The 57024-nt window shown below is 58.2% G+C and carries 56 protein-coding genes (1 of these 56 only partly in view); 16 read left to right on the forward strand and 40 right to left on the reverse strand.

Annotated features, from left to right (window positions below):
• The 5 genes from H8F21_RS11920 to tsaA all read left to right on the forward strand — a co-directional run.
• Positions 1 to 93: integrase core domain-containing protein (locus tag H8F21_RS11920; protein WP_203481110.1), on the forward strand; the 93-nt coding region annotated here is incomplete at its 5' end.
• 86 nt (positions 94 to 179) lie between these two features.
• A complete protein-coding gene (locus H8F21_RS11925; RefSeq protein ID WP_203475991.1) occupies positions 180 to 650 on the forward strand; it encodes a GNAT family N-acetyltransferase in 471 nt (156 codons plus the stop codon).
• 129 nt (positions 651 to 779) lie between these two features.
• Positions 780 to 1490, forward strand: a complete 711-nt coding sequence (locus tag H8F21_RS11930; RefSeq protein ID WP_203584403.1) for an rRNA pseudouridine synthase — start codon at positions 780 to 782, stop codon at positions 1488 to 1490.
• Between the two features lie 47 nt (positions 1491 to 1537).
• The gene (locus H8F21_RS11935) at positions 1538 to 1999 is read left to right on the forward strand and encodes a YehS family protein (RefSeq protein WP_203476001.1); all 462 of its coding nucleotides are present in this window, start codon (positions 1538 to 1540) and stop codon (positions 1997 to 1999) included.
• A gap of 7 nt (positions 2000 to 2006) precedes the next feature.
• Positions 2007 to 2702: a tRNA (N6-threonylcarbamoyladenosine(37)-N6)-methyltransferase TrmO gene (gene tsaA, locus H8F21_RS11940; protein ID WP_203476009.1), complete on the forward strand. Its 696-nt coding sequence runs from the start codon at positions 2007 to 2009 to the stop codon at positions 2700 to 2702.
• A gap of 114 nt (positions 2703 to 2816) precedes the next feature.
• Here tsaA and fpr read toward each other — a convergent pair whose 3' ends face one another.
• A complete protein-coding gene (gene fpr, locus H8F21_RS11945; RefSeq protein WP_007908723.1) occupies positions 2817 to 3596 on the reverse strand; it encodes a ferredoxin-NADP reductase in 780 nt (259 codons plus the stop codon).
• Positions 3597 to 3715: 119 nt separating this feature from the next.
• Here fpr and H8F21_RS11950 point away from each other — a divergent pair, with 119 nt between their 5' ends.
• Positions 3716 to 4642, forward strand: coding sequence for a LysR family transcriptional regulator (locus H8F21_RS11950; protein ID WP_203476011.1), 927 nt, complete (start codon positions 3716 to 3718; stop codon positions 4640 to 4642).
• Here H8F21_RS11950 and H8F21_RS11955 read toward each other — a convergent pair.
• The 3 genes from H8F21_RS11955 to H8F21_RS11965 form a co-directional block, all read right to left on the reverse strand.
• A complete protein-coding gene (locus H8F21_RS11955; RefSeq protein WP_203476013.1) occupies positions 4639 to 5004 on the reverse strand; it encodes a diacylglycerol kinase in 366 nt (121 codons plus the stop codon). The two genes, H8F21_RS11950 and H8F21_RS11955, sit on opposite strands and share 4 nt — an antisense overlap.
• A gap of 75 nt (positions 5005 to 5079) precedes the next feature.
• Positions 5080 to 5730 carry a response regulator transcription factor ErdR gene (gene erdR, locus H8F21_RS11960; RefSeq protein WP_203476015.1) on the reverse strand — a complete coding sequence of 217 codons (651 nt, stop codon included), beginning with the start codon at positions 5728 to 5730 and terminating at the stop codon, positions 5080 to 5082.
• Between the two features lie 265 nt (positions 5731 to 5995).
• Positions 5996 to 6706 (reverse strand): tRNA-uridine aminocarboxypropyltransferase, encoded by a 711-nt coding sequence (locus tag H8F21_RS11965; RefSeq protein WP_203542013.1) that lies wholly within the window; start codon positions 6704 to 6706, stop codon positions 5996 to 5998.
• 237 nt (positions 6707 to 6943) lie between these two features.
• Between H8F21_RS11965 and H8F21_RS11970 the strand changes: the two genes are divergently transcribed.
• Positions 6944 to 7360, forward strand: a complete 417-nt coding sequence (locus H8F21_RS11970) for a quorum-sensing-regulated virulence factor family protein (RefSeq protein ID WP_203476019.1) — start codon at positions 6944 to 6946, stop codon at positions 7358 to 7360.
• Positions 7361 to 7371: 11 nt separating this feature from the next.
• Here the strand turns inward: H8F21_RS11970 and H8F21_RS11975 are convergent, their stop codons facing one another.
• Positions 7372 to 7578, reverse strand: coding sequence for a hypothetical protein (locus H8F21_RS11975; protein ID WP_203542014.1), 207 nt, complete (start codon positions 7576 to 7578; stop codon positions 7372 to 7374).
• A 391-nt stretch (positions 7579 to 7969) separates the two neighbouring features.
• Here H8F21_RS11975 and H8F21_RS11980 point away from each other — a divergent pair, with 391 nt between their 5' ends.
• Positions 7970 to 9088, forward strand: coding sequence for an LOG family protein (locus H8F21_RS11980; protein WP_203476023.1), 1119 nt, complete (start codon positions 7970 to 7972; stop codon positions 9086 to 9088).
• A gap of 12 nt (positions 9089 to 9100) precedes the next feature.
• Here H8F21_RS11980 and recX read toward each other — a convergent pair whose 3' ends face one another.
• From recX to H8F21_RS11995, 3 genes are all read right to left on the reverse strand, one after another.
• Positions 9101 to 9568, reverse strand: coding sequence for a recombination regulator RecX (gene recX / locus H8F21_RS11985; RefSeq protein WP_203476025.1), 468 nt, complete (start codon positions 9566 to 9568; stop codon positions 9101 to 9103).
• 9 nt (positions 9569 to 9577) lie between these two features.
• On the reverse strand, positions 9578 to 10642 hold the full coding sequence (recA, locus tag H8F21_RS11990; RefSeq protein WP_203476027.1) for a recombinase RecA: 1065 nt from the start codon (positions 10640 to 10642) through the stop codon (positions 9578 to 9580).
• 103 nt (positions 10643 to 10745) lie between these two features.
• A complete protein-coding gene (locus H8F21_RS11995) occupies positions 10746 to 11228 on the reverse strand; it encodes a CinA family protein (RefSeq protein ID WP_203476030.1) in 483 nt (160 codons plus the stop codon).
• 207 nt (positions 11229 to 11435) lie between these two features.
• Between H8F21_RS11995 and mutS the strand changes: the two genes are divergently transcribed.
• Positions 11436 to 14003, forward strand: coding sequence for a DNA mismatch repair protein MutS (mutS, locus tag H8F21_RS12000; protein ID WP_203476038.1), 2568 nt, complete (start codon positions 11436 to 11438; stop codon positions 14001 to 14003).
• 140 nt (positions 14004 to 14143) lie between these two features.
• The gene (fdxA, locus tag H8F21_RS12005) at positions 14144 to 14467 is read left to right on the forward strand and encodes a ferredoxin FdxA (protein WP_203476040.1); all 324 of its coding nucleotides are present in this window, start codon (positions 14144 to 14146) and stop codon (positions 14465 to 14467) included.
• A gap of 566 nt (positions 14468 to 15033) precedes the next feature.
• Here fdxA and rpoS read toward each other — a convergent pair.
• The 8 genes from rpoS to H8F21_RS12045 all read right to left on the reverse strand — a co-directional run bounded on the left by rpoS (position 15034) and on the right by H8F21_RS12045 (position 22190).
• Positions 15034 to 16041, reverse strand: coding sequence for an RNA polymerase sigma factor RpoS (rpoS, locus tag H8F21_RS12010; protein ID WP_136477800.1), 1008 nt, complete (start codon positions 16039 to 16041; stop codon positions 15034 to 15036).
• Positions 16042 to 16148: 107 nt separating this feature from the next.
• A complete protein-coding gene (locus H8F21_RS12015; RefSeq protein WP_203476441.1) occupies positions 16149 to 17024 on the reverse strand; it encodes a peptidoglycan DD-metalloendopeptidase family protein in 876 nt (291 codons plus the stop codon).
• A gap of 177 nt (positions 17025 to 17201) precedes the next feature.
• On the reverse strand, positions 17202 to 17879 hold the full coding sequence (locus H8F21_RS12020; RefSeq protein WP_203476042.1) for a protein-L-isoaspartate(D-aspartate) O-methyltransferase: 678 nt from the start codon (positions 17877 to 17879) through the stop codon (positions 17202 to 17204).
• The gene (gene surE, locus H8F21_RS12025) at positions 17879 to 18628 is read right to left on the reverse strand and encodes a 5'/3'-nucleotidase SurE (RefSeq protein WP_203476044.1); all 750 of its coding nucleotides are present in this window, start codon (positions 18626 to 18628) and stop codon (positions 17879 to 17881) included. The genes H8F21_RS12020 and surE overlap by 1 nt, the downstream gene beginning before the upstream one ends.
• The gene (gene truD / locus H8F21_RS12030; protein ID WP_203476046.1) at positions 18628 to 19674 is read right to left on the reverse strand and encodes a tRNA pseudouridine(13) synthase TruD; all 1047 of its coding nucleotides are present in this window, start codon (positions 19672 to 19674) and stop codon (positions 18628 to 18630) included. The genes surE and truD overlap by 1 nt, the downstream gene beginning before the upstream one ends.
• A complete protein-coding gene (ispF, locus tag H8F21_RS12035) occupies positions 19671 to 20144 on the reverse strand; it encodes a 2-C-methyl-D-erythritol 2,4-cyclodiphosphate synthase (RefSeq protein ID WP_136477804.1) in 474 nt (157 codons plus the stop codon). Before ispF ends, truD begins: the two co-directional genes overlap by 4 nt.
• A 76-nt stretch (positions 20145 to 20220) precedes the next feature.
• The gene (gene fghA / locus H8F21_RS12040; protein WP_203584404.1) at positions 20221 to 21069 is read right to left on the reverse strand and encodes an S-formylglutathione hydrolase; all 849 of its coding nucleotides are present in this window, start codon (positions 21067 to 21069) and stop codon (positions 20221 to 20223) included.
• 8 nt (positions 21070 to 21077) lie between these two features.
• Positions 21078 to 22190 (reverse strand): S-(hydroxymethyl)glutathione dehydrogenase/class III alcohol dehydrogenase, encoded by a 1113-nt coding sequence (locus tag H8F21_RS12045; protein WP_203542017.1) that lies wholly within the window; start codon positions 22188 to 22190, stop codon positions 21078 to 21080.
• 106 nt (positions 22191 to 22296) lie between these two features.
• On the opposite strand from H8F21_RS12045, the gene H8F21_RS12050 reads away from it, so the two are divergent.
• Entirely contained in the window at positions 22297 to 23193 is an 897-nt protein-coding gene (locus H8F21_RS12050; protein ID WP_203476051.1) for a LysR substrate-binding domain-containing protein, read from the forward strand.
• Between the two features lie 46 nt (positions 23194 to 23239).
• Here H8F21_RS12050 and ispD read toward each other — a convergent pair whose 3' ends face one another.
• The 23 genes from ispD to rpsB form a co-directional block, all read right to left on the reverse strand.
• Positions 23240 to 23947, reverse strand: coding sequence for a 2-C-methyl-D-erythritol 4-phosphate cytidylyltransferase (ispD, locus tag H8F21_RS12055; RefSeq protein WP_203584405.1), 708 nt, complete (start codon positions 23945 to 23947; stop codon positions 23240 to 23242).
• The gene (gene ftsB, locus H8F21_RS12060; protein ID WP_136477809.1) at positions 23944 to 24222 is read right to left on the reverse strand and encodes a cell division protein FtsB; all 279 of its coding nucleotides are present in this window, start codon (positions 24220 to 24222) and stop codon (positions 23944 to 23946) included. The genes ispD and ftsB overlap by 4 nt, the downstream gene beginning before the upstream one ends.
• 162 nt (positions 24223 to 24384) lie before the next feature.
• Positions 24385 to 25674: a phosphopyruvate hydratase gene (gene eno, locus H8F21_RS12065; RefSeq protein ID WP_203584406.1), complete on the reverse strand. Its 1290-nt coding sequence runs from the start codon at positions 25672 to 25674 to the stop codon at positions 24385 to 24387.
• A 154-nt stretch (positions 25675 to 25828) separates the two neighbouring features.
• Entirely contained in the window at positions 25829 to 26674 is an 846-nt protein-coding gene (kdsA, locus tag H8F21_RS12070) for a 3-deoxy-8-phosphooctulonate synthase (RefSeq protein WP_203476054.1), read from the reverse strand.
• A 3-nt stretch (positions 26675 to 26677) separates the two neighbouring features.
• Entirely contained in the window at positions 26678 to 28306 is a 1629-nt protein-coding gene (locus tag H8F21_RS12075) for a CTP synthase (RefSeq protein WP_203476055.1), read from the reverse strand.
• 272 nt (positions 28307 to 28578) lie between these two features.
• On the reverse strand, positions 28579 to 29865 hold the full coding sequence (tilS, locus tag H8F21_RS12080; protein ID WP_203584407.1) for a tRNA lysidine(34) synthetase TilS: 1287 nt from the start codon (positions 29863 to 29865) through the stop codon (positions 28579 to 28581).
• A 55-nt stretch (positions 29866 to 29920) separates the two neighbouring features.
• Positions 29921 to 30868 carry an acetyl-CoA carboxylase carboxyltransferase subunit alpha gene (locus H8F21_RS12085; protein ID WP_203476057.1) on the reverse strand — a complete coding sequence of 316 codons (948 nt, stop codon included), beginning with the start codon at positions 30866 to 30868 and terminating at the stop codon, positions 29921 to 29923.
• A 98-nt stretch (positions 30869 to 30966) separates the two neighbouring features.
• Positions 30967 to 34488 (reverse strand): DNA polymerase III subunit alpha, encoded by a 3522-nt coding sequence (gene dnaE / locus H8F21_RS12090; RefSeq protein ID WP_203584408.1) that lies wholly within the window; start codon positions 34486 to 34488, stop codon positions 30967 to 30969.
• A gap of 107 nt (positions 34489 to 34595) precedes the next feature.
• Positions 34596 to 35225: a ribonuclease HII gene (rnhB, locus tag H8F21_RS12095; protein ID WP_203476059.1), complete on the reverse strand. Its 630-nt coding sequence runs from the start codon at positions 35223 to 35225 to the stop codon at positions 34596 to 34598.
• Positions 35226 to 36353 (reverse strand): lipid-A-disaccharide synthase, encoded by a 1128-nt coding sequence (gene lpxB / locus H8F21_RS12100; protein WP_203584409.1) that lies wholly within the window; start codon positions 36351 to 36353, stop codon positions 35226 to 35228.
• A 2-nt stretch (positions 36354 to 36355) separates the two neighbouring features.
• Positions 36356 to 37132 (reverse strand): acyl-ACP--UDP-N-acetylglucosamine O-acyltransferase, encoded by a 777-nt coding sequence (gene lpxA, locus H8F21_RS12105; RefSeq protein WP_203476061.1) that lies wholly within the window; start codon positions 37130 to 37132, stop codon positions 36356 to 36358.
• A complete protein-coding gene (fabZ, locus tag H8F21_RS12110; protein ID WP_010224833.1) occupies positions 37129 to 37569 on the reverse strand; it encodes a 3-hydroxyacyl-ACP dehydratase FabZ in 441 nt (146 codons plus the stop codon). The genes lpxA and fabZ overlap by 4 nt, the downstream gene beginning before the upstream one ends.
• 111 nt (positions 37570 to 37680) lie before the next feature.
• On the reverse strand, positions 37681 to 38736 hold the full coding sequence (gene lpxD / locus H8F21_RS12115) for a UDP-3-O-(3-hydroxymyristoyl)glucosamine N-acyltransferase (protein WP_408004444.1): 1056 nt from the start codon (positions 38734 to 38736) through the stop codon (positions 37681 to 37683).
• A gap of 2 nt (positions 38737 to 38738) precedes the next feature.
• The gene (locus H8F21_RS12120) at positions 38739 to 39242 is read right to left on the reverse strand and encodes an OmpH/Skp family outer membrane protein (protein WP_038996736.1); all 504 of its coding nucleotides are present in this window, start codon (positions 39240 to 39242) and stop codon (positions 38739 to 38741) included.
• Positions 39243 to 39286: 44 nt separating this feature from the next.
• Positions 39287 to 41635: an outer membrane protein assembly factor BamA gene (gene bamA, locus H8F21_RS12125; protein WP_203476063.1), complete on the reverse strand. Its 2349-nt coding sequence runs from the start codon at positions 41633 to 41635 to the stop codon at positions 39287 to 39289.
• 74 nt (positions 41636 to 41709) lie between these two features.
• Complete coding sequence (gene rseP / locus H8F21_RS12130) at positions 41710 to 43062, reverse strand: RIP metalloprotease RseP (protein WP_203584410.1); 1353 nt, start codon at positions 43060 to 43062, stop codon at positions 41710 to 41712.
• Positions 43063 to 43104: 42 nt separating this feature from the next.
• Positions 43105 to 44295 (reverse strand): 1-deoxy-D-xylulose-5-phosphate reductoisomerase, encoded by a 1191-nt coding sequence (gene ispC / locus H8F21_RS12135; RefSeq protein ID WP_203542023.1) that lies wholly within the window; start codon positions 44293 to 44295, stop codon positions 43105 to 43107.
• Entirely contained in the window at positions 44292 to 45107 is an 816-nt protein-coding gene (locus H8F21_RS12140; RefSeq protein ID WP_203476066.1) for a phosphatidate cytidylyltransferase, read from the reverse strand. Before H8F21_RS12140 ends, ispC begins: the two co-directional genes overlap by 4 nt.
• Positions 45107 to 45862 carry a polyprenyl diphosphate synthase gene (gene uppS, locus H8F21_RS12145; protein WP_136477823.1) on the reverse strand — a complete coding sequence of 252 codons (756 nt, stop codon included), beginning with the start codon at positions 45860 to 45862 and terminating at the stop codon, positions 45107 to 45109. The genes H8F21_RS12140 and uppS overlap by 1 nt, the downstream gene beginning before the upstream one ends.
• 18 nt (positions 45863 to 45880) lie before the next feature.
• Positions 45881 to 46438 (reverse strand): ribosome recycling factor, encoded by a 558-nt coding sequence (gene frr / locus H8F21_RS12150; protein ID WP_203584411.1) that lies wholly within the window; start codon positions 46436 to 46438, stop codon positions 45881 to 45883.
• A complete protein-coding gene (gene pyrH / locus H8F21_RS12155) occupies positions 46435 to 47178 on the reverse strand; it encodes a UMP kinase (RefSeq protein WP_016392310.1) in 744 nt (247 codons plus the stop codon). The genes frr and pyrH overlap by 4 nt, the downstream gene beginning before the upstream one ends.
• A 182-nt stretch (positions 47179 to 47360) precedes the next feature.
• Positions 47361 to 48224: a translation elongation factor Ts gene (tsf, locus tag H8F21_RS12160; RefSeq protein ID WP_203476068.1), complete on the reverse strand. Its 864-nt coding sequence runs from the start codon at positions 48222 to 48224 to the stop codon at positions 47361 to 47363.
• A 188-nt stretch (positions 48225 to 48412) separates the two neighbouring features.
• Positions 48413 to 49147: a 30S ribosomal protein S2 gene (gene rpsB, locus H8F21_RS12165; RefSeq protein WP_130263453.1), complete on the reverse strand. Its 735-nt coding sequence runs from the start codon at positions 49145 to 49147 to the stop codon at positions 48413 to 48415.
• A 434-nt stretch (positions 49148 to 49581) separates the two neighbouring features.
• Between rpsB and map the strand changes: the two genes are divergently transcribed.
• From map to dapC, 3 genes are read left to right on the forward strand one after another with little or no spacing between them, the layout of a single operon-like run.
• Entirely contained in the window at positions 49582 to 50364 is a 783-nt protein-coding gene (map, locus tag H8F21_RS12170; RefSeq protein WP_203476069.1) for a type I methionyl aminopeptidase, read from the forward strand.
• Between the two features lie 21 nt (positions 50365 to 50385).
• On the forward strand, positions 50386 to 53085 hold the full coding sequence (locus H8F21_RS12175; protein ID WP_203584412.1) for a [protein-PII] uridylyltransferase: 2700 nt from the start codon (positions 50386 to 50388) through the stop codon (positions 53083 to 53085).
• 22 nt (positions 53086 to 53107) lie between these two features.
• Entirely contained in the window at positions 53108 to 54301 is a 1194-nt protein-coding gene (gene dapC / locus H8F21_RS12180; protein WP_203584413.1) for a succinyldiaminopimelate transaminase, read from the forward strand.
• 65 nt (positions 54302 to 54366) lie between these two features.
• Here the strand turns inward: dapC and H8F21_RS12185 are convergent, their stop codons facing one another.
• On the reverse strand, positions 54367 to 56013 hold the full coding sequence (locus H8F21_RS12185) for a Na+/H+ antiporter (RefSeq protein WP_203476072.1): 1647 nt from the start codon (positions 56011 to 56013) through the stop codon (positions 54367 to 54369).
• 230 nt (positions 56014 to 56243) lie between these two features.
• Here H8F21_RS12185 and H8F21_RS12190 point away from each other — a divergent pair, with 230 nt between their 5' ends.
• Together H8F21_RS12190 and dapD are read left to right on the forward strand one after the other, a co-directional pair.
• Positions 56244 to 56606: an ArsC family reductase gene (locus H8F21_RS12190; RefSeq protein WP_203542026.1), complete on the forward strand. Its 363-nt coding sequence runs from the start codon at positions 56244 to 56246 to the stop codon at positions 56604 to 56606.
• Positions 56607 to 56648: 42 nt separating this feature from the next.
• Positions 56649 to 57024 carry the start of a 2,3,4,5-tetrahydropyridine-2,6-dicarboxylate N-succinyltransferase gene (dapD, locus tag H8F21_RS12195; protein WP_136477831.1) on the forward strand. The gene runs 659 nt beyond the window's last position, so the window shows 376 of its 1035 coding nt (coding positions 1-376); the start codon lies at positions 56649 to 56651; the stop codon falls past the right edge of the window.

Genomic DNA, 57024 nt, shown 5'->3' on the forward strand with positions numbered 1-57024 from the left:
ATGGTTGACGAGGCAGTGCAGATCTACAACACAGAGCGGCCCCATATGGCCCTGAAAAACAAAACGCCCGATGCGGTGCATCGGGCGTTTTGAGGCCTGGTGGCCTACCTGAAAAGGTGTAAACCTACTTCAGGACTAGACAACTATCGTTGTTTCTGTTGTCCATGGAGAACGGATCGATGTACAGGCCCAGCAACGTGCAGACCCCAAGTTTCAGCGACTACTCGGAGCTGGTGCGGGTGTGGGAGGCTTCGGTACGTGCGACACATGACTTCCTTCCGGACAGCTATATATGCCTGCTGCGCGAGTTGCTGCTCGATCAATACCTCGATGCGGTGATGCTGATCTGCTGCAAGGATGCCAGGCAACGGATCATCGGGTTTGCCGGTGTTGCCGCCGGGCGGGTCGAGATGCTCTTCATTGAGCCCGGCAGCCGCGGCCAAGGTGTAGGCAAGCGTCTGCTGCAATACGCCATCAACGAACTCAATGCCTACCAGCTTGATGTCAACGAGCAGAACCCGCAGGCGCTGGGGTTTTACCTGCGCCAGGGCTTCGAGATTGTCGGGCGCTCAGAGACCGACGGCATGGGCCAGCCCTACCCCTTGCTGCACCTGAGGCTTATTCAGGCAAAAGCTGCGCAATTGGGCTGACAATCTGCCTCGTAGTCTTCTGAAATAAGCGAAATTGCAGATTAATAGCCCGATGGGCAAATGTTGCCGGACCAGGGCACGCCCAGGCGGTTACAATGGGCACCTTTCCCTATGCCTACGGCTGTCGTCATGTCTGAACCCATTCGCCTTTCCAAACGCCTTATCGAACTGGTCGGTTGCTCCCGACGGGAGGCCGAGCTCTATATCGAAGGCGGCTGGGTGACGGTCGATGGCGTTGTGGTCGATGAGCCGCAGTTCAAGGTGTCCGAGCAAAAGGTCGAACTACTGAACGGCGCACGTGCCGAAGCGCTGGAGCCGGTCACCCTCCTGCTCCATCAACCTGCCGACCAGGACGTCGACAGCGCTTGCAGTAGCATCAACGCTGCCAGCCTGTCTGCGGATCACAGCCACGGCCGTCGCCCACTCAAGGGCCATTTCGCTCGCCTGAACTGCGTAGCGCCGTTGCAACAAGGCGCCAGTGGCCTGCAGGTGTTCACCCAGGACTGGCGAGTCACCCGCAAGCTCGAATCTGATCTAGGCAAACTGGAGCAGGAATATGTCGTTGAAGTCACTGGCGAGATGATCGCTCACGGCCTGGAACGGCTGAATCGTGGCTTCACCTGGAAAGGCAAGGAACTGCCGAAGATCAAAGCCAGTTGGCAGAACGAGACTCGCCTGCGCATGGTGCTTAAGAACCCGCAGCCAGGCCTGATTGCCCTGCTGTGCAGCAGTGTCGGGGTCACGCCGGTAAGCATGCGGCGGATTCGCCTTGGCGGCGTCTCCATGAGCAAGCTGCCACTGGGCCAATGGCGCTATCTGGCCGCCACCGAAAAATTCTAGCAACACGGCGCAACCACCCAGGCTGCGCCCCGAACAGGATTGTCACCATGATTCACAACGATGTACTGCGCAGCCTGCGCTATTTACTCGACGTCAACGACGCCAAACTGACCGACATCATCAAGCTCGGCGGCCTGGACGTTGCCACGACCGATATCGTCTCCTACCTCAAGAAAGAGGAAGAAGAAGGCTTCGTACGCTGCCCTGACGAAGTCATCGCGCACTTTCTCGATGGCCTGGTGATCTTCAAGCGCGGCAAGGACGAAAGTCGTCCTGCCCAGCCAGTCGAACTGCCGGTGACCAACAACATCATCATGAAAAAGCTGCGGGTCGCCTTCGAACTGAAGGAAGACGACCTGCATGCAATTCTCAAGGCGGCCGACTTCCCGGTATCCAAACCAGAGCTCAGCGCCTTGTTCCGCAAAGTTGGACACAATAACTACCGTCCCTGTGGCGACCAGTTGTTGCGCAACTTCCTCAAGGGCCTGACCCTGCGGGTCCGCGGCTGAGCCATCTATGAGCTACAGCGTCGCACCGATCGGTTTCGTCCGTTCCTGCTTCAAGGAAAAATTCGCCATTCCGCGCCAGCCTCACCTGGCACCGGCAGCGCGTGGCGTCCTGGAGTTGCTGCCACCGTTCAATAGTGGCGATGCAGTAGCCGGACTGGAGCAGGTCAGCCATGTCTGGCTGTTGTTCCTGTTTCACCAGGCACTAGAAGACAAGCCAAGACTCAAGGTGCGCCCGCCGCGCCTGGGTGGCAATACCTCAATGGGCGTGTTTGCCACCCGGGCGACGCATCGGCCCAATGGCATCGGCCAGTCGGTAGTACGCCTGGAGAAAGTAGAAGCCGGGCGTCTGACGCTGTCAGGCATCGATCTGCTCGACGGCACCCCGGTGCTCGACATCAAGCCCTATGTACCCTATGCCGATGCGGTCAGTAGCGCGACCAACCAGATGGCCAGTGCGCCGCCCGCATCGATCGCGGTCGCCTGGAGCGATACAGCCCTGCCCCAGGCTCACGAGCACGCCTTGCGCCTTGCCGAGCCGCTGGTGGAGCTGATCGAACAATGCCTGGCCCAAGACCCACGCCCGGCGTATCAGATCCCGCCACCTGAGCGTGTGTACGGGGTGAAATTCTGGGATGTGCAAGTGCGCTGGCACTATCCGCAGCCGGATGAAATTCGGGTGCTGGAAGTGGTCCTGGATCTTTGAACATATCGGCGTAGGCGTGAGCTTGCCCCGCGGTGCCTTTTAATCGCAGGCCAAGCCCGCTCCTACAGACATGAAAAACCGGCCAAATAGGCCGGTTTTTTGTTCACGCGCTGCTTACTTCTCGACGAATGCACGCTCGATCAGGTAGTCGCCCGGCTCGCGCATACGCGCCGATATCTTCAAACCGAAGCTGTCGAGCACTTCACTGGTTTCATCCAGCATGCTCGGGCTACCGCAGATCATCGCACGGTCATCCTGAGGATTGATCGGCGGCAAACCAATATCACTGAATAGTTTGCCACTACGCATCAGGTCAGTCAGGCGCCCCTGGTTCTCGAACGGCTCGCGCGTAACGGTTGGGTAGTAGATGAGTTTGTCACGCAGTGCTTCGCCGAAGAATTCGTTCTGTGGCAGGTGCTCAGTGATGAACTCGCGGTAAGCCACTTCGTTAACGTAACGAACACCGTGAACGAGGATCACTTTTTCAAAGCGCTCGTAGGTCTCCGGATCCTGGATGACACTCATGAACGGCGCCAGGCCAGTACCGGTGCTCAGCAGGTACAGGTGCTTGCCCGGGTTCAGGTCGTCCAGCACCAGGGTACCGGTAGGCTTCTTGCTGATGATGATCTCATCGCCTTCTTTCAGGTGTTGCAACTGCGAGGTCAGCGGGCCGTCTTGCACCTTGATGCTGAAGAACTCCAGATGCTCTTCCCAGTTCGGGCTGGCGATCGAGTAGGCGCGCATGAGCGGGCGGCCGTTGGGCTGTTGCAGGCCGATCATCACGAACTGACCGTTCTCGAAGCGCAAGCCCGGATCGCGGGTGCACTTGAAGCTGAACAGGGTGTCGTTCCAGTGATGAACACTGAGGACACGTTCGTGGTTCATGTTGCTCATGTACGGGCTCCTGAAATAAAACGCAGCGCTAACCTAGAGCGCGATTGCGCGATAGTTTAGTGCGAGCGACAATATCTGTTAACTGAATTATCAAGATATGTCTTATCGGTTATATAGATATGCGATTTACGCTCCGTCAGCTCCAAGTGTTCGTCGCCGTAGCCCAGTATCAAAGCGTCTCGCGAGCCGCGGGAATACTGGCGTTATCGCAGTCGGCCGCCAGTACTTCGATCACCGAGCTTGAGCGCCAGTCCAGCTGCAAGCTGTTTGACCGCGCCGGTAAACGATTGAGCCTCAATGCCCTCGGCCAACAACTGTTGCCACAGGCTGTGGCACTGCTCGATCAGGCCAAAGAAATAGAAGACTTATTCAACGGCAAGTCTGGCTTCGGCTCCCTGGCAGTCGGCGCTACCTTGACCATCGGTAACTACCTGGCCACCTTGCTGATCGGCAGCTTCATGCAGGTTCACCCGGAGAGTCAGGTAAAGCTGCACGTACAAAACACTGCGCATATCGTGCAACAAGTTGCCCATTATGAAATTGATCTGGGTCTAATCGAGGGCGACTGCAATCATCCCGATATAGAAGTGCAGCCTTGGGTGGAGGATGAACTGGTGGTGTTTTGCGCACCGCAACATCCGCTGGCGAGCCGCGGCCAGGCCAGCCTGGAACAACTGACCCATGAAGCCTGGATCCTGCGTGAGCAGGGCTCGGGCACCCGCCTGACCTTTGATCAGGCCATGCGTCACCATCGCTCCAGCCTGAACATCCGCCTGGAACTTGAACATACTGAAGCCATCAAGCGCGCGGTGGAATCGGGGCTGGGAATCGGCTGCATATCTCGCCTGGCGTTGCGCGACGCTTTTCGTCGCGGAAGCCTCGTAGCGGTGGAAACGCCAGAACTGGATTTGGCGCGGCAGTTCTACTTCATCTGGCACAAGCAGAAGTATCAAACCTCTGCCATGCGAGAGTTCCTTGAGCTATGCCGCAGCTTTACCGCCGGCGTGCAACGCAGTGACGAGATCGTCTTGCCCAACATTGCCTAAAGCAGGATGACCGCCCAGATCAGCCCCACCATCGACATGGCCACGAGCTGAGCGGCGCTGCCCATGTCCTTGGCGTTCTTCGACAGGGGATGACGGTCCAGGGAGATCCGATCGATTGCCGCCTCAATCGCCGAGTTCAGCAACTCGACGATCAGGCCCAACAGGCACACAGCGATGAGGATCGCCCGTTCGGCGCGACTGACGTCCAGCCAGAACGCTACCGGAACCAATATTACATTGAGCAGCACCAACTGGCGGAAAGCCGCTTCACCGGTGAAGGCTGCGCGCAGACCGTCAAACGAATAGCCGGCAGCGTTGAAAATACGTTTGAGGCCGGTCTGGCCCTTGAAAGGCGATGACATAGAGGTCACTTCATCCACTGAAAAATGCGCGCAGCCTAGTGCAGATTGAGTCAAAAAAGCGTGAAGATCGGAACTTCAGCTCGACGAAACCGATTCAAGCTGTTGCAGCAGCAACGCAGCCTGGGTGCGGGTACGTACTCCGAGCTTACGGAAGATCGCCGTTACATGCGCCTTGATGGTCGCTTCCGAAACACTCAGCTCATAGGCGATCTGCTTGTTCAGCAAACCTTCGCAGACCATGGTCAGTACCCTGAACTGCTGCGGTGTAAGGCTGGCCAGCCCCTCACTGGCAGCTTTGGCTTCCGGCGAGACATCGACTTTTTCAAACGCTTGTGGCGGCCACCAGACGTCGCCATCGAGAACCTTCTTTACCGCTTCCTGAATGACTTCCAGCGAGCTTGATTTAGGAATAAAGCCACTGGCGCCGAATTCACGCGACTTCACCACCACTGCGGCTTCTTCCTGAGCAGAAACCATCACCACGGGAATCTGTGGGTATTGTCCGCGCAGCAACACCAGGCCTGAGAAACCGTAGGCTCCTGGCATGTTGAGGTCGAGCAGCACCAAGTCCCAGTCGGACTTTTCAGCGAGGCGGGTTTCAAGCTCGGCAATACTCGCCACTTCTACCAGGCGAACATCAGGCCCAAGACCCAAGGTTACTGCCTGACGCAGGGCACTGCGAAACAGCGGGTGGTCATCGGCAATCAGGATTTCGTACGTGGCCATCGATCTAATGATCCTGTTTTGTGCAGGCGCAGGGAGGAAAAATAGGCGCCTGGCGGGCAACTCAAGGTATTGGCGGCACTGCCGCACACCCAAAAGGCACTTCAAGGCCAGGAATTGCAGTGTTTCAAGCCTTGTATATGCCCGAATCGGCGCCAAGGATGCCGAGCCCGGACCGGGTGGTCAAGCTGATTGCCCGGTCCGGGCAGGCAGGCAATGGTCGCCAGCCCGTCCATTATGGCGCAATGTGCGGCGCCTGCCCCTTGTACTATAGGAAGGTATGCAAACGCTGGTGTACCGCGTCCTGCTCGTCAATCGGCCATTGATGCTTGGCACTCAGGTAATGCGTACTGAATACATCCAGGTAGGCATCCAGTGCCTCGGAGGCGCGTTGATCACCCGCCAGCTCCAGACACAAAGCCGCAACCTCTGCAGTGCAGAGATGATCATCACGTTTGGAGCGTCGCAGACGATACCGCGAGAGCTGCTCCGGCTGCAGGCTCAGTACCGGGAAACGATCGAGGTAAGGGCTTTTGCGAAACATTTTGCGGGCTTCGGTCCAGGTTGCATCCAGCAGAATGAACAGCGGCCGTTTACCCGGCTCACGGACCACCTCATTAACGACCCTTTGCGGCGCGACAAACTCACCCGGAAAGACGATATAAGGCTGCCAATGCGGTTGATCCAGCAATGCCAGCAGCGCCTCGTCGACCGAAGTACGCTGCCAACCAAACGCCGAGGTATCGGCAATCAGGTCAGCAATCAGCCAGCCGGTATTGCTCGGTTTCAATGGCTCGGTGTCGTGCATCAGCAGGCACATGGCTGAGTCGGCCGGCAACTGCGGTCGCCAGGCACACAGGCAGTGACTGAAAATGACTCGACAGTGTGGGCAGCGTGGTGCCCGTGATCCACGAGCAACGAAAGGTTTTACACTGCGCGCCAGGCGTTCGGCGCGCAGGCGCGATACGGCGTGGCTCATGGCAGCAGACTATGTAGGCAAGGGAGGGATGGCACTGCGTGGACTCGGCAAGACAGGAAAACCCGTGCAGTTTATCAGAGCTTCCCTACTGGCTGACGGTATTTGCCGTGCAGCTTAAGCGTCGACTCCTTATAATCCCCAGCCTGTCGCTTCCCACTGGCACCACGACTTCGCACTTGAGGGAACGCCGTGCGCAGTTGCCGGTCAAATCGCCAGTTATCGAATCAGGAGAAATTCATGCTGCGTTTCATCGCCCCGACTCTGAGCCTTTTGCTCGCCCTGCCCCTGGCTGCCAATGCCGCCTCCAAGCAGGAATACGAACTGAGCAAGATGCTGCAGAAAGTTGCCACCCAAAGCAGCGTGGGCACACCGCGGGCGATCAACGAAGATATCCTCGACCAAGGTTATACCGTCGAAGGCAAGCAACTGATCAACCACCTGAGCGTGCGCGCCAGCCATGCCGAAAGAATGCAGGCTGATCCAAACACTGTGCGCAGCCAACTGGGCGACAGCGTCTGCAAGAACACCGGCTTCCGCCAGTTGCTGGCCAAAGGCGCGGTCCTGACCTATCGTTTCACCGAGTACAAGACCAATCGTCTGGTCGGTGAACAGGCCTTTGATGCCGCAAGCTGCGGCCTGAAAGTAACCAAGTAGCCTTAGCCCCCCTACACCACCTCTTCTTCCTCACTGTCGCGCCGTTGCTTTTCATCGGCGCGCAGTTCGGCCACCAGGGCCTGGACGTAGCGTGAGTGTCGCTCCCCTCCCCCAAGACGACGCAGACACTCTTGTTCAAGGCTCAGATTGTTGTCCTGAGCCGAACGCTCGAGTTGCTCAAACAATTGCGCATCGAGCTCCAGATTCAGCCGTTGCATGTGACAGCCTCCCTGCACCGCGACAACTATTCAGATTTCCAGTTAACCATTCCCTTGCCTTTGCAGATCCTCGACCGACGAGCGGTGCACAATGCCATTGCACAACTCGACAGTAGAACCTTTCTGCATAAACCCCCGCCAAGGTCTAAATTGAAAGCAAGCGCCCGCCCGTTGAGGGGATAGCACCGGGGGATGCCTGCGGAGGCCTTGCATTAGCATTGCCAAGCGACAACAACAAAGAGCCCATCATCACTGCAATGAGACCTTGCAGGTCTACTGCAATGCTCGAGATGCACACTCGAGCCACAGCAGCCAGCGACACATGCAGTGTCGCGGCCGGAAGCTCTACAATGGGTCCGGTCAGAGGTTTTGCTGCAGAAGGAGACGCTGAATGCCGTACCATCCGAATGAGCTGCTTTACAGTCATTTCAAAAGTAATGGAATCGATCTGAGCAAGCTGGAAGAACAACTGAACCTGGTTGCACCCAATAGCCCCAACCTGCCGCTGTACCGCGACATGATGCTGACCGTACTGCGCATGGCCCAGGACGACAGTAACCGCTGGAACGCCAAGATCACCCTGCAAGCGCTACGCGAGTTGGACCACGCCTTCCGCACCCTTGAACAGTACAAGGGCAAGCGCAAGGTCACCGTGTTCGGCTCCGCCCGTACCCCCATCGAACACCCCATGTATGCACTGGCCAGGGAACTGGGCGCAGCGCTTGCCCGCTCGAACCTGATGGTCATTACCGGTGCTGGTGGCGGCATCATGGCCGCTGCCCACGAAGGTGCAGGCGTCGATAACAGCCTGGGTTTCAACATCACGCTGCCGTTCGAACAGCACGCCAACGCCACCGTGGACGGCACTGACAAACTGCTACCGTTTCACTTCTTCTTTATCCGCAAGCTGTTCTTCGTCAAGGAGGCCGATGCCCTGGTGCTTTGCCCGGGCGGCTTTGGCACATTGGACGAAGCGCTGGAGGTGCTCACTCTGATCCAGACCGGCAAGAGCCCATTGGTACCTGTGGTACTTCTGGATTCGCCAGGCGGCAATTTCTGGCAGGACGCCCTGAACTTCATCACCCGGCAGCTGGAAGAAAACCGCTACATCCTACCCAGCGACCTGAAGTTACTGCGCCTGGTACACAGTGCCGAGGAAGCTGTAGAAGAAATCAATCAGTTCTACAGCAACTACCATTCCAGTCGCTGGCTGAAAAACCAGTTCGTGATTCGCATGCATCATCCTCTTAACGAAGGTGCACTGCTTGATCTACAAGAGGGCTTTGCCGACCTGCGCCTGAGCGGCCAGTACCACCAGCACGCCTACGCGGGAGAACACCACGACGAAGCCAGGTTCAGCCACCTGACACGGCTTTCGTTTGCCTTCAATGGCCGTGACCAAGGACGCCTGCGCGAACTGGTGGACTTTATCAACCTTTCGGAGAACTGGGCCAAACCTGAACCCATGCATACGACGCAGCGGGCTCGCGAAGCGCTGAAAGTTACATAGGTTGGTATGCGACTAATCGTCCAGACCTCGGCCGCTCAACAAGCGGCCGACCATCTCCATGGAAAAACCACGGTAGACCAGAAAGCGGGTTTGCTGTGCACGGCTGCGCGGGTCGCTGGGCAACTGACCGGAAAATTTACGCTGCCAGGTGTCTTGTAACAGCCCCGCCCAGTCCACTCCGCTCTCGCGCAGGGCCTGGTCGATGTCGCCACGTTGCAGGCCCCGCTGGCTGAGCTCTTCGCGAATGCGTGCAGGGCCGTAGCCAGATCGCGAGCGATAGCTGATAAAGCTTTCCAGGTAGCGGGCTTCGCTGAGCAGACCCTCGTCCGTCAAACGGTCGAGTTCCTGATCAATCAATTCGGGGGGAGCGCCGCGCTGACGCAACTTGCGCGTCAGCTCGACTCGACCATGCTCGCGGCGCGCGAGCAGGTCCATGGCTGTCCGCCTTACGGCGACGGGGGTGTCGAGTACAACGGACATAGGGACAAATCAACCAGCTTCAGTTTCAGCTTCGTCTTCAGGCTCGGCGTTAACCGCAGCAGCTTTGCCCGCAGCCTCCACTGCGCCGGGGTTCAGCAGCTTGTCGCGAATCTGCTTTTCAAGGGTGGCAGCGATTTCCGGGTTTTCCTGGAGGAACTTGGCCGAGTTGGCCTTACCCTGACCAATCTTGCTGCCCTGGTAGCTGTACCAGGCGCCGGCTTTTTCCAGGAAGCCATGCAGTACGCCAAGGTCAATGATCTCGCCGTTGCGGTAAATACCCTTGCCGTAGAGAATCTGGAATTCAGCCTGACGGAAAGGAGGTGCGACCTTGTTCTTGACGATTTTGACGCGGGTTTCGCTACCGACGACTTCGTCACCTTCCTTCACCGCACCAGTACGACGGATGTCCAGACGGACCGAAGCGTAGAACTTCAGCGCGTTACCACCGGTGGTGGTTTCCGGGCTGCCGAACATCACGCCGATTTTCATACGAATCTGGTTGATGAAGATAACCAGGCAGTTGGCGTTCTTGATGTTACCGGTGATTTTACGCAGCGCCTGGGACATCAAGCGGGCTTGCAGGCCCACGTGCATGTCACCCATCTCGCCTTCAATTTCAGCCTTGGGTACCAGCGCAGCCACGGAGTCGACAATGATCACGTCGACAGCGTTGGAACGCACCAGCATGTCGGTGATTTCCAGGGCTTGTTCGCCGGTGTCTGGCTGCGAGACCAACAGGTCGTCAACATTGACACCCAGCTTGCCCGCGTACTCAGGGTCGAGCGCGTGTTCGGCGTCGACGAACGCACAGGTAGCACCCATTTTTTGGGCCTGGGCGATAACCGACAGGGTCAGCGTGGTTTTACCCGACGACTCAGGACCGTAGATTTCGACGATACGACCTTTTGGCAGACCGCCAATGCCCAGGGCAATATCCAGGCCCAGGGAGCCGGTGGAAATGGCCGGAATAGCCTGACGCTCGTGGTCGCCCATGCGCATGACCGCGCCTTTACCGAATTGACGCTCGATTTGCCCCAGGGCCGCAGCCAAGGCGCGCTTCTTGTTGTCGTCCATTGAAGTCCTCACGTAATCGATAGGGCCTGACGGCCTGAACACCTGTATAAGTAGCCAGTATTATTCCACAGGGTTTTCTTCCCGCCTACCCCCGAAGTGCGATTTACTCTGCACCAAGCTGTAACAAGCCCTCTAGCGCGGCGATCACCGTTTGTCGGCGCACCTCGTCACGGTCGCCTTCAAAGTGCCGGCGCTCACTGTTCACACGCTCGCCATCAGCCCAAGCCAGCCACACGGTGCCTACCGGCTTCGCCGCAGAGCCGCCGTCTGGCCCGGCCACACCACTGACCGCTACGGCAAAGCGTGCGCCACTGGCTGCCCGGGCGCCACGGACCATGGCTTCAACCACTTCCTGGCTAACGGCCCCGACTTGAGCGAAAAGAATTTCAGGCACTGCCAACTGTCGAGTCTTCTGCCGGTTGGAATACGTTACATAACCAGCTTCGAACCAGGCTGAACTGCCCGGTATCCGCGTTATAGCTTCGGCGATACCACCCCCGGTACAGGATTCGGCAGTGGTCACCTGGGCATTGAAACGCCGCAAGTGCTCACCCAAACGGGCGGAAAGCACAGTGATCGTATCCATGACACGCTCCTTGAAAGACTGCTGCCTACCCTACACCAGCGCCGTGCGGCATACATCTTCTGGGCTGCAGCACTCGCGCAGGACATCTACGAAAATGCATGGACAAATGGTCGCGGCGCGCAGGATGGCTCGGCATCTGCGGCAAAATCCCTGTAACATTGTCCGCTTGCCTTAGGTCTAAACGACACTGCGAGCCATGTTTCTGTAATGAGTGATCTTTCCGCGCACACCCCGATGATGCAGCAGTACTGGAGGCTGAAAAACCAGCACCCAGACCAACTGATGTTCTACCGCATGGGCGACTTCTACGAAATCTTCTATGAAGATGCGAAGAAGGCCGCAAAACTCCTGGACATTACCCTGACTGCCCGCGGGCAATCGGCGGGCCAGTCGATTCCCATGTGTGGTATTCCCTTCCACGCGGCCGAAGGGTATCTGGCCAAGCTGGTGAAGTTGGGTGAGTCGGTGGTGATCTGCGAACAGATTGGCGACCCGGCCACCAGTAAAGGTCCGGTAGAGCGGCAGGTTGTGCGCATCATCACGCCGGGTACGGTCAGTGACGAAGCGCTGCTCGATGAGCGTCGCGACAACCTGATCGCTGCCGTGCTGGGTGATGAACGCCTGTTCGGCCTGGCAGTGCTGGATATCACCAGTGGCAACTTCACCGTGGTAGAAATCAAGGGCTGGGAAAACCTCCTGGCCGAGCTTGAGCGCATCAATCCGGTCGAGTTGCTGATTCCCGATGACTGGCCCCAAGGCCTGCCGGCAGAGAAGCGTCGTGGTGCCCGTCGCCGTGCGCCGTGGGATTTCGATCGCGATTCGGCGCGCAAGAGCCTGTGCCAGCAGTTCGCAACCCAGGACCTCAAAGGGTTTGGCTGCGAGAAACTCACCCTGGCCATCGGCGCCGCCGGCTGCTTGCTGGGCTACGCCAAGGAAACCCAGCGTACCGCCCTGCCGCATCTGCGCAGCCTCAAGCATGAACGCCTGGATGACACCGTGGTGCTCGACGGCGCCAGCCGCCGCAACCTCGAGCTGGATGTAAACCTGGCAGGTGGCCGCGACAACACCTTGCAGTCGGTCATTGACCGCTGCCAGACCGCCATGGGCAGTCGCCTTCTGACGCGCTGGCTGAACCGGCCGCTTCGCGACCTGAAAGTGCTGCAAGCGCGCCAAGGCTCGATTCGCTGCCTGCTCGACAGCTACCGCTTTGAGAAGCTACAGCCCCAACTCAAGGAAATCGGCGACCTCGAGCGGATTCTCGCCCGAATTGGTCTGCGTAATGCCCGTCCCCGCGACCTGGCGCGCCTGCGCGATGCCCTCGGCGCCCTGCCGGAACTGCAAAATGCCATGGCGGAGCTTGAAGCACCGCACCTGGCACGCCTGGCGGTTATTGCGGGGACTTATCCGGAACTGGCCGATCTGCTGGAAAAAGCCATCATCGACAACCCACCTGCTGTCATTCGTGACGGTGGAGTGCTGAAAACCGGCTACGACAGCGAGCTGGACGAACTGCTGTCGATGAGCGAGAACGCCGGTCAGTTCCTTATCGATCTGGAAGCCCGGGAAAAAGCGCGTACCGGCCTTGCCAACCTGAAAGTCGGCTACAACCGTGTGCACGGTTACTTCATCGAACTGCCGAGCAAACAAGCCGAACAGGCGCCCGCCGACTACATCCGTCGCCAGACACTCAAGGGCGCAGAGCGTTTTATCACCCCTGAGCTGAAAGTCTTCGAGGACAAGGCCTTGTCGGCCAAGAGCCGCGCCCTTGCACGCGAAAAAATGCTCTACGACGCCCTGCTCGAAACCCTGATCGGTCATCTGGCACCGCTGCAGGACACCTCCGCGGCCTTGGCCGAACTGGATGTGTTGAGCAACCTTGCCGAACGCGCGCTGAATCTCGACTTCAATTGCCCAATCTTTGTTGATGAGCCCTGCATGCGCATCAACCAGGGCCGCCACCCAGTAGTCGAGCAGGTACTGACCACACCTTTCGTGGCCAACGACCTGAGCCTGGATGACAACACCCGCATGCTGGTGATCACCGGCCCGAACATGGGTGGTAAATCCACCTACATGCGTCAGACCGCCTTGATCGTGCTGATGGCGCATATCGGCAGCTTTGTACCGGCCGCCAGTTGCGAGCTGTCGCTGGTAGACCGGATTTTCACCCGTATCGGCTCCAGCGATGACCTGGCCGGCGGGCGTTCGACCTTCATGGTCGAAATGAGTGAAACCGCCAACATCCTGCATAACGCTACCGACCGCAGCTTGGTGCTGATGGACGAAGTGGGTCGTGGAACCAGTACCTTCGACGGCCTGTCGCTGGCCTGGGCAGCGGCAGAGCGCCTGGCGCAGCTGCGCGCCTATACCTTGTTTGCCACGCACTACTTCGAACTTACGGTGTTGCCGGAAAGCGAGCCTCTGGTTGCCAACGTGCACCTGAACGCCACCGAGCACAACGAACGTATTGTCTTTCTTCACCATGTGCTACCGGGGCCTGCCAGTCAGAGCTACGGCCTGGCCGTGGCCCAGCTGGCCGGCGTTCCAACACCGGTAATCCAGCGTGCACGCGAACACCTGGGTCGGCTGGAAACCGCCAGTCTGCCCCATGAAATGCCCGTTGTGCCCAAAGGTGCGCCTGATGTTCCGCACCAGAGCGACTTGTTTGCCAGCCTGCCACACCCGGCCATTGAGAAGCTCGGGAAGCTTGACCTGGACAACATGACGCCGCGTCAAGCTATCGAAATGCTCTATACACTAAAGACTCTGTTATAACGCGAGCCCGCACAAGCTGATAGAATCCCGCGCGGTTTGACGGTGCTGCAGGTTACTAGCCTGGCCTGCAGCAAAATGATCAAACCGAGCGTCCCTGTCTGGAAGGGTATCGCTGCCGTCGCCTGAGGAGAGAATTAGAAATGACCTTCGTCGTCACCGACAACTGCATCAAGTGCAAGTACACCGACTGCGTAGAAGTCTGTCCGGTGGACTGCTTTTACGAAGGCCCGAACTTCCTGGTCATTCACCCGGATGAGTGCATCGACTGTGCATTGTGCGAGCCTGAATGCCCTGCCCAAGCCATTTTCTCGGAAGACGAAGTGCCAAGCGGCATGGAGAATTTCATCGAGATCAATGCCGAGCTGGCAGAGATCTGGCCAAACATCACCGAGCGTAAGGATGCCCTGCCAGACGCTGAAGAGTGGGATGGCAAGCCAGGCAAGATCGCAGACCTGGAGCGCTAAGCTCTGCGGATCAAAAAAAGGCCCTTCAAGGGCCTTTTTTCATGTTTATCGCGGGCAAAAAAAAGGGGCGGTTTGACCCGCCCACATTTTTTCCGTAGTCCCTTTATTCCCTGTCATCGTCCTGATGAATCGCGTCCTGCGATGTCCTTGGCCGTCATCCTTGAAAGCCTGTGTCAGTCCGTAGACACAGTTCAGATACTAGCGTGCGCACGATTTCCAGCAACCGGTTAAAGCTCTCAAAAAGCTGCGGAAATATTGTTGAAACAAACAACAATAATATTGATTTTCAATGACTTACAAAAACGATCACGAAATTATCGACATAAATTTACTTAATTACATGACGATGGCTTACACCACACGTAAGCAAACGCCTACACGGAAAGGTACTGAGACACCCTTGGAAGGGAGCTTTCGCCAAGTCCGAATATTTCACTGGTACTAAAAGGAAACATTCACCCCTTAGTCGCTTTACGCTTCGGCGCAAGCATGGCCAACATCCTTGGCAACGGCACAAACAAAAACGCCTCGATCATGTCGAGGCGTTCTTTGCTGCAAGCAAATGCTTACTGGAACAGCGACTCACTGGACAAGCCATTTTTCTCGAGGATCTCACGCAGACGCTTGAGCCCTTCTACCTGGATTTGGCGAACCCGCTCACGGGTCAGACCGATCTCCAGTCCAACATCCTCCAGGGTGCTGCTTTCGTGCCCCCGCAGGCCAAAACGACGAATCACCACTTCCCGCTGCTTGTCGGTCAGTTCACTCAACCATTGATCGATGCTCTGGGACAGGTCGTCATCCTGGAGCAACTCACAAGGGTCAGTGGGACGGTCATCAGTCAGGGTATCAAGCAAGGTCTTGTCAGAGTCCGGCCCCAGGGACACATCCACTGACGATACCCGCTCGTTGAGCCCAAGCATGCGCTTAACCTCGCCAACTGGTTTTTCCAGAAGGCTGGCGATCTCTTCCGGGGACGGTTCGTGATCGAGCTTCTGGGTCAGTTCGCGTGCAGCGCGCAGGTAAACGTTTAGCTCCTTGACCACGTGTATGGGCAAGCGAATCGTACGGGTCTGGTTCATGATCGCCCGCTCGATAGTTTGCCGAATCCACCAGGTAGCATAGGTAGAGAAACGGAAACCACGTTCAGGGTCGAATTTCTCGACTGCACGAATCAACCCCAGGTTGCCTTCCTCGATCAGGTCCAGCAACGACAGCCCACGATTGACATAGCGTCGGGCGATTTTCACCACCAGACGCAGATTGCTCTCAATCATGCGCTTGCGCCCAGCCGGATCGCCACTTTGCGACAGCCGCGCAAAATGGACCTCTTCCTCGGGTGAGAGTAAAGGCGAAAAGCCGATTTCATTAAGGTACAACTGGGTTGCATCAAGCGCCCGCGTATAGTCGATATACTTATGTTGCTTGAGTGATGAGCCTTGTTTAGCCTTGGTCCGAACCGTAGATACAGCAGGTTCGTCTGACACCGCATCCGTTTCCAAAACAATGCCGGTCTCCATCAGGAGAACTTCATCGTCGATGTCAAACTCCGGCACTTCTTTACTGAGAGCCATTGTTATAGTCCTTTGCTGAGTTCGAACTCAGACTCAAGCGACGCCGATATCCTTGGCAGCGCTGGAGCCTGTCCCCTCTACGTGAGGAACAGGCCGGGTTCTAGCAATCAACGACGCGGCAGGAACTGCAGCGGATCAACAGGTTTGCCCTGGCGGCGAATCTCAAAATGCAGCTTCACCCGGTCTGTGCCCGTGGAACCCATTTCGGCAATTGTCTGCCCTACTTTGACCTGCTGACCCTCCCGAACCAAAAGCCTGCGGTTGTGACCGTAGGCACTGACGTAGGTATCGCTGTGTTTGATGATTACCAACTCGCCGTAGCCCCGCAAGCCACTCCCGGCGTAGACAACTGAACCATCAGACGCAGCAAAAACAGGCTGTCCCAAATCACCGGCGATATCAATGCCTTTATTCAAACTACCGTTTGAAGCAAATTTCCCAATCAATACACCGGTAGCCGGCCAGGCCCAACCGCCCACTGCACGCTCCCGCGCAGGCACCTGTACTGGTGCTGCGGTGGAGGTGCTCACCACTGGCGCTTTAGTGGCTGGCGCAGTTGACAGCGGCTTGGCAGGTGTACCTGCCGGGCGGGTGGTAACGGTGGTTTTGCTGGAGGGAGAGGAGGAGGTAGTGACCACCTTGGTGGAGCCTGCAACAGTGCTCCCAGTGCGACCATCAAAACGAATAGCCTGTCCAGGGCGGATGGTATAAGGCGGCGCAATACCGTTACGGGCAGCCAGGTCCTTGTAATCCCAACCATAGCGAAAGGCGATAGAAAACAAGGTATCGCCAGGGCGCACCACATACTGGCCGCTGGTAGTTGCTGGGCGCTTAGCTATCGTCGGTGCATTGCGGTCTACCACTCGGGCACTGTTGGAGGAGGTGCTGGAGCAGCCGGACAACAGTGAACCCACGGCAAGTGCAATCACCAGAAGCTTGAAGCTCGAAAATCCCCTGCGCTGCTGAATGATTGTGTGACCCACCCGCCGCTCCCTCTCTTGGTGAACGCTGTGAAAATGCAATAATGTTTCAATTATAACCGAGCACATGCACCTTGCGGACACCGGGTCTTCGCAAATGTGAACCCTGACAGATTAGGGCAGCCAGGCAGATAGACAGAGCAATGCTGGAGTAATTCGCCGGCTACGAAAAAAAGCTGATCAGGCCAAAGGCCCGGTCAGCAGGGGAACGAAGCGCACGGCACCTAGTACCCGCCGCGAAAAACCATGCTCTTCGCGCACAATCAGCATCAGCTGCTGGGTTTCACCTGTTGGCCCTACGGGAATGACCATCCGCCCACCGGGTGCCAACTGGTCGAGCAAGGCCTGCGGAACTTCCGGGGCAACGGCGGTAACGATGATGCCGTTGTAAGGCGCGAGCGCCGGCCAGCCTTCACAACCATCACCCCAGCGAAATACCACGTTGCGCAAGTTCAGCTCGGTGAGTCGCTCCTTGGCGCGATCCTGCAGCACTTTGATGCGCTCAACCGAAAAAACCCGCTCGACCAACTGAGCGAGAATGGCGGTTTGATAGCCAGAACCGGTGCCGATCTCCAGCACCTTGTCCAGAGGACCTGCTTCAAGCAACAGTTCACTCATGTGCGCAACCATGAACGGCTGAGAGATCGTCTGGTTATTGCCGATTGGCAGCGCAGTATCTTCATAGGCGCGATGAGCCAGGGCCTCGTCGACAAACAAGTGACGTGGCGTACGCCGCAATACGTCGAGCACCTTGGGGTTGGAGACCCCTTCTTCTATCAGGCGCTTGATCAGACGTTCACGGGTTCGCTCAGAGGTAAAACCGATACCATGGCGCATCAGATCCTCCTGTTCACGCATCAGAGCAGCCCCTCCAGCCAACCATCCAGACGCTCGAATGCATCATTGAAAGTGCGGTCGAGCTGCAATGGTGTGATTGAGACGTAGCCCTGCATCACCGCATGAAAATCGGTGCCCGGGCCGCCATCCTCGGCATCACCCGCCACCGCGATCCAGTAACCTTCCTTGCCCCTGGGGTTGACTACCTTGGTAGGCGCCGCAGCACGCGCACGGTGCCCCAAACGCGTTAACTGGATGCCACGAATATGTTCCAGCGGCAGGTTGGGAATGTTTACATTGAGCACTGTTCGCGGCGGCAATTCCAGGCTCTTGTGCGCCTCAACCAGCTTACGGGCAAAATAGGCAGCGGTAGGCAGGTTGTCGGGAAGGCGCGACAGAAGCGAGAAAGCGAAAGACGTTCCGCCCAGGAAACGCCCCTCCAGCGCTGCCGCGACAGTCCCGGAATACAGTACGTCATCACCCAGGTTGGCGCCCAGGTTGATCCCCGACACCACCATGTCTGGCGTCTGCTCCAGCAGGCCATTGAGCCCCAGGTGCACACAGTCGGTAGGCGTGCCATTGAGACTGATATAACCGTTGGACAAAGTCTGCGGGCACAGTGGACGGTCGAGCGTCAGCGAGCTGCTGGCGCCGCTTTTGTCTTGATCAGGGGCTATGACCACACATTCGGCATAATCGGCCAGCGCCGCATGCAGCGCGGCGAGCCCCGGTGCAGTAACCCCGTCGTCGTTCGAAATCAGAATACGCATTAGCTGTCCGTCTGCCCTACCGACACCAGATCAACAAGCTCGCGCACCACGACGGTGGCAAAGCATCCGGCCGGAAGGACGAATTCCAGTTGCAGAACATCAGGCTCGGGATAATGCCACGTCAGACCGCCAATGGGCAGTCGCAGGATACGACGTTCGTGCGTCATACCCGCCCGCGCCAGCCATTGGCACAACGAAGCCTGCTGTTCACCGATACGTTGTTCCAGTTCGCCAGTGACGCCGCTGGTAGCGGGCAGTCCCTCGCCCCACATGGGGCCGGTGGGATGCAAGTCGAGAATTGCCAGGCGCGGGTCGGAACACTCCGCCTCCCCCGCCGGGAAAAAACTGCGGCTATCCGTAAAAGCCAGCAGATCGCCGACCTGAGCGTGCTGCCAACTTCCGTTGGTCACACGTTGCGCCAATACCTGATTGAACAGGTAGCTGCGCGCGCTGGAGAGCAGTCGCGAACGCACATTGCGCTGTTCCGGCAACGCCTGGCGCCCAGCCCAATCAAGGGCGTCGTGAATGTTGCCGCCTTCGTGACCGAAACGCTGGGTGCCGAAATAGTTGGGAACGCCCTGACTGCGCAATTGCTCCAGGCGTGCGTCCAGGGCCGGGTGGTCGGCATTCAGGCCTGTCAGGCGCAAGGTGAAGCCGTTGGCTGAATGCGCGCCGCGCTGCAGCTTGCGTGAATGCCGGGTGCGCTTGAGGATGCTCAGGGTCTCGTTTTCGGCCGCGCCAAGATCCGGGTCGGCCTTGCCTGGCAGGTGCAGACTGAACCATTGACGGGTCAGTGCCTGGCGATCTTTCAGACCGGCGTAGCTGATATTGCGCAGCGGTACACCGGCGGCCCGGGCCAAACGGCGCGCGGCCTCCTCAGTGTTTAGATTGCGCTTCTCGACCCACAACCACAGGTGTTCACCGTTACCGGACAGCGGGATGTCCAGCACCTCATCGACCTGAAAGTCTTCCGCGGTGGCTTTGAGAATAGCGTTGCCCAGTACCGGGCCCGACGCGCGCGGGCCTAACAGTTGCAGTTCATTCATGCGGGCAGCAACAAGGCGACAGCGTGTACGGCAATGCCCTCCTCGCGACCGGTGAAGCCAAGCTTCTCGGTAGTGGTGGCCTTGACGTTGACCTGGTCGAGCTCGACCTGCAGGTCCAGAGCAATCAGCTCGCGCATAGTGTCGATGTGCGGCGCCATTTTGGGTGCCTGGGCGACAATAGTGGCGTCGACATTGCCAACCTTCCAGCCTTTGGCCTGAACGATATTGAGCACATGGCGCAGCAATACACGACTGTCGGCGCCTTTGAACTGAGGGTCGGTATCGGGAAAGTGCTTACCGATGTCACCCAGCGCCGCAGCCCCAAGCAAGGCATCGCTCAGGGCGTGCAACACCACGTCGCCATCGGAATGGGCCAGCAGCCCGAACTTGTGCGCAATGCGCACCCCACCCAAGGTGATGAAATCGCCTTCCGCGAAGCGGTGCACATCGTAGCCGTGGCCAATACGCATAAAAAAACGCCCTGATTGAGTCAGGGCGTGATTCTACCTGCTTTGCCGGGCATTAGGCTGATTTGTAAGACGGTGCCTACAACAAACCCAGTGCCACTCCATGATGGCGCAAATGCTCATCGATAAAGCTGGCGATGAAGTAGTAACTATGGTCATAGCCTGGCTGCATGCGCAGATCCAGTGGATGGCCTGCCGCTTGCGCGGCCTGGATCAATGCCTGTGGCTTGAGCTGGTTTTCAAGAAAGTCGTCACGATCCCCCTGGTCCACCAGCAGCGGCAAACGCTGTTGAGCCTCGGCTATCAACACACTGGCATCCCACTCGCGCCAGCGCGCCCGATCTTCGCCCAGGAAGCGCGAAAATGCCTTCTGTCCCCATGGGCAATCCATTGGATTACTGATCGGTGAGAACGCCGACACAGAGCGATAACGCCCAGGATTGCGCAGCGCACAGACCAAAGCACCGTGCCCACCCATCGAATGCCCACTGATCCCGCGCAGATCGGAGGCTGGAAAATGCGCCTCGATCAATTTCGGCAGTTCCTGCACAACATAGTCGTGCATGCGATAGTTCTGCGCCCAGGGCTGCTCGCTGGCATTGAGGTAGAAACCGGCCCCCAGGCCAAAGTCCCAGGCACCCTCCGGATCTGTCGGCACTTGCGGCCCACGAGGGCTGGTGTCAGGCGCAACGATGATCAACCCCAACTCGGCGGCAAGCTTCTGTGCCCCAGCCTTCTGCATGAAGTTTTCGTCCGTGCAGGTCAGGCCGCTAAGCCAATACAGCACGGGTAGCTTGCCGCCATGCTCTGCCTGAGGTGGTAGGTAAACGGCAAACACCATGTCGCAACCCAGCACTTCGGACCGGTGGCGGTAGCGCTTGTGCCAGCCACCAAAGCTTTTCTGGCAGGAAATGTTTTCCAGGCTCATGGCTAACCTCAGAAATGAATAACGCTGCGAATGCTCTTGCCTTCATGCATCAGGTCGAAAGCCTTGTTGATATCTTCCAGGCCCATGGTATGGGTAATGAACGTATCCAGCGGAATCTCACCTTTTTCCGACATCTCAACATAACTTGGCAGCTCGCTGCGGCCACGCACGCCACCGAAGGCCGAACCGCGCCACACCCGCCCGGTAACCAGTTGGAACGGACGCGTCGAGATCTCCTGGCCGGCACCGGCAACGCCAATGATCACCGATTCACCCCAACCCTTGTGGCAGCATTCCAGCGCTGCGCGCATCAGTTGCACGTTGCCGACGCATTCGAACGAGAAGTCCACGCCGCCATCGGTGAGGTCGACAATTACCTCCTGGATTGGACGATCGTAATCCTTTGGGTTGACGCAATCGGTGGCACCCAACTGCCGGGCGATTTCAAATTTGCTCGGGTTGATGTCTACGGCAATGATACGAGAAGCCTTGGCTTTGACTGCGCCAATGATCGCCGAGAGGCCAATACCGCCAAGACCGAATACAGCCACGGTGTCACCAGGCTTTACCTTGGCGGTGTTGAGCACTGCACCGATACCGGTAGTGACGCCGCAGCCCAGCAGGCAGACCTTTTCCAGCGGCGCTTCTTTCTGGATCTTGGCCACGGAAATTTCCGGCAGCACGGTGTACTCGGAAAAAGTCGAAGTACCCATGTAATGGAACAGCTGCTGCCCTTTGTAGGAAAAACGTGTTGTGCCATCTGGCATCAGGCCTTTGCCCTGGGTCGCACGAATGGCCTGGCACAGGTTGGTCTTGCCGGAGCGGCAGAATTTGCACTGCCCACATTCGGGCGTGTACAGCGGGATAACATGATCACCCACGGCTACCGAAGTGACGCCCTCGCCCACGGCCTCGACGATAGCTCCGCCTTCATGACCCAGAATCGATGGAAAGATACCTTCAGGGTCCGCACCGGACAGCGTGTACGCATCGGTATGACAGACACCACTGGCAACTACGCGCAGCAGCACTTCGCCTGCCTTGGGCATCGCCACATCGACTTCGACGATTTCCAGCGGTTTTTTCGCCTCGAAGGCAACAGCGGCACGGGACTTGATCATCAATCTTCTCCAGCAAGGGGTCGGTTCAAGCTCGAAGTGTAATTCATCCTGTTTTGCTTAATAATCCGGGTAAAGACAAAACATTATTGCCATACAGGGATAATCAATGAGCAGTCGCTGGGAAGGGATCGACGAGTTCGTTGCGGTGGCCGAGTCTGGCCAGTTCACCGCAGCAGCCGAGCGCCTGGGGGTTTCGTCCTCGCATATCAGCCGCCAGATCGCCCGGCTGGAAGACCGCCTGCAAACTCGCCTGCTGTACCGCAGCACCCGAAAAGTGACCTTGAGCGAAGCCGGACAGACCTTTCTTCAACACTGTCAGCGCCTACAGGATGGCCGTGAGGAAGCCCTGCGCGCCATCGGCGACCTGACCAGCGAACCCAAAGGCTTGCTGCGCATGACCTGTGCGGTGGCCTATGGCGAGCGTTTCATTGTTCCACTGGTGACGCGGTTCATGACGCTGTATCCACAGTTGCGAGTGGACATCGAACTGAGCAACCGCACACTGGACCTGGTTCATGAAGGCATGGATCTGGCCATTCGCCTGGGCCGACTGCAGGACTCGCGCCTGATCGCCAGCCGCTTGGCTGCGCGACGCATGTATGTATGCGCATCGCCTGCTTACCTCGAGCGTTATGGGCGCCCGCACAGTCTTTCGGAGTTGGTACGGCATAACTGCCTGATCGGCAGCTCGGATATCTGGACATTGCAACAGGATGGCCGTGAGCACGGCCTTCGGGTGCAGGGTAATTGGCGCTGCAACAGCGGCCAGGCGGTGCTGGATGCCGCACTGCAAGGAATAGGGTTGTGTCAGCTTCCGGATTACTACGTCTTGGAACACTTGAAGACGGGATCATTGGTGTCGCTGCTCGAGGCCCAGCAGCCTCCCAACACCGCGGTCTGGGCGCTGTATCCACAGCAACGGCACCTGTCACCGAAAGTACGCAAGTTGGTGGATTATTTACGTGAGGGATTGGCGCGTCTGCCCGAGTATCGCGCAGGCTGAGCGGGCCCTGTCGCGGGACAAGCCCGCTGCTACCAACGGCGGCTTTTCAGCCGCGCTTGGCCCAGCGCTGGCGCAACCATTCCAGGTCTTCAGGCCGAGTGACCTTGATGTTGTCACTACGCCCTTCAATCAAGCGCGGCGCCTGTCCGGCCCATTCGATGGCCGAGGACTCATCGGTGATTGCCACATCAGCCACCAGGCTGTCAGCCAGAGCCCGGTGCAAGGTACCCAAGCGAAACATCTGCGGTGTGTACGCTTGCCAGACAGTGCTGCGATCAATGGTGGAACTGACTCGGCCCTTGCCATCAGCGCGCTTGAGGGTATCGCGTGCGGGCACAGCCAGCAGCCCCCCAACAGGGTCGTCGGCAAGTTCGAACAGCAGCCTATCAAGGTCACTGCGCGCAAGGTTCGGCCGAGCGGCATCGTGTACCAGCACCCAATCGCTGTCCGCCGCACCTTGAGCATGTAACAGCAACAAGGCGTTCAGCACCGAGTCGGCGCGCTCCAGGCCGCCAGTAGCACGCTGAATGCGTGGATCGCTGGCGCAGCGAAGGTTGGGCCAATAAGGGTCGTCAGCAGCAACACTGACCACCACCCCTTTTACGCAGGGATGGTCGAGAAAACAGTCGAGGCTATGCTCGAGAATGGTCTGCCTGCCCAATTGCAGGTACTGCTTGGGACGGTCGGCAGCCATGCGGGCACCAACGCCCGCAGCAGGAATCACGGCCCAGAAGGCCGGCAAGGTCTGGTTCATTGGGCAAGCTGGTAGAGGGTTTCACCCTCCTTGACCATACCCAGTTCGTGGCGAGCCCGTTCTTCGACGGTTTCCATACCTTTCTTCAACTCCAGTACTTCAGCATCAAGCACACGATTACGTTCCAGCAGCCGCTCGTTCTCGGCGTGCTGTTCCGCAATTTGCTGCTTGAGTTCGGTGACATGGGCCAGGCTGCCATTGCCCACCCACAGGCGATACTGCAGGCCACCGAGCAGTAGGAGCAGGACGAGGAACAACCAATAAGGACTGCGCATCAGGGTATCCAGTGGAAAAAGACCGCGGCCTGTACAGGGCACTGATGGCACGAAGCCTGACCGAAGCCAGGCTTTGTGTACACAGACCTGCTGCACAAGTTGCTGAACAGTCAGTATGACTGCTCAGCTAACCTTGGCTGCTGTCTTTTTACCATCTCTTGCTTAGCCGCGAAACTCGGCACGACCACGGTACACAGCCTTGCTGCCCAGTTGCTCTTCGATACGCAGCAACTGGTTGTACTTGGAAACGCGGTCGGAACGGCACAGCGAACCGGTCTTGATCTGGCCGGCAGCGGTACCCACGGCCAGGTCGGCAATGGTCGAGTCTTCGGTTTCGCCCGAACGGTGCGAGATCACTGCAGTGTAACCGGCAGCCTTGGCCATTTGAATGGCTTCAAGCGTTTCAGTCAGCGAACCGATCTGGTTGAACTTGATCAGGATCGAGTTGGCAATGCTCTTGTCGATGCCTTCCTTCAGGATCTTGGTGTTGGTTACGAACAGGTCGTCACCGACCAGTTGTACCTTGTCGCCGATCTTGTCGGTGAGGATCTTCCAGCCAGCCCAGTCGGATTCGTCCAGGCCATCTTCGATCGAGATGATCGGGAAGCGCTCGCTGAGGCCTTTGAGGTAGTCGGCAAAACCAGCAGCGTCGAAGGATTTGCCTTCGCCGGACAGGTTGTACTTACCGTCTTCGAAGAACTCGCTGGCAGCGCAGTCCAGCGCCAGGGTGACATCGGTGCCCAGCTTGTAGCCGGCATTGGCCACGGCTTCAGCGATAGCCGACAGCGCGTCTTCGTTGGAGGCCAGATTCGGGGCGAAACCACCTTCGTCACCCACCGCAGTGTTCAGGCCGCGAGCCTTGAGCACAGCTTTGAGGTGATGGAAAATTTCGGTGCCCATGCGCAGCGCGTCAGAGAAGGTCTTGGCGCCAACCGGCTGAACCATGAACTCCTGGATATCGACGTTGTTATCGGCGTGCTCGCCACCGTTGATGATGTTCATCATCGGAACCGGCATCGAATACTGGCCCGGGGTACCGTTCAGGTTGGCGATGTGCGCATACAGCGGCAGGTCCTGATCCTGGGCAGCAGCTTTGGCAGCGGCCAGGGATACAGCCAGAATGGCGTTGGCGCCCAGATTGGCTTTGTTCTCGGTACCGTCCAGGTCGATCATGGCGCGGTCGAGGGTTTTCTGGTCAACCGGGTCTTTACCCAGCAGCAGGTCGCGGATCGGACCGTTGATGTTAGCAACAGCCTTCAGCACGCCCTTGCCCATGTAACGGCTCTTGTCGCCATCACGCAGCTCCAGCGCTTCGCGCGAGCCAGTGGAAGCACCGGACGGCGCGCAAGCACTGCCGATGATGCCGTTGTCGAGCAGTACGTCCGCTTCTACGGTGGGGTTGCCACGCGAATCGAGAACTTCACGACCTTTGATGTCGACGATTTTTGCCATTGTTGTAAGCACTCCAGAATTGACGAAAACAACGCAGCTGAGAAAAATCTTTGTCGTTCGCCAGGCTGTTGAAAGAGGGCAGGCCTGACGAAGACGCACCCCTGACCCGTGGGTCAGGGATTGAACGAGCGGTACTTTACCGGAGAATTGAGGATTACGCGGTTTCTACCGTCGGAAAACTCTTCACCAGATCGTCCAGTTGCTTGAGCTGGGCCAGGAATGGCTCCAGTTTGTCCAGGCGCAGCGCGCATGGACCGTCGCACTTGGCGTTGTCCGGGTCTGGGTGGGCTTCGAGGAAAAGCCCGGCCAGACCCTGGCTCAGGCCGGCCTTGGCCAGGTCGGTGACCTGGGCACGGCGACCACCAGCGGAATCGGAGCGACCACCCGGCATCTGCAGGGCATGGGTCACATCGAAGAACACCGGGTATTGGAACTGCTTCATGATACCGAAGCCGAGCATGTCTACCACAAGGTTGTTGTAGCCGAAGCTCGAACCACGCTCGCAGAGGATCAACTGATCGTTTCCGGCCTCTTCGCACTTGGTCAGGATGTGTTTCATTTCCTGTGGCGCGAGAAATTGGGCCTTCTTGATGTTGATCACTGCGCCGGTCTTGGCCATTGCCACCACCAGGTCAGTCTGACGCGACAGGAAAGCCGGCAGCTGAATGATGTCACAGACATCCGCCACGGCTTGCGCCTGATGCGGCTCGTGAACGTCGGTGATAACCGGAACATTGAAGGTGCGCTTGATCTCTTCGAAGATCTTCATCCCCTCTTCCAGGCCTGGGCCACGGTAGGAGTTGATCGACGAGCGGTTGGCCTTGTCGAAGCTGGCCTTGAAAACATAAGGAATACCGAGTTTCTCGGTAACCCGTACGTATTCTTCGCAGACTTTCATGGCCAGGTCTCGGGATTCCAGCACGTTCATGCCGCCGAACAGGACGAACGGCTTGTCGTTGGCGATCTCGATGTTACCGACGCGAATGATCTTCTGGGTCATGTATCAGGCCTTGTTCTTTTGAGCCAATGCCGCTTTGACGAAGCCGCTGAACAGCGGGTGCCCGTCACGCGGAGTCGAGGTGAACTCAGGGTGGAACTGGCAAGCGACGAACCAAGGATGATCCTGGGACTCGACCACTTCTACCAGTGCACCGTCACCGGAGCGACCGGAAACTTTCAAGCCGGCGTCAATCAACTGCGGCAGCAACTTGTTGTTCACTTCGTAACGATGGCGATGACGTTCGACAATCACATCCTTGGCATAGCAGTCATGAACCTTGGAGCCGCTTTCCAGCTGGCATTCCTGGGCACCCAGACGCATGGTGCCACCCAGGTCGGAGGCTTCGGTACGGGTTTCGACCGCACCGGTAGCATCTTCCCACTCGGTGATCAGACCAACGACCGGATGGCCGCTGTTGCGATCGAACTCGGTGGAGTTGGCATCTTTCCAGCCCATTACGTTACGGGCGAATTCGATGACAGCTACCTGCATACCGAGGCAGATACCCAGGTAAGGGACCTTGTTCTCGCGAGCATACTGCACGGCAGTGATCTTGCCTTCGACACCACGCAGGCCAAAGCCGCCTGGCACCAGAATGGCATCGGCGCCTTCGAGCAGGCTGGTGCCCTGGTTCTCGATGTCTTCGGAGTCGATGTAGCGCAGGTTGACCTTGGTACGGTTGCTGATACCCGCGTGACTCATCGCTTCGATCAACGACTTGTAGGCGTCCAGCAGCTCCATGTACTTGCCGACCATGGCGATGGTGACTTCGTGCTCTGGATTGAGCTTGGCATCGACTACAGCGTCCCACTCGGACAAGTCTGCACTTTCGCACTGCAGGCCGAAACGCTCGACGACGAAATCGTCCAGACCCTGGGAATGCAGGATGCCCGGGATTTTGTAGATGGTATCGGCATCTTCCAGCGCGATCACCGCACGCTCTTCAACGTTGGTGAACTGTGCGATCTTGCGACGCGACGAGTTGTCGATCGGGTGATCGGAGCGGCAAACCAGCACGTCTGGTTGCAGGCCGATGGAGCGCAGCTCCTTGACCGAGTGCTGGGTAGGCTTGGTTTTGGTTTCGCCTGCGGTGGCGATGTACGGCACCAGTGTCAGGTGCATCAGCATTGCGCGTTTGGCGCCCACTTCGAAACGCAACTGACGAATGGCTTCGAGGAACGGTTGCGACTCGATGTCGCCCACGGTACCGCCGATTTCGACCATTGCCACGTCGGCATCGCCTGCACCCTTGATGATGCGGCGCTTGATTTCGTCGGTAATGTGCGGAATCACCTGGATGGTGGCGCCCAGATAATCACCACGGCGCTCTTTGCGCAGCACGTGCTCGTAGACACGGCCTGTGGTGAAGTTGTTGTTCTGGGTCATCGTCGTGCGGATGAACCGCTCATAGTGGCCCAGGTCCAGGTCAGTTTCGGCACCGTCGTGAGTGACGAACACTTCGCCATGCTGGAACGGGCTCATGGTGCCCGGGTCGACGTTAATGTACGGATCCAGCTTGAGCATGGTGACCTTGAGCCCCCGCGCCTCCAGGATAGCCGCCAATGAAGCCGAGGCAATGCCTTTCCCCAATGAAGAAACAACACCGCCCGTGACGAATATGTAGCGCGTCATGAAAAACCCTAGAAGTCTGCGTTAAAGCGGTCAGTGCCGCCGGGGAAAGCGAAGGAAGGCCGAAGCCCCCGATCACCTGCGTCAATCACAGTGCCACTTAAAAAACTGCCGCGTCTGGACAGACCGGGGGCTTTAGACCCGGTACGGCGCTCGCTACACATTTTTAGAATCGCCCAGCAAAAAACTGCTTGGTAATCGGCAACTACTGCGGTTCTGAGGGAAGCCACAGAAGTTGTATCAAGAAGGGAGCGTAGTCTACCGGAATGTCCCTTTCATCTCAAACCTTGCTCGCTCGTCGGTAGGCACCAACTCAAAACAAAGCCCTTTCTGCTCAAATCCGGCAGGTTGGCGACCGCCACTATCTGCTCGTCACAATAGAGCAGCGGCAGCCGCGAGCGAACAAAAGCGGGCACCTCCAGCTCGTTGAGCAAGCGTTTCAGATCACGTCGACCTCGACCGAGAACAAGTAAAGATTCACCACCCTGGCGATAACCAACGTGCAATATCCCCTGCGGCAACGTGCCACTGAAACTGACCTGGCCATTGCCACTCAATGCCAGCGCTACGCTCGGATCGGTCCAGGCCTGTCGCCCCTGCGGAGCTTTAAGCCAGTCTCCGGCTAGCCACCAGACCCGTTCATTGCTGCGATGCAGCTCGCCATCGGTGAGACGCCACACTGGCCGTCCATCGCAGGCTGCATCACGTAGCGTCTCCCAGCCTGCCCAGTGCCTTGCATCCGGCAGGCGTGTGCGCTGCGCCATCCAGTATTGCAATGCATTTCGCTGACGAGCGGGAGACAAACTACGCATGACGCGCAAATCCAGGGACGCTAATCCGAGCCAATCATAGGCATTCACGGTCGAGGCAAGCGCCAGATCCTGTTGGGCCAACTCGTCGAGCAAGCCCTGGGCCTCGCTCAAATGCTCCGCTGTACGTGCCAGATTCTGCGCAGCTTGCGGCCAGCGTTGGCGCAAAGCCGGGAACACTGCGTGACGCAGGTAGTTTCGCGAATATTGCATATCGCTGTTACTCGGGTCTTCGACCCATGTCAGCTGATGCTCTCGGGCATAGGCCTCCAATGCTTTTCGCGAGACATCGAGAAATGGCCGCAGCAGCACGCCCTGCCCCAACGCCCGCTGAACCGGCATCGACGCCAAGCCTCGCACCCCCGCCCCGCGCAGCAATCTAAACAGCAGGGTTTCCGCCTGATCTTCACGGTGCTGGCCGGTCAGCAACACTTCTCCAGGCCTCAGGGCAGCGTTGAAGGCAGCATAACGGGCATCCCGCGCTGCCTGTTCAAGACTGGCAGTTGTGCCCACTTCGACATGGATGACCTGCAAGGTCACGCCCAGTCCTTCACACAGCTGTTGACATTGGCTCGGCCAGGCATCAGCAACAGCCTGCAGGCCGTGGTGGACATGGATAGCACGTATGGGGGGCTTGCGCGGCAGGTTCGCCAACAGATGCAAAAGGACAGTGGAGTCCAGGCCGCCAGAGAGGGCGACACACCAGGAGGGGGCGCTTAGCCAGGGAGAAAGCTTGCTGCTCAGATCAATCATCGGCGCAGGCTCGGTAGTGATCGCGGGGCTAATGGAGCCCCGCGATACGCTCAGATCAGAGCCCGTAGCTCATCAGTCGATCATAACGGCGCTTGAGCAGTGCGTCGTTGTCGAACGTCTTGAGCATGTCCAACTGCTCGATCAGTTCGCCACGGATACTCGCGGACATCTTCGCCGGATCACGGTGGGCGCCGCCCAAGGGCTCGGCAATAACTTTGTCGACAATACCCAGGCCCTTCAGGCGCTCGGCAGTAATGCCCATGGCCTCGGCTGCATCAGGCGCCTTCTCAGCGGTCTTCCACAGAATCGACGCGCAACCTTCCGGCGAAATGACCGAATAGGTCGAATACTGCAGCATGTTCAACTGGTCGCATACGCCAATGGCCAGCGCACCACCGGAACCGCCCTCACCAATAACGGTGGCGATGATCGGGGTTTTCAGACGGGCCATGACGCGCAGGTTCCAGGCAATAGCTTCGCTCTGGTTGCGTTCTTCAGCGTCGATACCCGGGTAAGCACCTGGGGTGTCGATGAACGTCAGGATTGGCATTTTGAAACGCTCGGCCATTTCCATCAGGCGGCAAGCCTTGCGGTAGCCCTCTGGACGTGGCATGCCGAAGTTGCGGCGAACCTTTTCGCGCACTTCTCGACCTTTCTGATGGCCGATGACCATGACTGGCTTGTCGTCCAGGCGCGCAATACCACCAACGATTGCTGCGTCATCGGAGAAGTGCCGATCGCCGTGCAGTTCGTCGAACTCAGTGAACAGGTGATCGATGTAGTCCAAGGTATAGGGACGACGAGGATGACGTGCCAGCCGGGCAATCTGCCAACTGGTCAGGTTGCCGAAGATGCTTTCGGTCAGGGTGCTGCTTTTATCTTGCAGACGGGCGATTTCATCGCCGATGTTCAGCGAGTTGTCATTACCCACCAAGCGCAGCTCTTCAATCTTGGCTTGCAGGTCAGCAATCGGCTGTTCGAAATCCAGAAAATTCGGGTTCATAGGCATCCGTCTTGGGTCTACGGCCAGGCGGCCGGCCGGTTGATCCGTTTGGCGCCCTACCTTAAGGGATCAGGCGCATTCAGGTCGAGATTAAAAATTCATCGATATTGCAAAAAGACGTTCTCACGCCCGAACTGGTCACGCAGGGCTTGAATCAGGCCATCTGCCGGGTCGATCCGCCAGCCTTCTCCAAACTGCAGCATTGCCTTGGCATCGCTGCCGGTGTACTCCATGGTAATCGGGCAGGCACCACGATGGCGCTTGAACAGCTCGCCCAGCCAGGTGAGACGATCACCCTTGAGGGCATCGCTGTGCACTTTCAGGCGCAGGCTCTCGGCCAAATTGGTCCGCGCATCTTCCATGCTCATGACCCGTTTTACCCGCAGGCGCAAACCACCAGAGAAGTCATCATTGCTGACCTCACCTTCGACGACGACCATCGCATCGGTCTGCAAAAGCGGCTGGGCAGCCATGAACGCATCGGCGAACAACGAAGCCTCGATACGCCCGGAGCGGTCATCAAGAGTGACAAAGCCCATCTTGTCACCCTTTTTATTCTTCATCACCCGCAGCGCAATGATCATGCCGGCGACCGTCTGCGTGTCGCGGGCCGGCTTCAGATCAATGATACGCTGGCGGGCAAACCGGCGAATTTCGCCTTCGTACTCGTCGATCGGGTGCCCGGTCAGGTACAGGCCCAGGGTGTCCTTCTCGCCTCGCAAGCGCTCCTTGAGGGTCAACTCACGTGCATTGCGGTGCTTGACGTAGACATCGGCGTCTTCTTCCACAAACAACCCGCCGAACAAGTCGGCGTGACCGCTATCGGCGGTACGGGCAGTCTGCTCGGCAGACTTGATCGCTTCTTCCATGGTCGCCAGCAAAACCGCGCGATTGCGGTCGACGTTCGCCTGGTAAGCCTTGAGCTCATCATGGAAATACGGCCCCAAGCGATCCAGGGCGCCGCTGCGCACCAGGGCATCGAGCGTGCGCTTATTGATGCGTTTGAGATCGACACGCTCGCAAAAGTCGAACAGGTCCTTGAATGGCCCATTGCTCCGCGCTTCAACGATAGCCTCTACCGGCCCCTCGCCCACACCCTTGATTGCGCCAAGCCCGTAGACAATACGGCCGTCATCGTTGACCGTGAACTTGAAGTCGGAGGTATTCACATCCGGCGCATCCAGGCGCAGCTTCATGCTGCGCACTTCTTCGATCAGCGTAACGACCTTGTCGGTGTTATGCATATCCGCCGACAGCACCGCTGCCATGAACGGTGCCGGGAAGTGGGTTTTCAACCATGCGGTCTGGTAAGACACCAAGCCATAGGCTGCAGAGTGAGATTTGTTGAAGCCGTAGCCTGCGAACTTCTCCACCAGATCGAAGATGTTACCTGCCAGATCCGGGTCGATATTGTTGGATGCACACCCTTCGATGAAGCCGCCACGCTGCTTGGCCATTTCCTCGGGCTTTTTCTTACCCATAGCCCGACGCAGCATGTCCGCACCACCGAGGGTGTAACCGGCCATGACCTGGGCAATCTGCATGACCTGTTCTTGATACAGGATGATGCCGTATGTGGGCGCCAGTACCGGCTTGAGGCCTTCGTACTGGTAGTCCGAGTGCGGGTACGCAAGCTCGGCGCGACCGTGCTTGCGGTTGATGAAGTCATCAACCATCCCCGATTGCAGCGGGCCGGGTCGAAACAGTGCTACAAGTGCAATAAGGTCTTCCAGGCAGTCGGGCTTGAGCTTTTTGATCAGCTCCTTCATGCCCCTGGATTCGAGCTGGAACACCGCAGTGGTTTCCGCCTTTTGCAACAGGTCGAACGTTTTCTTGTCGTCCAGCGGGATGAAGTCGATGTTCAGGTCTTCCAGACCCTGCTTGGCCTGCTCGCGGTTGATGGTCTCCATCGCCCACTTGATGATCGTCAGGGTGCGCAAGCCGAGGAAGTCGAACTTCACCAGACCAGCGGCTTCAACGTCATCCTTGTCGAACTGAGTAACCAGACCGCCGCCTTCTTCATCACAGGCGATTGGCGAGAAGTCAGTAAGCTTGGTCGGTGCAATTACCACACCACCGGCGTGCTTACCGGTACCGCGGCAAACACCCTCAAGCTTGAGGGCCATGTCCCAGATTTCCTTGGCGTCCTCATCGGTCTTGAGGAAGTCGCGCAACACTTCTTCCTGTTCGTAGGCTTTCTCCAGCGTCATGCCTACTTCGAAAGGAATCATCTTCGACAGACGATCAGCCAGGCCATAGGACTTGCCCTGCACTCGCGCCACATCGCGCACCACAGCCTTGGCGGCCATGGTACCGAAAGTGATGATCTGGCTTACCGCGTTACGGCCATAGGCATCGGCTACGTACTCGATTACCCGGTCGCGACCATCCATGCAAAAGTCGACGTCGAAGTCGGGCATCGATACCCGTTCCGGGTTGAGGAAACGTTCAAACAGCAAGTCGTAGGCGAGCGGATCAAGGTCGGTGATCTTTAGCACATAGGCGACCAGCGAGCCTGCACCCGACCCCCGGCCAGGACCGACAGGCACGCCGTTGTTCTTGGCCCACTTGATGAAGTCCATAACGATGAGGAAGTAACCGGGGAACCCCATCTGGATGATGATATCCAGTTCGAACTTCAGGCGATCGAGGTAGACCTGGCGCTTCTCCTCGTAATTGGGCGTGGTCTCTTTCGGCCACAGCACCGCCAGGCGCTCTTCCAGCCCTTCATGGGAAACATGGCGAAGATAGTCATCGATGCCCATGCCGTTGGGCGTCGGGAAATCTGGTAGAAAGTGCTTGCCCAGTTGCACTTGGATGTTACAACGCTTGGCAATTTCTACCGTGTTCGCCAGCGCGTCGGGCAGGTCGCTGAACAGCTCGGCCATTTCTTCCGGGCTTTTCAGGTATTGCTGGTCGCTGTAGTTGCGTGAACGGCGCGGGTCATCCAGGGCACGGCCTTCGCCGATACATACGCGCGTTTCATGGGCGTCGTAATCCGACTGCTTGATAAAACGCACATCGTTGGTCGCAACCAGCGGAGCATTCAGCTTGTCGGCCAGGGCGACAGCCGCATGCAGGTATTCTTCGTCCCCCGCGCGGTTGGTGCGCTGCACCTCGACGTAGAAGCGGTCCGGAAACATCGCCATCCAGTCTTGCAGCAGCGCCTGAGCTTCATCGGGGTTGCCATTGAGCAACGCCATGCCGATATCGCCCTCCCGGGCTGCGGACAGGGCAATCAGGCCTTCACTGGCAGGGGCGATCCAGTCACGCTCGATAACCACCAGGCCGTTGCGCTGACCTTCGACCCAGCCGCGGGAAATCAACTCGGTAAGATTGCGATAACCCTGGGCATCCATGGCCAAAAAACAGATTCGCGACAGCGGCGCATCCGGATCGCTATTGGCCAACCACAGATCAGCCCCACAGATCGGCTTGATGCCCGAGCCCATGGCGTTTTTGTAGAACTTCACCAGCGAGCACATGTTGCTCTGGTCGGTAACCGCTACGGCCGGCATGTTCATCGACGCCAGTGCCTTGGCCAGTGGCTTGATCCGCACCAGGCCGTCGACCAGGGAGAATTCAGTGTGCAGGCGAAGATGAACGAAAGAAGCCGACATGATGATCCTATAGCAGCACAAAACAACAAGGCCCGGATTGTACCGGGCCTTGATCAAAACAGCAGCCTGTGAAGATTGAACAGACCGCTGACACCTACCTCACCCGGTCACACTTCGCCAAATCCGCTAGCAAGTGCATCACGCGCTTCGAACGCCGCACGCACCGGGGCAAAGGAGCGTCGATGAATCGGCGTCGGCCCAAGGCGCGCCAGCGCTTCCAGATGCACCGGTGTCGGGTATCCCTTATGGCCACCGATTCCGTAACCTGGATAAATCAGCTCGAAGGCGGCCATTTCCCGGTCACGGGTAACCTTGGCCAGGATCGACGCAGCAGCAATTGCCGGAACCTGGCTATCGCCTTTGACCACCGGCGCCGCAGGCACCGACAGCTTGGGGCAGCGATTGCCGTCGATCAACGCCAGCTTCGGCGTAACACTCAAGCCTTCGACCGCACGCTGCATAGCCAGCATGGTTGCGTGCAGGATATTCAGTTGGTCGATTTCCTCGACTTCGGCACGGGCGATGCAGAAGCTCAGGGCTTTCTCGCAGATTTCATCGAACAGCTTTTCACGACGCGCTTCGGTCAGCTTCTTCGAGTCATTCAGCCCGAGAATCGGCCGCTGTGGATCAAGGATTACCGCAGCCGTCACTACCGCGCCACAAAGCGGGCCACGTCCGACTTCGTCGACACCAGCGACCAGGTCCTCGACCAGGTTGAAGTCCAGTCCCATTTGCATCTATCGAGTTTCCAGCAGGGCCAGCACCGCTTCAGCTGCCTGGTTGGAGGCATCGCGGCGCAGGGTACGGTGGATCTGGTCAAAACCTTCAGTCTGCTGGGCGCCACCTTCGACCAGTGGCGCCAGCGTCTGAGCCAGGGCTTGGGGGGTAGCAGCTTCTTGCAGCAACTCAGGCACCAGCATGCGCTGGGCTAGCAGGTTGGGCAGCGACACATAAGGGCTTTTGACCAGTCGTTTGAGAATCCAGTAGGTCAGCGGAGCGAGGCGATACGCAACCACCATCGGCCGCTTGAACAACAATGCTTCCAAGGTGGCTGTACCGGAAGCGATCAAAACCGCGTCACATGCGGCCAGCGCCTGGTGCGACTGCCCATCCAGCAGGGTCAGCGGTAAGTCACGACCTTCAAGCATTTGTTCCAACTGAGCGCGGCGCTCGGCGTTGGCACACGGCGAAACGAAGCACACACCCGGCACCAGCTCACGTAAGCGCTCTGCAGTTTCGAGAAACAGCGCACCAAGACGTCCCACTTCACCACCACGGCTACCCGGCATGAGGGCGACCAGCGGCCCGTCGCCAAGCCCCAGCTGTTCACGAGCTGCGTGCCGATCAGCTTCCAGCGGGATGCTGTCAGCCAACGGGTGACCGACAAAACGCACCGGCACACCCTTCTCTTCGTAGAATTTCGCCTCGAAAGGAAACAGCGTCAGCATCAGATCGCAGCCTTCGCGAATCTTCAGCACACGCTTCTGGCGCCAGGCCCAGACCGAAGGACTGACATAATGCACGGTCTTGATTCCGGCCTTGCGCAGGTTCATTTCGATGTTGAGGGTGAAATCGGGCGCGTCGATACCGATAAATACGTCCGGGCGTTCTTCGATCAGGGTCTGGATCAAAGCCTTGCGTCGCTTGAGCAGCTCACGCAGGCGACCCAACACCTCGACCAGCCCCATGACGGCCAAGCGTTCCATGGGAAAGTACGACACCAGCCCTTCGGCCTGCATCAGCGGCCCGCCGACACCAATGAAACGTACCTGAGGATGGCGGGACTTGAGCGCGCGCATCAAACCGGCGCCAAGAATATCGCCGCTGGCCTCGCCCGCCACCAGCGCTACACATAACTCAGCCATGATCAGCGCGTGATGCCGCGGGTAGAGTTCTGGATCGACTTGAGGAATACGTCGACTTCAGGGAACTGGGATGCAGGCTCGGCCAGTTCGGCAATCGCGTGCTCGACCGTCAGTCCCTGGCGATAGACAACTTTGTAGGCGCGGCGCAGGGCATGAATGGCTTCTTCACTGAATCCACGACGGCGCATGCCCTCGAAGTTCATGCTACGTGCTTCAGCCGGGTTGCCGAACACCGTTACATAAGCCGGTACATCCTTGCCGATGGCGGTACCCATGCCGGAAAAGCTGTGAGCGCCGATATGGCAAAACTGATGCACCAGGGTAAACCCGGAGAGAATCGCCCAGTCGTCAACATGAACATGGCCGGCCAACGCCGTATTGTTGACCAGGATGCAGTGATTACCGATGACGCTGTCATGGCCGATGTGCGCGTAGGCCATGATCAGATTGTGATCGCCCAAGGTGGTTTCCGAACGATCCTGGACGGTTCCACGATGGATGGTTACGCCCTCACGAATGACATTGTGATCACCGATTACCAGGCGTGTAGCTTCACCCTTGTACTTGAGGTCGGGGGTATCTTCGCCTACCGATGAGAACTGGTAGATACGATTGTGCCGACCAATTCGGGTAGGACCCTTGAGGATCACATGCGGACCAATGACGGTCCCCTCCCCGATCTCTACACCAGCACCGACGATAGACCAAGGACCAACCTCGACGCCATCGGCGATCTTCGCCGACGGATCGATGATTGCCCGAGGGTCAATCAAACTCATAGTTTGCGTTCCGCGCAGATGATCTCGGCCGAGCACACTGGCTTGCCGTCGACCGACGCCTGGCATTCAAACTTCCAGATCTGGCGCTTACAGCTGATGAACTTGGCTTCCAGGATCAACTGATCGCCCGGCAGTACAGGCTGACGAAACCGCAGCTTGTCGGAACCGACGAAGTAGTACAGCGTACCGTCCGCAGGCTTAACATCCAGCATCTTGAAGCCAAGGATACCAGCTGCCTGGGCCATCGCTTCGATGATCAGGACGCCCGGCATGATCGGGTGCGCCGGAAAGTGACCATTGAAGAAAGGTTCGTTGATGCTGACATTCTTGTAGGCACGAATGCGCTGAGCCTCTACGTCCAGTTCCACTACCCGGTCCACCAGCAGGAACGGGTAACGGTGAGGCAAGTATTCGCGAATCTCGTTGATGTCCATCATTTCGGGGGGAAGCCTGTAGTAAAGATAGGGAGCGCCTGCTTTTGCCAGGCGCTCCTTTTGCAAAATCAAAGAGTCAGCCTGCGGCTATTCACTCTCGATCAGGAAATGGTATCAGCCTTCTGATGAAGGCTGGCTGTCCGAGGTCACGACCTCGACACGCTTTTCCAACTGTTGAAGACGTTTCGCCATTTCGTCGAGCTGGCGAATCCGTGCGGCGCTCTTGCGCCACTCGCCCAGCGGCTGCATCGCCGTACCGGAAGAATAGGCCCCAGGCTCGGTGATAGAGCGTGTGACCATGGTCATGCCCGATACGAAAACACCGTCGCAGACATCAATATGTCCCACCATGCCGACACCGCCGGCAATAGTGCAGTGCTTGCCAATCTTGGTGCTACCGGAAATGCCGACGCAAGCCGCCATCGCCGTGTGATCACCGATCTGTACGTTATGGGCGATCTGGATCTGGTTGTCGAGCTTAACCCCGTTTCCGATCCGGGTATCTGCCAGTGCGCCACGGTCGACTGCAGTGTTGACACCGATTTCGACATCATCGCCAATACTGACGCCACCGATCTGGGCGATCTTCTGCCAGACGCCTTTCTCGTTGGCAAAGCCAAAGCCTTCACCACCGATAACTGCACCGGACTGAATTACAACCCGCTTACCGATGCGCACATCGTGGTACAGGGTTACTCGCGGAGCCAGCCAGCCACCTTCGCCGATCACGCAACGCGCACCGACGAAGCATTGGGCACCGATCGTCACACCCGGACCGATTTGCGCACCGCTCTCGATCACCGCACAGGCACCAATACTTGCACTGGCATCGACCTGCGCATCGTCGGCTACCACGGCGCTGGGATGAATTCCCGCTACAGCCCTAGGCTTTGGATCGAACAGGTGGGATATCCGCGCGTAGGCGAGGTACGGATCTGGAACAATCAGCGCATTGCCGGCAAAACCTTCGGCATCGGCTGCCTTGAGCAGAATTGCCGCCGCCTTGCTGTCACCCAGGTACTTGCGGTACTGCGGATTGGCAAGAAAGCTCAATTGTCCCGGCCCGGCTTCCTGAAGCGTCGCCAGGCCAGTGATTTCCAGCTCCTCGGGGCCACTGAAGGTGGCCCCGAGGAACTCGGCCAACTGACCGAGCTTCATGGTCACAGTCATGTTCAACGGGACTGATTCATGCGCTCGATGACTTGGCGAGTGATGTCGTACTGAGGTTTGACATCAATCACCGCGCCACGCTCGAGCACCAGGTCAAAACCGCCCTTCTTGATCACTTCTTCAACAGCGCCATCGAGCTTTGGCTTCAGCTGTTTGAGCATTTCACGGTCGGCAACAGCCTTGGACTCGTTCAGCTCCTTGGACTGGAACTGGAAGTCACGGGCCTTTTGCTTGTACTCAAGCTCCAGACGCTCGCGCTCTGGTTGAGCCATCTTGTCGCCACCGGCACGGATACGGTCGGCAATGCCTTTGGCGCTGCTTTCCAGGTTTTTCAGCTTGGTCAGCTGCGGGCCGAACTTCTTCTCGGCATCGACAGCGTATTTTTTCGCCGCGTCCGATTCGAGCAATGCCATTTGATAGTTCAGGACAGCAACCTTCATTTCGGCGAAAGCCGGGGTTGCGATCAGGGTCGCAGCCAGTACTGCCAGTTGGGTCAACTTACGCACGATGCACTCCTACAGAATCCGATGTCGTTAGCAAGGGGCAGACCTTAGAAGGTCTGGCCCAGAGAGAATTGGAACACCTGGGTATCGGCTTCGTCCGGCTTCTTGACCGGCATTGCCAGGCTGAAGCTCAACGGACCGAGCGCGGTAATCCAGGTGACGCCCAGACCGACGGAGCTGGCCAGGCCCGACAGGCCGACCTTCTCGCAATCGGGCTTGGAGCCGCAGTTGGTATCGAACACGTTACCCACATCCCAGAATACCGAGGTGCGCAGCGAGCGTTGGTCCTTGACGAACGGCAGCGGGAACAGCAGTTCTACACCACCCTGTACGAGGACGTTACCACCGAACGGCAGCGGATCCTGATCCGGGTCGGCAATGGTGCCCGGGTTGTGACCGTTACTTGGGGTACTGCGTGGACCCAGGCTGCTGTCCTTGAAGCCACGAACCGAGTTGAAACCACCGGCATAGTAGTTCTCGTAGAACGGCAGGCCCGAAGTACCACCGAAACCATCACCATAGCCCAACTCAGTGTGCAGGCGCAGGGTGTAGTCGTTGTTAATTGGCTTGAACAGTTGGCCACGGTAGTCGAGTTTGAAGAACGACAGGTCGCTGCCTGGAGTGGTTGCCTCGAGCACCAGGCTCTGGGAGTGGCCACGGGTAGCCAGCACGCCTTTGTTCAGGGTCGACTCGGACCAGCCGGCGGACGCCTTGAAGTTCAGGTACTTGTCACCTTCCTCGTTAACGAAATCGAAGATCTCGTCGACGGTGTATTTACCGGTCTTGATTTCATCCTGCTGTACGGTCAGGCCGAAGGTCAGACGCGAAGTTTCGCTGATCGGGTAGCCGACGCTTACGCCCGCACCCAGGCTGTCAACCGCATAGCTGGCAACGTCGACGTCAAGGTCATCGTAGTCAGTGGTGCGATAGAAGGCGTTGTAACCCAGGCTGACGCCATCGGCAGTCCAGTAGGGGTCCACAAAGCCGAAGTTGTAGCGGCTCTGGTATTCACTGCGCGTCAGGCCGAGGGAAACCTTGTTACCGGTGCCCAGGAAGTTGCTCTGGCTGATGGAACCGCCGAGGATCAGACCGGCGCTCTGAGCGAAACCGACGCTGGCTGTAATCGAACCGGAAGCTTGTTCTTCAACGCTGTAGTTGACGTCGATCTGGTCGTCGGTTCCTGGAACTGCCGGGGTCTCGACGTTGGCTTCCTTGAAGAAGCCCAGACGCTCCAGTCGAGTCTTGGATTGATCGATCAGGTAGGTCGAAGCCCAGCCACCTTCCATCTGGCGCATTTCGCGACGCAGCACTTCGTCTTCAGACTTGGTGTTGCCGCGGAAGTTGATGCGGTTGACGTAGGCACGCTTGCCCGGATCGACAACGAAAGTGATGTCGACAGTATGGTCCTGGTCGTTAGGCTGCGGCACGCCGTTAACGTTGGCGAAGGTATAGCCTTCGTTACCCAGACGACGGGTGATCAGCTCGGAAGTGGTGGTCATCACCTTGCGTGAGAACACCTGGCCTGGCTGCACCAGCATCAATGACTTGACCTGGTCCTCCGGAACCTTGAGGTCACCGGACAGCTTCACGTCACGAACGGTGTACTTCTCGCCTTCGTTGACGTTGACAGTGATGTAGACGTGCTTTTTGTCCGGGGTGATCGACACCTGGGTGGAAGCGATGTCCATGTTGATGTAGCCGCGGTCCAGGTAGTAGGAACGCAGACGCTCCAGGTCACCGGAGAGTTTTTCACGGGCGTACTTGTCATCGTTCTTGAAGAACGACAACCAGTTGGTGGTCTTGAGCTCGAACAGTCCGACAAGGTCTTCTTCTGGGAAGACAGTGTTGCCAACCACGTTGATGTGCTGGATGGCAGCAACGGTACCTTCGTTGATCTTGATCTTCAGACCAACTCGGTTACGCGGCTGTGGCACGACCTCGGTCTCTACCTCTGCCGAATAACGACCTTGGGCAACGTACTGACGTTGCAGCTCGTTACGTACGCCTTCAAGGGTTGCGCGCTGGAAAATCTCGCCTTCGGCCAGGCCAGACTGTTTCAGACCTTTCATCAGGTCTTCAGTGCTGATTGCCTTGTTACCTTCAATTTCGATACTCGAAACCGAAGGACGCTCGACCACGGTGATGATCAGGACGTTGCCGTCACGACCCAGTTGGATGTCCTGGAAGAAGCCGGTCTTGAACAACGCACGGGTGGAATCCACCAGGCGACGGTCGTCAGCTTCATCTCCGACGTTCAATGGCAGAGCACCGAAAACGCTGCCCGCGGATACCCGCTGCAGACCGTTTACACGAATATCGGAGATGGTGAAGGACTCGGCGTGAACTTCAGCGATCATCAGTACGGCGAGAACCGCAGTTAGCAACAGACGTTTCATGAAGTCCTTTCTTATTCCAACTGGCAATAAACGACCCGCCGCGGGACGCGACAGGTTCGCAATTGAGCGAAGCTTTACAGTCGACCCAAATCGTTGATCAGGGCAAGCAACATCACCCCGACTACCAAACTGATACCGATTTGAATCCCCCAACCCTGCACCCGATCCGAAAGCGGACGACCACGCGCCCATTCGATCAGGTAAAACAGCAAATGCCCCCCATCCAGTACTGGAATGGGCAGCAAATTAAGAACCCCCAGGCTAATGCTCAGGTAGGCGAGGAAATTAAGGAAATCCCCAACACCTGACTGGGCTGAAGCGCCCGCCACTTTAGCAATGGTTATCGGTCCGCTCAAGTTTTTTACCGAGAGCTCGCCGAACAGCATTTTCTTCAGCGATTCCAAGGTAAGGACGCTCATGTTCCAGGTCCGCGAAAGCCCCTCTCCCACGGCCTCCAGCGGCCCATAGCTAACTTCGCGAAGCATGGCATCAGGCCACTTCACTGGCTTTACGCCAGCCCCAAGGTAACCACTCGCCGACTTGCCCTCGCCACGACTGGCCAGCGTAACCGGAACATCCAGCGTTGCGCCGTTGCGCTCGACTTGCAGCAAGACCTTGCTGCCCGCCCGCCCACGTACAGTATCGACGACCTGCTGCCAGTCATTAAGCGCAGTACCGTCAAGCGTCAACAGGCGATCACCGGGTTGCAGGCCCGCCGCCTTGGCCGGCCCTTTAGGGTCCAGCTCGGCCAATACCGGCGGCAACGCCGGGCGCCACAGGCGCAGGCCCAACGAACGAATTGGATCGGGTTCGTCAGCGCCCTTGAGCCAGTTATCGAGAGTCAGTACGTGAGCGCTGTCGACCGTAGCGCCTTCTTCACGCACATTGATGTGCAACTGACCGCTCTCGCCCAAACGGCGAATCAACTGCAAATTGACAGCCGACCAACCATTGGTCGCCTTGCCATCAATGGAAACAATTTCCTGACCAGCCTTCAGGCCGGCGACCTCAGCAATGCTGCCCGACTCAACGCCACCAATGACCGGACGTTCCTGCTGAGTGCCAAGCATTGCCAGCACCCAGAAAAACAAAATGGCCAGAAGGAAGTTGGCTATAGGTCCGGCCGCGACAATCGCAATGCGCTGGCGTACCGACTTACGATTGAAAGACTGCTCGATCTGATCACGCGGAACATCGCCTTCACGCTCGTCGAGCATCTTTACGTAACCACCCAGCGGAATCGCCGCGATCACGAACTCCGTGCCGTGGCGGTCATGCCAGCGAAACAGGGGCATACCGAAACCTACGGAAAAACGCAGAACCTTGACGCCACAACGCCTGGCCACCCAGAAGTGACCGAATTCGTGAAAGGTGACCAGCACACCCAATGCCACCAGGGTGCCGATAATCATGTAGAGCGCACTCATATCTTTCTCCGAATGACGTTCAGCCCAACCAGGCGCCCTGCATTAGCGCCCGTGATGGTTCAACCACTGCCCAGCCAACTGCCGGGCCCGCTGATCAGCGGCAAATACCGCGTCGAGCGTTTGCACCGCTACGACCGGCTCCTGGTCGAGCACTTGTTCGATCATACTCGCGATCTGCGGGAAGCGAATGCGCCGCTGCAGAAATGCCTCCACCGCTACTTCATTGGCAGCATTAAGCATTGCTGGGGCGCTATTACCCGCCTCGGCTGCCTGACGCGCCAGGCGCAAGCATGGAAAACGTTGTTCATCGGGCGCCTGAAAGTCCAGGCGGGCAATGGCGAACAAATCAAGCGGGGCCACTCCAGAGTCGATCCGCTGCGGCCACGCCAGGGCGTTGGCAATCGGCGTGCGCATATCCGGATTGCCCAACTGGGCCAATACCGATCCATCGACATAATCGACCAACGAGTGAATCACACTCTGCGGATGCACCACCACCTCGACCTGACTCGGGCGCGCGTCGAACAACCAGCACGCCTCAATCAGCTCAAGGCCTTTGTTCATCATGCTCGCTGAATCGACCGAAATTTTACGACCCATCGACCAATTCGGGTGGGCGCACGCCTGCTCCGGAGTGACTTGCGCCAGTTCAGTTGCCGGTGTTTCGCGAAACGGCCCACCGGATGCGGTCAGCAGAATGCGTCGTACACCTACCTGCGACAGGCCACGAGCGTAGTCGCCAGGCAGGCATTGGAAAATTGCATTGTGCTCGCTGTCGATTGGCAGCAATACAGCGCCACTGCGCTGCACCGCCTGCATAAACAGGGCGCCGGACATAACCAGCGCTTCTTTGTTGGCCAGCAGGACCTTCTTGCCGGCCTCGACGGCGGCCAGGGTTGGACGCAAGCCTGCCGCGCCGACAATCGCTGCCATTACCGCGTCGACTTCGGCGGCGGCAGCAACCTGACACAAGCCAGCCTCGCCTTCCAGCACCTCGGTAGCCGATCCGGCCGCCGTCAGGCCTGCGCGCAACTGTTCGGCCGCCTGGGCCGACGGCACCACGGCGAACACCGGCGCATGACGCAGGCACAGTGCAAGCAACTCGTCCAGACGCGAATAGCCGCTCAGGGCAAATACTTGATAGCGCTCGGGGTGGCGAGCAATGACATCCAGGGTGCTCAGCCCAATGGAACCGGTCGCACCGAGAACGGTAATACGCTGCAAGCTGCTCACATCACGCCCCAGTTGGCTGCCCACAGCAGCACGGCAAACAGCGGAATGGCGGCGGTGAGGCTGTCGATACGGTCAAGCACGCCACCGTGACCCGGTAGCAGATTGCTGCTGTCCTTGATCCCGGAGCGACGCTTGAACATGCTCTCGGTCAGATCACCCACCACCGAAACCAACACCACAACAGCAGCACCCAGCAGGCCCAGCAGCAACTGTGCAACGCTCCAGTCACGATTCAGGCCGACCACCAGCGTTATGACCAGACTTAGCGCAAGCCCCCCGTAGACGCCCTCCCAACTCTTGCCCGGGCTCACCTGCGGGGCTAATTTGCGCTTACCGAAAGCACGGCCAGAGAAGTAGGCACCGATATCCGCCCCCCAAACCAGCACCATGACGGCCATGATCAACCAATTGCCCAGTGGCCAATGTTTGAGCAACACCAGGCCTTGCCAGGCAGGCAGCAGAATCAACAGGCCGATAAGCAAACGGCAGGCGACGCTGGACCACAACTCACTGGTCCGGGGATAGGTCAGTACCAGCCAAGTCGCCACACCCCACCACAAAACCGACGCGCCCAACACCCAGGGTGCCAGGTCCGGCATCAGGTAGAGCAGCATCAGCAGCCCGGCCACCACGGCGGCGTAGGCCACACGCACGGTTTGCGCCACCAGCCCTGCCAGTCGCGCCCACTCCCAGGCACCCAGGGTAACCACCAGGCCAATGAACAGGGCAAAATCCCCGCCATCGAGCAGGAAAAAGCCCCCCAGGGCGATTGGTAACAGAATCAGCGCAGTGATGATGCGTTGTTTAAGCATTAAGCACGGGCTCCAGCTTCGACCTGCTCGCTGGTTTTCCCGAAGCGGCGCTGGCGCGAAGCATAATCGGCCAGCGCAGTGCGCATGGCCTCGTGTTTGAAGTCCGGCCAGAACAGGTCGGAGAAGTACAGCTCGGCATAAGCCAGCTGCCACAACAGGAAGTTGCTGATGCGGTGCTCGCCACCGGTGCGGATGCACAGATCGGGCAATGGCAGATCACCTGTAGCCAGGCAGGTCTGTAAGAGCTCAGGGGTGATGTCATCTGCACGCAGATGACCGGCCTGTACCTCACGCGCCAGGCGCTGGGCGGCCTGGGCGATATCCCACTGGCCGCCATAGTTGGCGGCAATCTGCAGAATGAAGCGGTTGCTGCCAGCGGTCAGCGCTTCAGCCTCACGCATGGCAGCCTGCAGCTCAGGGTGAAAGCGCGAGCGATCACCAATGATGCGCAAACTGATGTTGTTGTCATTGAGGCGCTTGGCTTCCCGGCGCAAGGCCGAGAAGAAAAGCTCCATCAACGCACCGACCTCTTCGGCCGGTCGTTGCCAGTTTTCGCTGGAGAAGGCGAACAGGGTCAAGACCTCGACCTTGGCCTCGGCGCACACTTCAATGACCGCGCGCACTGCGTCGACGCCTGCCTTGTGCCCGGCAACACCGGGCAACAGGCGCTTCTTCGCCCAGCGATTATTCCCATCCATGATGATCGCGACATGGCGCGGCACCGATGGGGACACACCCTGTTTGGTCTTTTCCATTAAAAAAAGTCCCGACCCTTAAACGGCCATCAGGTCCTTTTCTTTCTGAGCCAGATCGGCATCGATCTTGGCGACGTACTTTTTGGTCAGGTCGTCGATATCGCTGCCAGCACGGCGCTCTTCGTCTTCGCTGATTTCCTTTTCCTTGACCAGATCCTTGAGCTGGCTGTTTGCATCACGACGAATGTTGCGCACGGCAACACGAGCGTCTTCTGCAATATCACGCGCCTGCTTGGTGAAGCCCTTGCGGGTTTCTTCGGTCAGCGCCGGCATGGTGATCAGCAGCAGCTCACCGAGGTTGGTCGGGTTCAGGTTCAGGCCCGCACTACCAATAGCCTTGTCTACCGCGCCCAGCATGTTGCGTTCGAAGGCAACTACTTGCAGGGTACGTGCATCTTTAACAGTGATGTTCGCAACTTGCTTGATCGGGGTATCTGCGCCGTAGTACGGCACCATCACACCTTCAAGGATGCTTGGGTGCGCCTGGCCGGTTCGAATTCGACCGAAGTTATGTGCCAGGGATTCCACCGACTTTTGCATGCGCTGTTCGGCGTCTTTCTTGATTTCGTTGATCATTTTTGAACTTCCTCGATCAGAGTACCTTCCGCGCCACCATGCACGATATTCAGCAGGGCGCCGGGCTTGTTCATGTTGAAGACGCGCAACGGCATCTTGTGGTCTCGGCACAGGCAGATTGCTGTCAGATCCATCACGCCCAGCTTGCGATCCAGCACTTCATCGTAGGTCAGATGATCGAACTTCTCGGCATGCGGGTCTTTGAATGGATCTGCAGTGTATACACCATCGACCTTGGTTGCCTTCAATACCACGTCGGCATCGATTTCGATGGCGCGCAGGCAAGCGGCAGAGTCAGTGGTGAAGAACGGGTTACCGGTACCGGCAGCGAAGATTACAACTTCTTTGGCGTTGAGGTGACGCATGGCTTTGCGGCGATCGTAGTGATCGGTCACGCCAACCATGGAAATGGCGGACATGACGATAGCGGTGATGTTCGCGCGCTCCAGCGCATCGCGCATGGCCAGGGCGTTCATTACAGTAGCCAGCATGCCCATGTGGTCGCCAGTGACGCGATCCATGCCGGCTGCACTGAGCGCCGCACCACGGAACAGGTTGCCACCACCGATTACCAAGCCTACCTGGACACCGATACCGACCAGTTGGCCAACTTCCAGCGCCATGCGATCCAGGACCTTGGGGTCGATCCCGAATTCTTCCGAGCCCATCAGGGCCTCGCCGCTAAGCTTGAGTAGAATGCGTTTATAGCGAGCCTGATAACCACTGCCCTGCTGAGCCATTGCGAATCTCTCCTGCGGCGTTTGAAAAAAAATCTTGCGGGCTGCTTTCAGCCTGCGCGTAACTCTAGCGTGGCGCAGCTACTGCGCCAGCGGACAACGGCTTTGTAAACCGCTACCGCTTTGACAAAGAGGCTGCGCGCGTAAGCGGGCAGCCTCTTTGGGGCGACAGATGTGAGTCTGTCTTACTGCTTGGCAGCAGCCAGCTGAGCGGCAACTTCTTCGGCGAAGTTGTCGACTGGCTTCTCGATGCCTTCGCCTACTTTGAAGTAGGTGAAGGAAACGATTTCAGCGCCAGCTTTCTTGGCCAGATCACCGACCTTGATTTCTGGGTTCATGACGAACGCTTGCTCGACCAGGCTAGCTTCGGCCAGGAACTTCGAGATACGGCCTTTGACCATGTTCTCGACGATGTTCTCAGGCTTGCCCTTGATCTTCTCTTCGTTCAGCGTCAGGAAGACATTCTTCTCGCGCTCGATCGCTTCAGCCGAAACTTCCGACGGCAGCAGGAACTCAGGGTTGCTGGCAGCAACGTGCATGGCGATTTCTTTGGCCAGCTGGACGTCACCGCCCTTCAGGACAACTGCAACACCAATCTTGTTGCCGTGCAGGTAAGTACCAACGACGTCACCTTCAACGCGCACCAGGCGGCGAATGTTGACGTTTTCGCCAACCTTGGCAACCAGGGCTTCACGAGCAGCTTCACGCGATGCGATCAGGGGAGCGGCGTCGGTCAGTTTTTCGGCAAAAGCTTGTTCAACGCTTTCAGCAACGAAGTTCTTGAAGTCGTCTTGCAGGGCCAGGAAGTCGGTCTGCGAGTTAACTTCCAGCAGAACGGCAGACTTGTCGTCAGCCTTGATGGCGATTGCGCCTTCAGCGGCAACGTTACCAGCCTTTTTAGCAGCCTTGATGGCGCCCGAAGCGCGCATGTCATCAATGGCTTTTTCGATGTCGCCGTCAGCCTTTTCAAGGGCTTTCTTGCAATCCATCATGCCTTCGCCGGTACGCTCACGCAGTTCTTTAACCAGCGCTGCAGTAATTGCTGCCATTTCAAATTCCTCTTGGATAGGTTTTCAACCATTCCACCCGATACTTGACGGGCGTTCAATTCTGTAAATCCACTCACCAGCACTCATGCCCAACAAGATTGCAACGGCGATGCTGACAAGAGGATTTCAAGGTGGCAAAAAGGGGGCCTAGCCCCCTTTTTGCGTGCCGAGTAGACGCCAGGCGTCAATTACTCAGCAGCTGGTGCTGCTTCTTCAGCGTAAACTTCGGTGCCGCCAGCAACGTTGTTGCGACCACGAATTACTGCGTCAGCCATCGAACCCATGTACAGCTGGATAGCGCGGATGGCGTCATCGTTACCTGGGATGATGTAGTCAACGCCTTCTGGGCTGCTGTTGGTATCGACAACGCCGATTACCGGGATGCCCAGCTTGTTGGCTTCGGTGATAGCAATGCGCTCGTGGTCAACGTCGATCACGAACAGGGCATCAGGCAGGCCGCCCATGTCCTTGATACCGCCCAGGCTGCGATCCAGTTTTTCCAGATCACGGGAGCGCATCAGCGCTTCTTTCTTGGTCAGCTTGGTGAAAGTGCCGTCTTCGGCCTGGGTTTCCAGGTCGCGCAGGCGCTTGATCGAAGCACGAATGGTTTTGTAGTTGGTCAGCATGCCGCCCAACCAGCGGTGATCCACGTACGGCGAACCGCAACGTGCTGCTTCTTCAGCAACGATCTTGCCAGCGGAACGCTTGGTGCCGACGAACAGAATCTTGTTTTTGCCCTGGGCCAGACGCTCGACGAAAGTCAGTGCGTCGTTGAACATTGGCAGGGTTTTTTCAAGGTTGATGATGTGAATCTTGTTGCGCGCACCGAAAATGTACTTACCCATTTTCGGGTTCCAGTAACGGGTTTGGTGACCGAAGTGCACACCGGCCTTCAGCATATCGCGCATGTTGACTTGGGACATGATAGTTCCTTGATAAGTCGGGTTGGGCCTCCACGTATCCCAATGACCAACCCAGGATCCGCAGATCGAGGGCACCCAGGTCATCGTGTCGACACGTGTGTGGGTTTAAGCTCACGAGGCTATCCCCGTAAAGCGGCGCATTTTATATCATAGAAGCGCAGCGAACGGAACCCGATTTAGCATCAGTACGCACCACTGCCTCACGAGGTTGCACTCCAGGCCTCACCTAGCGGGTTCGAACACGGGGTAAGCCCCGTACCACCGGCTCAACGCTTGCGCTGTTACAGGGTTTTGCACCGACACGTTAATCGCGCCAAAATGCCCCTATATAAAGGCTGCATCGCTGCCATAGCCGCCCGAGCGGGCGCGGCTCTGGTAGAATCCGAGCTTTCCCCCAGTTTATTCGCGCATCTATGCGCCGTAGAGAGCCTGCAATGACCGTCACCATTAAAACCGCCGAAGACATCGAAAAGATGCGCGTCGCCGGCCGCCTGGCCGCTGAAGTGCTGGAGATGATCGAGGAGCACGTCAAGCCTGGCGTCACCACCGAAGAGCTCGACCGTCTGTGCCACGACTACATTGTCAACGTACAGAAGGCGATCCCGGCTCCACTCAACTACAAAGGCTTCCCGAAGTCGATCTGCACCTCGGTCAACCATGTTGTTTGCCACGGCATCCCAGGTGACAAGCCGCTCAAGGACGGCGATACCCTGAACATCGACGTCACCGTTATCAAGGATGGCTACCACGGCGACACCAGCCGCATGTTCCATGTCGGCAACGTGCCGGTCTGGGCTGAGCGTCTGTCCCAGGTTACCCAGGAATGCATGTACAAGGCCATCGAGCTGGTCAAGCCGGGCTGCCGCCTGGGCGATATCGGCGAAGTGATCCAGAAGCACGCCGAGAAGAACGGTTTCTCGGTGGTCCGCGAGTTCTGCGGCCACGGCATCGGTAAAGTGTTCCACGAAGAGCCGCAAATCCTGCACTACGGTCGTGCTGGCACCGGCATGGAACTAAAGGAAGGTATGACCTTCACCATCGAGCCGATGATCAACCAAGGGCGCGCCGACACCAAAGTGCTCGGCGACGGTTGGACCGCCATCACCAAGGACCGCAAACTCTCGGCGCAGTGGGAACACACGCTAGCGGTAACGGCGACTGGCTACGAAATCTTCACCCTGCGTAAAGACGACACCATTCCCCGCACGTCGGCCTGATTCAAACAGGAAAGTGACTCAATGCCCCAGGTGGATCCCGAGCTGTTCGACCGCGGCCAGTTCCAGGCAGAACTGGCTCTAAAGTCTAGCCCAATTGCAGCCTTCAAGAAGGCCATCCGCCGCGCTGGCGAAGCGCTGGACAAGCGCTTTCGTGAAGGCAGGGAGATCCGCCGACTGATCGAAGACCGCGCCTGGTTCGTCGATAACATCCTGCAACAGGCGTGGAATCAGTTCGATTGGAGCGATGATGCCGACATTGCCCTGGTGGCAGTCGGTGGTTACGGACGGGGTGAGTTGCACCCCTACTCCGACATCGACCTGCTGATTCTGCTCGACAGTGCAGATCACGAGGTGTTTCGCGACTCTATAGAGCGTTTTCTGACCCTGCTCTGGGACATCGGCCTGGAAGTAGGGCAAAGCGTACGCTCGGTCGATGAATGTGCCGAGCAGGCCAGCGCCGACCTGACCGTCGTTACCAACCTGATGGAAAGCCGCACCATCGCTGGTCCCGAGCGACTGCGCCAACGCATGCTCGAGGTGACCAGCACGGCCCATATGTGGCCGAGCAAGGAATTCTTCCTGGCCAAGCGCTCAGAGCAAAAGGCTCGGCACCACAAGTACAACGACACCGAATACAACCTGGAACCCAACGTCAAAGGCTCGCCCGGCGGCCTGCGCGACATCCAGACCGTGTTGTGGATCGCCCGCCGCCAATACGGCACCCTCAACTTGCATGCCCTGGCCGATGAAGGCTTTCTGCTTGAGAGTGAGAACGCCCTGCTGGCCTCCTCCCAGGAATTCCTCTGGAAGGTTCGCTACGCCCTGCACATGCTCGCCGGACGTGCTGAAGACCGCTTGCTGTTCGATCATCAACGCAGCATCGCCGCGTTGCTCGGATTTACCGATGACAACCCGAAACGTGCCATTGAACAGTTCATGCAGCAGTACTATCGAGTGGTCATGAGCATTGCCGAGCTCAGCGACCTGATCATCCAGCACTTCGAAGAGGTCATCCTCGACGACGACAGCGGCAACACCCAGCCGCTGAATGCGCGTTTCAGGTTGCACGACGGCTATATCGAGGCGGTGCGGCCGAACGTATTCAAGCGTACGCCCTTCGCCATCCTGGAAATTTTCGTGCTGATGGCTCAGCACCCCGAGATCAAAGGGGCGCGCGCCGACACCATTCGCCTGTTACGCGAACATCGCCACCTGATCGACGATGAGTTTCGCAACGATATTCGCAACACCAGCTTGTTCATCGAGCTGTTCAAGTGCGAAATCGGTATCCATCGCAATCTGCGGCGCATGAACCGCTACGGCATTCTTGGCCGCTACCTGCCAGAGTTCGGCTTGATTATCGGGCAAATGCAGCACGACCTGTTCCATATCTATACGGTCGATGCCCATACCCTGAACTTGATCAAGCACCTGCGCAAACTGCAGTACACCCCGGTCTCCGAGAAATTCCCGTTGGCCAGCAAACTGATGGGCCGCCTACCCAAGCCTGAACTGATCTACCTGGCTGGCTTGTACCATGACATCGGCAAGGGTCGTCAGGGTGATCACTCGGAGTTGGGCGCCGTGGATGCCCAGGCGTTCTGCGCACGCCACCAGTTGCCGGCCTGGGACAGCCGCCTGATCGTCTGGCTGGTCCAGAATCACCTGGTGATGTCGACCACCGCCCAGCGCAAGGATTTGTCCGACCCGCAGGTTATTCACGACTTTGCCCAGCTGGTAGGCGACGAGACTCACCTGGACTACCTCTACGTGCTGACCGTGGCCGACATAAACGCCACCAACCCCAGCCTGTGGAACTCCTGGCGCGCCAGCCTGTTGCGCCAGCTTTACACCGAGACCAAGCGTGCCTTGCGCCGCGGCCTGGAAAACCCGCTGGACCGGGAAGAGCAGATCCGCCAGACCCAGAGCGCAGCACTGGACATTCTGATTCGCGAAGGCACCGACCCCGACGACGTCGAACAGCTCTGGGCGCAACTGGGCGATGACTACTTCTTGCGCCACACAGCAGCCGATGTGGCCTGGCACAGCGACGCGATCCTGCAGCAACCTGCCGACGGTGGCCCCCTGGTGCTGATCAAGGAAACCACCCAGCGAGAATTTGAGGGCGGCACGCAAATCTTCATCTATGCACCCGACCAGCACGACTTCTTTGCCGTGACCGTAGCGGCCATGGACCAGCTCAACCTGAACATCCATGATGCCCGCATCATCACCTCAAGCAGCCAGTTCACCCTCGATACCTACATCGTGCTCGATAACGATGGCGGCTCCATCGGTGACAACCCGCAGCGGGTGAAGGAAATTCGCGATGGCTTAAGCGATGCCCTGCGCAATCCGGACGACTACCCGACCATCATCAAACGTCGGGTGCCGCGTCAGCTCAAGCACTTCAACTTTGCCCCACAGGTCACTATTCACAACGACGCCCAGCGTCCAGTAACGATTCTCGAACTCAGTGCTCCCGACCGCCCAGGCCTGCTGGCGCGAATCGGCAAGATTTTCCTGGAGTTCGACCTGTCGCTGCAAAACGCCAAGATTGCCACCCTCGGCGAACGGGTCGAAGACGTGTTCTTCATTACCGATGCCGATAACCAACCGTTGTCCGACCCACAACTGTGCAGCCGCCTGCAGGACGCCATTGTCGAGCAATTGCGCGCCGACATGGCCGCCGTGGCACCGATTTCCCGCCTGACCATTTAACGTTTGACGAGACCCCGCGCCGATGAACTCTGATTTGCTTCAGCTTCAGCCCTACCCGTTCGAGAAACTGCGCGCCTTGCTCGGCAGCGTCCAGCCTGCCGCCGACAAACGCGCCATCGCCTTGTCGATCGGTGAGCCCAAGCATGAGTCGCCAGCGTTCGTCGCCCAAACCCTGGCCGACAGCCTGCAACAGATGGCCGTTTACCCGACCACCATAGGCCTGCCTGCGTTGCGCCAGGCCATTACGCGCTGGTGCGAACGTCGCTTTGGCGTACCAAGCGCCTGGCTGGATGCCGACAAACACGTGCTGCCGGTCAATGGCACCCGCGAAGCGCTGTTTGCCTTCACCCAAGCGGTAGTCAATCGCAGCGCCGACGGCCTGGTTATCAGCCCTAATCCGTTCTACCAGATCTACGAAGGTGCGGCCCTGCTGGCAGGCGCCACCCCGCACTACCTGCCGTGCCTGGACAGCAATGGTTTCAACCCTGACTTCGATGCGGTGTCGGCCGAAACCTGGAAGCGTTGCCAGATCCTGTTCATCTGCTCCCCCGGCAACCCCACTGGCGCGTTGGTGCCGATGGAAACCCTGAAAAAGCTGATTGCCCTGGCGGACGAGCACGACTTCGTGATTGCCGCCGACGAGTGCTACAGCGAACTGTATTTCGACGAACAAACCCCGCCACCGGGCCTGCTCAGCGCCTGCGTAGAGCTAGGCCGGAGTGATTTCAAGCGTTGCATGGTGTTCCACAGCCTGTCCAAGCGCTCCAACCTGCCAGGCCTGCGCTCGGGCTTTGTCGCCGGCGACGCCGAGATCATCAAGCCGTTCCTGCTGTATCGCACCTACCACGGCTGCGCCATGCCTGTGCAAACCCAGCTGGCAAGCATTGCCGCCTGGAACGATGAAGCGCACGTACTGGCCAACCGCGACCTGTACCGTGAGAAGTTCGATGCCGTGCTGGAAATCCTGGCGCCGGTGCTCGACGTGCAACGCCCGGATGGTGGCTTCTACCTATGGGCCAAGGTACCTGGCGATGATGCCGAGTTCTGTCGTGACCTATACAAAACCCAGCACGTGACCGTGGTACCAGGCTCGTACTTGTCGCGTGAAGTGATGGGTGTCAATCCGGGGGCCGGACGTGTGCGCATGGCGCTGGTTGCGCCCCTGGCCGAGTGTGTGGAAGCGGCCGAGCGGATCCGTACATTCCTGCAGCATTAAGTGCAACTTGATCACCTTGAGGGGCGATGCGTGCCCCTCAAGCTGGCAAACACGCGAGCGTGAGGCTATTTCACCGCGCCCAGATTCGCTTCACTCATGTCGAGCTCCCCCAATACCTCCCGCACCACGTCATCGCCTATCTGGTGATCACGGTGCAGCTTATACAGCTCCAGACGTTGGGCACGCAGCGCACGCAGGCGCAAACGCCGCTCCAGCAAGTCCATCTGCTCCGCTAGCGCCTGAGCTTCGGCGCTGTCGTTGTAGCTGTCCAACTGATGGCGGTATTCAGCCATCAACCTCGCCTTCAATTCCGCTGCCAATGCCGACTGTGCTGCATCCTGAGGCGCACCCGGCTCAGTCAGGTCTTCGGCTTCCAGCGCGTGAATTGCCGCCTCTGCGGTGCGCCGCCAAGCTTCTTTAGCCTCCTGACGCATGGTGTCGTCGGGGCTCTTCGCTACTCCTCGCAGCAACAAAGGCAAGGCTATGCAGGCCGAAACCAGTGACAACAGAATCACCCCGGCAGCAATGAATATCAGCAGGTCTCGCTCCGGAAAGGCCGTGCCCGCACTGATCAGCAACGGCACCGACATAACACCGGCCAAGGTCACTGCGCCACGCACGCCACCGATGGTCAACAACCAGCAGGAACGAGCATTGGGCACCAGCACCAGGTCTTCCTTGCCACGCCAGCGACGGATCACCCCAATCAAGCGCCAAATGCTTTGCACCCAGACAAAGCGCAGAACCAGCAACACTGCGAAGATCGCTACTACATCCAGGCAACGCCACAACAAGGTTGGCCACAACGACGCTTCGTGACTGGTCACAGCCTTGATGATGTCTGGCAGCTGCAAACCCAACAACAGGAAGATCAGGCCATTGAAACTGAACTCCAACAGCGACCAGACGCTGCGATTGAGCAAGCGAGTGCTGGTCTGCCGAGGCAACAGGTCAAGCCAACTCTGCATCATGCCCGCTGCCACTGCCGAGAGTATCCCTGATGCCCCCAGGCGTTCGGCAAGTACATAAGCGGCAAACGGCAGCAACAGCATGAACACCACGTGAGTCGCCGGATCGTCCCAGCCACGGGCGATCATCCAGGCGCGCAGACGCCCTACCAACCAACTCAACGCCACACCGATGGCCAGACCGCCAAGCGCCACCAGAACAAAGGTGAAACTGGCTTCGGTCAGTGAAAACGCGCCGGTGATGGCTGCTGCCAGGGCAAATTTGAACGTCACCAGGCCCGTTGCATCATTCATCAGCGCTTCGCCCTGGAGCATGTGCATCAAAGGGGTTGGCAGACGATCCTGGCTAATGGCCGATACCGCTACAGCATCGGTGGGCGACAGCACTGCGGCCAGGGCAAAAGCTACTGGCAATGGAATGCTCGGTAGAATCCAGTGAATGAAGTAGCCAGCCCCGACCACCGTGAACAGCACCAGGCCCACAGCCAGCGTCAGGATCGGACCGCGCAGGCGCCAGAGGTCACGCTTGGGCATGCGCCACCCGTCAGCGAAGAGCAAGGGCGGCAGAAACAGAAACAGGAACAGTTCAGGGTCAAGCGCCACATGCAAGCCGAGTGTCGGCCAGGCAAGTAAGGCGCCAGCGCCGATCTGCACCAGCGGCAACGGCAACGGGATCACCCGGCCAACAAGTTTGGAGACACTCACCAGCATCAGCAGGATGAGAACGGTATAGGCTGATTGCATACGGCGTGTTCCTTTCAATTCAAACAGTCAACGGCGCACCATTTGCCCATTCTGGACATTGCCATTGAAACGACATAGTAGCCGTTCAGGCTGCTGACGCACCGCTGCACAAAAGTCGCAGAGGCTGCCAAAACCTGTAACACAATGCTACAAAGTGCTTCGCCAAGGCCAACCCAATTCGGCCGACCGTGGCATAATCCTTCACCATTTTTTCCCAGGAGGGGCAAGACATGACCAAACGCGACACGCCATTGCACCTTTATGGAATCAAGGCCTGCGACACTATGAAGAAAGCCCGTACCTGGCTGGAAGACAAAGGCCTGGATTACGACTTTCACGATTACAAGAGCCAAGGCATCGACCGTGAGAGCCTGACCCGCTGGTGCACCGAGCACGGCTGGGAAACGGTCCTCAACCGTGCCGGCACGACCTTCCGCAAGCTTGAAGACGCCCAGAAGGCCGACCTCGACCAGAACAAAGCCATCGAATTGATGCTAGCCCAACCGTCGATGATCAAGCGCCCGGTGCTCGACCTTGGCGAACGGACCCTTGTCGGTTTCAAGCCAGACCTGTACGCGGCCGCCCTCCAGTAACACGGCGCCACGCTTTCACTCTAATTCGCAAGAGGTAACTGCATGTCCACTACTCTGTTCAGCCTGGCCTTCGGTGTCGGCACCCAAAACCGTCAAGGCGCCTGGCTGGAAGTTTTCTACGCCCAACCATTGATCAACCCGAGCGCCGAACTGGTCGCCGCGATCACCCCCGTGCTGGGCTACGAAGGCGGCAACCAGGCCATCGCTTTCAGCAACACCCAGGCAGCACAGTTGGCTGACGCCCTCAAGGGTGTCGACGCTGCCCAGGCGGCCCTCCTGACCCGCCTTGCCGAAAGCAACAAACCCCTGGTCGCCACGGTATTGGCAGAAGATGCTGCCTTGACCTCGACACCAGAAGCGTACCTTAAGCTGCATCTGCTTTCGCATCGCCTGGTCAAACCTCACGGCCTGAGCCTGG

This window comes from Pseudomonas arcuscaelestis (assembly GCF_016881005.1).
GTDB lineage: Bacteria > Pseudomonadota > Gammaproteobacteria > Pseudomonadales > Pseudomonadaceae > Aquipseudomonas > Aquipseudomonas arcuscaelestis.

Excerpts from the sequence above, each read along its gene's own strand:
- H8F21_RS11925 (WP_203475991.1), top strand. The coding sequence starts at position 180 with ATGTACAGGCCCAGCAACGTGCAGACCCCAAGTTTCAGCGACTACTCG.
- H8F21_RS11930 (WP_203584403.1), top strand. The coding sequence starts at position 780 with ATGTCTGAACCCATTCGCCTTTCCAAACGCCTTATCGAACTGGTCGGT.
- H8F21_RS11935 (WP_203476001.1), top strand. The coding sequence starts at position 1,538 with ATGATTCACAACGATGTACTGCGCAGCCTGCGCTATTTACTCGACGTC.
- tsaA (WP_203476009.1), top strand. The coding sequence starts at position 2,007 with ATGAGCTACAGCGTCGCACCGATCGGTTTCGTCCGTTCCTGCTTCAAG.
- fpr (WP_007908723.1), bottom strand. The coding sequence starts at position 3,596 with ATGAGCAACATGAACCACGAACGTGTCCTCAGTGTTCATCACTGGAAC.
- H8F21_RS11950 (WP_203476011.1), top strand. The coding sequence starts at position 3,716 with ATGCGATTTACGCTCCGTCAGCTCCAAGTGTTCGTCGCCGTAGCCCAG.
- H8F21_RS11955 (WP_203476013.1), bottom strand. The coding sequence starts at position 5,004 with ATGTCATCGCCTTTCAAGGGCCAGACCGGCCTCAAACGTATTTTCAAC.
- erdR (WP_203476015.1), bottom strand. The coding sequence starts at position 5,730 with ATGGCCACGTACGAAATCCTGATTGCCGATGACCACCCGCTGTTTCGC.
- H8F21_RS11965 (WP_203542013.1), bottom strand. The coding sequence starts at position 6,706 with ATGAGCCACGCCGTATCGCGCCTGCGCGCCGAACGCCTGGCGCGCAGT.
- H8F21_RS11970 (WP_203476019.1), top strand. The coding sequence starts at position 6,944 with ATGCTGCGTTTCATCGCCCCGACTCTGAGCCTTTTGCTCGCCCTGCCC.
- H8F21_RS11975 (WP_203542014.1), bottom strand. The coding sequence starts at position 7,578 with ATGCAACGGCTGAATCTGGAGCTCGATGCGCAATTGTTTGAGCAACTC.
- H8F21_RS11980 (WP_203476023.1), top strand. The coding sequence starts at position 7,970 with ATGCCGTACCATCCGAATGAGCTGCTTTACAGTCATTTCAAAAGTAAT.
- recX (WP_203476025.1), bottom strand. The coding sequence starts at position 9,568 with ATGTCCGTTGTACTCGACACCCCCGTCGCCGTAAGGCGGACAGCCATG.
- recA (WP_203476027.1), bottom strand. The coding sequence starts at position 10,642 with ATGGACGACAACAAGAAGCGCGCCTTGGCTGCGGCCCTGGGGCAAATC.
- H8F21_RS11995 (WP_203476030.1), bottom strand. The coding sequence starts at position 11,228 with ATGGATACGATCACTGTGCTTTCCGCCCGTTTGGGTGAGCACTTGCGG.
- mutS (WP_203476038.1), top strand. The coding sequence starts at position 11,436 with ATGAGTGATCTTTCCGCGCACACCCCGATGATGCAGCAGTACTGGAGG.
- fdxA (WP_203476040.1), top strand. The coding sequence starts at position 14,144 with ATGACCTTCGTCGTCACCGACAACTGCATCAAGTGCAAGTACACCGAC.
- rpoS (WP_136477800.1), bottom strand. The coding sequence starts at position 16,041 with ATGGCTCTCAGTAAAGAAGTGCCGGAGTTTGACATCGACGATGAAGTT.
- H8F21_RS12020 (WP_203476042.1), bottom strand. The coding sequence starts at position 17,879 with ATGCGTGAACAGGAGGATCTGATGCGCCATGGTATCGGTTTTACCTCT.
- surE (WP_203476044.1), bottom strand. The coding sequence starts at position 18,628 with ATGCGTATTCTGATTTCGAACGACGACGGGGTTACTGCACCGGGGCTC.
- truD (WP_203476046.1), bottom strand. The coding sequence starts at position 19,674 with ATGAATGAACTGCAACTGTTAGGCCCGCGCGCGTCGGGCCCGGTACTG.
- ispF (WP_136477804.1), bottom strand. The coding sequence starts at position 20,144 with ATGCGTATTGGCCACGGCTACGATGTGCACCGCTTCGCGGAAGGCGAT.
- fghA (WP_203584404.1), bottom strand. The coding sequence starts at position 21,069 with ATGAGCCTGGAAAACATTTCCTGCCAGAAAAGCTTTGGTGGCTGGCAC.
- H8F21_RS12045 (WP_203542017.1), bottom strand. The coding sequence starts at position 22,190 with ATGATCAAGTCCCGTGCCGCTGTTGCCTTCGAGGCGAAAAAACCGCTG.
- H8F21_RS12050 (WP_203476051.1), top strand. The coding sequence starts at position 22,297 with ATGAGCAGTCGCTGGGAAGGGATCGACGAGTTCGTTGCGGTGGCCGAG.
- ispD (WP_203584405.1), bottom strand. The coding sequence starts at position 23,947 with ATGAACCAGACCTTGCCGGCCTTCTGGGCCGTGATTCCTGCTGCGGGC.
- ftsB (WP_136477809.1), bottom strand. The coding sequence starts at position 24,222 with ATGCGCAGTCCTTATTGGTTGTTCCTCGTCCTGCTCCTACTGCTCGGT.
- eno (WP_203584406.1), bottom strand. The coding sequence starts at position 25,674 with ATGGCAAAAATCGTCGACATCAAAGGTCGTGAAGTTCTCGATTCGCGT.
- kdsA (WP_203476054.1), bottom strand. The coding sequence starts at position 26,674 with ATGACCCAGAAGATCATTCGCGTCGGTAACATCGAGATCGCCAACGAC.
- H8F21_RS12075 (WP_203476055.1), bottom strand. The coding sequence starts at position 28,306 with ATGACGCGCTACATATTCGTCACGGGCGGTGTTGTTTCTTCATTGGGG.
- tilS (WP_203584407.1), bottom strand. The coding sequence starts at position 29,865 with ATGATTGATCTGAGCAGCAAGCTTTCTCCCTGGCTAAGCGCCCCCTCC.
- H8F21_RS12085 (WP_203476057.1), bottom strand. The coding sequence starts at position 30,868 with ATGAACCCGAATTTTCTGGATTTCGAACAGCCGATTGCTGACCTGCAA.
- dnaE (WP_203584408.1), bottom strand. The coding sequence starts at position 34,488 with ATGTCGGCTTCTTTCGTTCATCTTCGCCTGCACACTGAATTCTCCCTG.
- rnhB (WP_203476059.1), bottom strand. The coding sequence starts at position 35,225 with ATGCAAATGGGACTGGACTTCAACCTGGTCGAGGACCTGGTCGCTGGT.
- lpxB (WP_203584409.1), bottom strand. The coding sequence starts at position 36,353 with ATGGCTGAGTTATGTGTAGCGCTGGTGGCGGGCGAGGCCAGCGGCGAT.
- lpxA (WP_203476061.1), bottom strand. The coding sequence starts at position 37,132 with ATGAGTTTGATTGACCCTCGGGCAATCATCGATCCGTCGGCGAAGATC.
- fabZ (WP_010224833.1), bottom strand. The coding sequence starts at position 37,569 with ATGATGGACATCAACGAGATTCGCGAATACTTGCCTCACCGTTACCCG.
- lpxD (WP_408004444.1), bottom strand. The coding sequence starts at position 38,736 with ATGACTGTGACCATGAAGCTCGGTCAGTTGGCCGAGTTCCTCGGGGCC.
- bamA (WP_203476063.1), bottom strand. The coding sequence starts at position 41,635 with ATGAAACGTCTGTTGCTAACTGCGGTTCTCGCCGTACTGATGATCGCT.
- rseP (WP_203584410.1), bottom strand. The coding sequence starts at position 43,062 with ATGAGTGCGCTCTACATGATTATCGGCACCCTGGTGGCATTGGGTGTG.
- H8F21_RS12140 (WP_203476066.1), bottom strand. The coding sequence starts at position 45,107 with ATGCTTAAACAACGCATCATCACTGCGCTGATTCTGTTACCAATCGCC.
- uppS (WP_136477823.1), bottom strand. The coding sequence starts at position 45,862 with ATGGAAAAGACCAAACAGGGTGTGTCCCCATCGGTGCCGCGCCATGTC.
- frr (WP_203584411.1), bottom strand. The coding sequence starts at position 46,438 with ATGATCAACGAAATCAAGAAAGACGCCGAACAGCGCATGCAAAAGTCG.
- pyrH (WP_016392310.1), bottom strand. The coding sequence starts at position 47,178 with ATGGCTCAGCAGGGCAGTGGTTATCAGGCTCGCTATAAACGCATTCTA.
- tsf (WP_203476068.1), bottom strand. The coding sequence starts at position 48,224 with ATGGCAGCAATTACTGCAGCGCTGGTTAAAGAACTGCGTGAGCGTACC.
- rpsB (WP_130263453.1), bottom strand. The coding sequence starts at position 49,147 with ATGTCCCAAGTCAACATGCGCGATATGCTGAAGGCCGGTGTGCACTTC.
- map (WP_203476069.1), top strand. The coding sequence starts at position 49,582 with ATGACCGTCACCATTAAAACCGCCGAAGACATCGAAAAGATGCGCGTC.
- H8F21_RS12175 (WP_203584412.1), top strand. The coding sequence starts at position 50,386 with ATGCCCCAGGTGGATCCCGAGCTGTTCGACCGCGGCCAGTTCCAGGCA.
- dapC (WP_203584413.1), top strand. The coding sequence starts at position 53,108 with ATGAACTCTGATTTGCTTCAGCTTCAGCCCTACCCGTTCGAGAAACTG.
- H8F21_RS12185 (WP_203476072.1), bottom strand. The coding sequence starts at position 56,013 with ATGCAATCAGCCTATACCGTTCTCATCCTGCTGATGCTGGTGAGTGTC.
- H8F21_RS12190 (WP_203542026.1), top strand. The coding sequence starts at position 56,244 with ATGACCAAACGCGACACGCCATTGCACCTTTATGGAATCAAGGCCTGC.